The sequence below is a fragment of the Methylobacterium sp. PvP105 genome (genome assembly GCF_017876975.1).
GTDB classification, from domain to species: domain Bacteria; phylum Pseudomonadota; class Alphaproteobacteria; order Rhizobiales; family Beijerinckiaceae; genus Methylobacterium; species Methylobacterium radiotolerans.
The window spans coordinates 1,509,666-1,563,124 of record NZ_JAGIPA010000001.1 but is presented as its reverse complement, the minus strand read 5'-3'; the positions used below and the strand labels follow the sequence as shown (position 1 = coordinate 1,563,124).

Annotated in this window: 61 protein-coding genes and 1 tRNA gene (2 of these 62 cut by a window edge); 29 read left to right on the top strand and 33 right to left on the bottom strand. The window is 71.6% G+C overall.

All coding sequences use genetic code 11. The features are described 5' to 3' along the window. The 3 genes from J3A75_RS07505 to J3A75_RS07495 all read left to right on the top strand — a co-directional run. On the top strand, positions 1-575 hold the 3' portion of the coding sequence (locus J3A75_RS07505; RefSeq protein WP_012317717.1) for an ATP synthase subunit b 2. Its footprint begins 4 nt before the window's first position; 575 of the gene's 579 nt are visible here — the last part of the coding sequence; its start codon lies off the left edge, out of view; its stop codon occupies positions 573-575. A 15-nt stretch (positions 576-590) separates the two neighbouring features. Next, positions 591-1,076, top strand: a complete 486-nt coding sequence (locus J3A75_RS07500; protein WP_174805088.1) for an ATP F0F1 synthase subunit B — start codon at positions 591-593, stop codon at positions 1,074-1,076. A gap of 221 nt (positions 1,077-1,297) precedes the next feature. After that, a complete protein-coding gene (locus J3A75_RS07495) occupies positions 1,298-2,578 on the top strand; it encodes an NAD(P)/FAD-dependent oxidoreductase (RefSeq protein WP_063110039.1) in 1,281 nt (426 codons plus the stop codon). 80 nt (positions 2,579-2,658) lie between these two features. Here J3A75_RS07495 and J3A75_RS07490 read toward each other — a convergent pair whose 3' ends face one another. Both J3A75_RS07490 and J3A75_RS07485 read right to left on the bottom strand, forming a co-directional pair. Next, positions 2,659-3,528, bottom strand: a complete 870-nt coding sequence (locus J3A75_RS07490; RefSeq protein ID WP_012317714.1) for a formate/nitrite transporter family protein — start codon at positions 3,526-3,528, stop codon at positions 2,659-2,661. A gap of 43 nt (positions 3,529-3,571) precedes the next feature. Continuing rightward, positions 3,572-4,312, bottom strand: coding sequence for a competence/damage-inducible protein A (locus J3A75_RS07485; RefSeq protein ID WP_012317713.1), 741 nt, complete (start codon positions 4,310-4,312; stop codon positions 3,572-3,574). Positions 4,313-4,389: 77 nt separating this feature from the next. Between J3A75_RS07485 and sfsA the strand changes: the two genes are divergently transcribed. Continuing rightward, entirely contained in the window at positions 4,390-5,103 is a 714-nt protein-coding gene (gene sfsA, locus J3A75_RS07480; protein WP_012317712.1) for a DNA/RNA nuclease SfsA, read from the top strand. Here the strand turns inward: sfsA and J3A75_RS07475 are convergent. Then, on the bottom strand, positions 5,090-5,932 hold the full coding sequence (locus J3A75_RS07475) for an FkbM family methyltransferase (protein WP_209649892.1): 843 nt from the start codon (positions 5,930-5,932) through the stop codon (positions 5,090-5,092). The genes sfsA and J3A75_RS07475 overlap by 14 nt on opposite strands. Positions 5,933-6,048: 116 nt before the next feature. Here J3A75_RS07475 and J3A75_RS07470 point away from each other — a divergent pair, with 116 nt between their 5' ends. Further along, positions 6,049-6,813, top strand: a complete 765-nt coding sequence (locus tag J3A75_RS07470; RefSeq protein WP_012317710.1) for an alpha/beta fold hydrolase — start codon at positions 6,049-6,051, stop codon at positions 6,811-6,813. A gap of 4 nt (positions 6,814-6,817) precedes the next feature. On the opposite strand, the gene J3A75_RS07465 is transcribed toward J3A75_RS07470, so the two are convergent. The 3 genes from J3A75_RS07465 to J3A75_RS07455 form a co-directional block, all read right to left on the bottom strand. Next, positions 6,818-7,579, bottom strand: coding sequence for an ABC transporter permease (locus J3A75_RS07465; protein ID WP_041372495.1), 762 nt, complete (start codon positions 7,577-7,579; stop codon positions 6,818-6,820). A gap of 14 nt (positions 7,580-7,593) precedes the next feature. Beyond that, the gene (locus tag J3A75_RS07460) at positions 7,594-8,529 is read right to left on the bottom strand and encodes an ABC transporter ATP-binding protein (RefSeq protein WP_209650911.1); all 936 of its coding nucleotides are present in this window, start codon (positions 8,527-8,529) and stop codon (positions 7,594-7,596) included. A gap of 172 nt (positions 8,530-8,701) precedes the next feature. After that, positions 8,702-8,893 (bottom strand): hypothetical protein, encoded by a 192-nt coding sequence (locus tag J3A75_RS07455; protein WP_244632942.1) that lies wholly within the window; start codon positions 8,891-8,893, stop codon positions 8,702-8,704. A gap of 9 nt (positions 8,894-8,902) precedes the next feature. Here J3A75_RS07455 and J3A75_RS07450 point away from each other — a divergent pair, with 9 nt between their 5' ends. Continuing rightward, positions 8,903-9,184 carry a hypothetical protein gene (locus J3A75_RS07450; protein ID WP_209650962.1) on the top strand — a complete coding sequence of 94 codons (282 nt, stop codon included), beginning with the start codon at positions 8,903-8,905 and terminating at the stop codon, positions 9,182-9,184. 43 nt (positions 9,185-9,227) lie between these two features. On the opposite strand, the gene J3A75_RS07445 is transcribed toward J3A75_RS07450, so the two are convergent. The 9 genes from J3A75_RS07445 to J3A75_RS07405 form a co-directional block, all read right to left on the bottom strand. Next, a complete protein-coding gene (locus tag J3A75_RS07445) occupies positions 9,228-9,554 on the bottom strand; it encodes a hypothetical protein (protein ID WP_012317706.1) in 327 nt (108 codons plus the stop codon). Positions 9,555-9,854: 300 nt separating this feature from the next. After that, positions 9,855-10,187, bottom strand: coding sequence for a hypothetical protein (locus J3A75_RS07440; RefSeq protein WP_012317705.1), 333 nt, complete (start codon positions 10,185-10,187; stop codon positions 9,855-9,857). Positions 10,188-10,421: 234 nt separating this feature from the next. Continuing rightward, positions 10,422-10,805, bottom strand: a complete 384-nt coding sequence (locus tag J3A75_RS07435; RefSeq protein ID WP_010685953.1) for an SUF system Fe-S cluster assembly protein — start codon at positions 10,803-10,805, stop codon at positions 10,422-10,424. 48 nt (positions 10,806-10,853) lie between these two features. Next, complete coding sequence (locus J3A75_RS07430) at positions 10,854-12,098, bottom strand: cysteine desulfurase (RefSeq protein ID WP_029359754.1); 1,245 nt, start codon at positions 12,096-12,098, stop codon at positions 10,854-10,856. A gap of 204 nt (positions 12,099-12,302) precedes the next feature. Further along, positions 12,303-13,625, bottom strand: coding sequence for a SufB/SufD family protein (locus tag J3A75_RS07425; RefSeq protein ID WP_209649890.1), 1,323 nt, complete (start codon positions 13,623-13,625; stop codon positions 12,303-12,305). A gap of 3 nt (positions 13,626-13,628) precedes the next feature. Next, entirely contained in the window at positions 13,629-14,381 is a 753-nt protein-coding gene (gene sufC, locus J3A75_RS07420; RefSeq protein ID WP_012317702.1) for a Fe-S cluster assembly ATPase SufC, read from the bottom strand. A 15-nt stretch (positions 14,382-14,396) separates the two neighbouring features. Next, positions 14,397-14,636, bottom strand: coding sequence for a hypothetical protein (locus J3A75_RS07415; RefSeq protein WP_043073162.1), 240 nt, complete (start codon positions 14,634-14,636; stop codon positions 14,397-14,399). Positions 14,637-14,658: 22 nt separating this feature from the next. Then, positions 14,659-16,128 carry a Fe-S cluster assembly protein SufB gene (sufB, locus tag J3A75_RS07410; protein ID WP_012317700.1) on the bottom strand — a complete coding sequence of 490 codons (1,470 nt, stop codon included), beginning with the start codon at positions 16,126-16,128 and terminating at the stop codon, positions 14,659-14,661. Between the two features lie 69 nt (positions 16,129-16,197). Beyond that, entirely contained in the window at positions 16,198-17,367 is a 1,170-nt protein-coding gene (locus J3A75_RS07405; protein WP_012317699.1) for a cysteine desulfurase family protein, read from the bottom strand. Positions 17,368-17,640: 273 nt separating this feature from the next. Here J3A75_RS07405 and J3A75_RS07400 point away from each other — a divergent pair, with 273 nt between their 5' ends. The 3 genes from J3A75_RS07400 to J3A75_RS07390 all read left to right on the top strand — a co-directional run bounded on the left by J3A75_RS07400 (position 17,641) and on the right by J3A75_RS07390 (position 20,120). After that, the gene (locus tag J3A75_RS07400) at positions 17,641-18,297 is read left to right on the top strand and encodes an alpha/beta hydrolase (RefSeq protein ID WP_010686946.1); all 657 of its coding nucleotides are present in this window, start codon (positions 17,641-17,643) and stop codon (positions 18,295-18,297) included. A gap of 85 nt (positions 18,298-18,382) precedes the next feature. Next, positions 18,383-18,769 carry a response regulator gene (locus J3A75_RS07395; protein WP_209649888.1) on the top strand — a complete coding sequence of 129 codons (387 nt, stop codon included), beginning with the start codon at positions 18,383-18,385 and terminating at the stop codon, positions 18,767-18,769. A gap of 58 nt (positions 18,770-18,827) precedes the next feature. After that, positions 18,828-20,120 (top strand): O-acetylhomoserine aminocarboxypropyltransferase/cysteine synthase family protein, encoded by a 1,293-nt coding sequence (locus J3A75_RS07390; RefSeq protein ID WP_012317697.1) that lies wholly within the window; start codon positions 18,828-18,830, stop codon positions 20,118-20,120. Positions 20,121-20,250: 130 nt separating this feature from the next. On the opposite strand, the gene J3A75_RS07385 is transcribed toward J3A75_RS07390, so the two are convergent. Then, complete coding sequence (locus tag J3A75_RS07385; RefSeq protein ID WP_012317696.1) at positions 20,251-21,420, bottom strand: acetyl-CoA acetyltransferase; 1,170 nt, start codon at positions 21,418-21,420, stop codon at positions 20,251-20,253. A gap of 194 nt (positions 21,421-21,614) precedes the next feature. Next, complete coding sequence (locus J3A75_RS07380; protein WP_182177580.1) at positions 21,615-22,184, bottom strand: NUDIX domain-containing protein; 570 nt, start codon at positions 22,182-22,184, stop codon at positions 21,615-21,617. A 129-nt stretch (positions 22,185-22,313) separates the two neighbouring features. Here J3A75_RS07380 and J3A75_RS07375 point away from each other — a divergent pair, with 129 nt between their 5' ends. Genes J3A75_RS07375 through J3A75_RS07345 form a run of 7 tightly spaced genes read left to right on the top strand, consistent with a single transcriptional unit; the run spans position 22,314 to position 26,519 of the window. Further along, on the top strand, positions 22,314-22,802 hold the full coding sequence (locus J3A75_RS07375; RefSeq protein WP_012317694.1) for a hypothetical protein: 489 nt from the start codon (positions 22,314-22,316) through the stop codon (positions 22,800-22,802). Beyond that, complete coding sequence (locus J3A75_RS07370; protein ID WP_209649886.1) at positions 22,799-23,050, top strand: monovalent cation/H+ antiporter complex subunit F; 252 nt, start codon at positions 22,799-22,801, stop codon at positions 23,048-23,050. Before J3A75_RS07375 ends, J3A75_RS07370 begins: the two co-directional genes overlap by 4 nt. Next, positions 23,047-23,331: a monovalent cation/H(+) antiporter subunit G gene (locus J3A75_RS07365; protein WP_012317692.1), complete on the top strand. Its 285-nt coding sequence runs from the start codon at positions 23,047-23,049 to the stop codon at positions 23,329-23,331. Before J3A75_RS07370 ends, J3A75_RS07365 begins: the two co-directional genes overlap by 4 nt. Next, entirely contained in the window at positions 23,328-23,579 is a 252-nt protein-coding gene (locus J3A75_RS07360; RefSeq protein WP_012317691.1) for a Na(+)/H(+) antiporter subunit B, read from the top strand. The genes J3A75_RS07365 and J3A75_RS07360 overlap by 4 nt, the downstream gene beginning before the upstream one ends. Next, on the top strand, positions 23,576-24,352 hold the full coding sequence (locus J3A75_RS07355; protein ID WP_012317690.1) for an MnhB domain-containing protein: 777 nt from the start codon (positions 23,576-23,578) through the stop codon (positions 24,350-24,352). Before J3A75_RS07360 ends, J3A75_RS07355 begins: the two co-directional genes overlap by 4 nt. Next, positions 24,349-24,768: a sodium:proton antiporter gene (locus J3A75_RS07350; RefSeq protein ID WP_012317689.1), complete on the top strand. Its 420-nt coding sequence runs from the start codon at positions 24,349-24,351 to the stop codon at positions 24,766-24,768. Before J3A75_RS07355 ends, J3A75_RS07350 begins: the two co-directional genes overlap by 4 nt. Then, positions 24,765-26,519: a complex I subunit 5 family protein gene (locus tag J3A75_RS07345; protein ID WP_012317688.1), complete on the top strand. Its 1,755-nt coding sequence runs from the start codon at positions 24,765-24,767 to the stop codon at positions 26,517-26,519. The genes J3A75_RS07350 and J3A75_RS07345 overlap by 4 nt, the downstream gene beginning before the upstream one ends. A 106-nt stretch (positions 26,520-26,625) precedes the next feature. Here J3A75_RS07345 and J3A75_RS07340 read toward each other — a convergent pair. The 3 genes from J3A75_RS07340 to J3A75_RS07330 form a co-directional block, all read right to left on the bottom strand. After that, positions 26,626-26,701: transfer RNA gene (locus J3A75_RS07340), tRNA-Thr, on the bottom strand. 110 nt (positions 26,702-26,811) lie between these two features. Further along, positions 26,812-27,951 carry a 3-dehydroquinate synthase gene (gene aroB / locus J3A75_RS07335; protein ID WP_209649884.1) on the bottom strand — a complete coding sequence of 380 codons (1,140 nt, stop codon included), beginning with the start codon at positions 27,949-27,951 and terminating at the stop codon, positions 26,812-26,814. 19 nt (positions 27,952-27,970) lie between these two features. Further along, on the bottom strand, positions 27,971-28,594 hold the full coding sequence (locus J3A75_RS07330; protein ID WP_245364354.1) for a shikimate kinase: 624 nt from the start codon (positions 28,592-28,594) through the stop codon (positions 27,971-27,973). A gap of 244 nt (positions 28,595-28,838) precedes the next feature. Between J3A75_RS07330 and J3A75_RS07325 the strand changes: the two genes are divergently transcribed. From J3A75_RS07325 to J3A75_RS07315, 3 genes are all read left to right on the top strand, one after another. Beyond that, entirely contained in the window at positions 28,839-28,991 is a 153-nt protein-coding gene (locus J3A75_RS07325) for a hypothetical protein (protein ID WP_012317685.1), read from the top strand. Then, positions 28,988-29,932, top strand: coding sequence for a site-specific tyrosine recombinase XerD (locus J3A75_RS07320; RefSeq protein WP_024831012.1), 945 nt, complete (start codon positions 28,988-28,990; stop codon positions 29,930-29,932). Before J3A75_RS07325 ends, J3A75_RS07320 begins: the two co-directional genes overlap by 4 nt. Positions 29,933-30,061: 129 nt before the next feature. Beyond that, positions 30,062-30,580, top strand: coding sequence for a MarR family winged helix-turn-helix transcriptional regulator (locus J3A75_RS07315; RefSeq protein WP_012317683.1), 519 nt, complete (start codon positions 30,062-30,064; stop codon positions 30,578-30,580). 62 nt (positions 30,581-30,642) lie between these two features. On the opposite strand, the gene J3A75_RS07310 is transcribed toward J3A75_RS07315, so the two are convergent. Then, complete coding sequence (locus J3A75_RS07310) at positions 30,643-31,008, bottom strand: c-type cytochrome (RefSeq protein ID WP_024831013.1); 366 nt, start codon at positions 31,006-31,008, stop codon at positions 30,643-30,645. Positions 31,009-31,218: 210 nt separating this feature from the next. Further along, complete coding sequence (locus J3A75_RS07305) at positions 31,219-32,235, bottom strand: NAD-dependent epimerase (RefSeq protein WP_024831014.1); 1,017 nt, start codon at positions 32,233-32,235, stop codon at positions 31,219-31,221. Positions 32,236-32,399: 164 nt separating this feature from the next. On the opposite strand from J3A75_RS07305, the gene J3A75_RS07300 reads away from it, so the two are divergent. The 7 genes from J3A75_RS07300 to xseA all read left to right on the top strand — a co-directional run bounded on the left by J3A75_RS07300 (position 32,400) and on the right by xseA (position 38,472). Next, positions 32,400-32,639 (top strand): hypothetical protein, encoded by a 240-nt coding sequence (locus tag J3A75_RS07300; RefSeq protein WP_209649882.1) that lies wholly within the window; start codon positions 32,400-32,402, stop codon positions 32,637-32,639. A gap of 137 nt (positions 32,640-32,776) precedes the next feature. Beyond that, positions 32,777-33,040 (top strand): hypothetical protein, encoded by a 264-nt coding sequence (locus J3A75_RS07295; RefSeq protein ID WP_209649880.1) that lies wholly within the window; start codon positions 32,777-32,779, stop codon positions 33,038-33,040. Positions 33,041-33,145: 105 nt separating this feature from the next. Then, the gene (locus J3A75_RS07290) at positions 33,146-33,403 is read left to right on the top strand and encodes a DUF6894 family protein (protein ID WP_209649878.1); all 258 of its coding nucleotides are present in this window, start codon (positions 33,146-33,148) and stop codon (positions 33,401-33,403) included. A gap of 67 nt (positions 33,404-33,470) precedes the next feature. Continuing rightward, positions 33,471-33,677, top strand: coding sequence for an Rmf/CrpP family protein (locus J3A75_RS07285; RefSeq protein WP_029359738.1), 207 nt, complete (start codon positions 33,471-33,473; stop codon positions 33,675-33,677). Next, positions 33,677-34,993, top strand: a complete 1,317-nt coding sequence (locus J3A75_RS07280; protein WP_209649876.1) for an MFS transporter — start codon at positions 33,677-33,679, stop codon at positions 34,991-34,993. Before J3A75_RS07285 ends, J3A75_RS07280 begins: the two co-directional genes overlap by 1 nt. Before the next feature lie 181 nt (positions 34,994-35,174). Continuing rightward, positions 35,175-36,647: an MDR family MFS transporter gene (locus tag J3A75_RS07275; protein ID WP_012317675.1), complete on the top strand. Its 1,473-nt coding sequence runs from the start codon at positions 35,175-35,177 to the stop codon at positions 36,645-36,647. 124 nt (positions 36,648-36,771) lie between these two features. Beyond that, entirely contained in the window at positions 36,772-38,472 is a 1,701-nt protein-coding gene (gene xseA / locus J3A75_RS07270) for an exodeoxyribonuclease VII large subunit (protein WP_012317674.1), read from the top strand. A gap of 51 nt (positions 38,473-38,523) precedes the next feature. Here xseA and J3A75_RS07265 read toward each other — a convergent pair whose 3' ends face one another. Continuing rightward, on the bottom strand, positions 38,524-39,276 hold the full coding sequence (locus J3A75_RS07265) for a GNAT family N-acetyltransferase (RefSeq protein ID WP_182177566.1): 753 nt from the start codon (positions 39,274-39,276) through the stop codon (positions 38,524-38,526). A gap of 125 nt (positions 39,277-39,401) precedes the next feature. Here J3A75_RS07265 and J3A75_RS07260 point away from each other — a divergent pair, with 125 nt between their 5' ends. Both J3A75_RS07260 and J3A75_RS07255 read left to right on the top strand, forming a co-directional pair. After that, positions 39,402-40,829 carry an alpha/beta hydrolase gene (locus J3A75_RS07260; RefSeq protein WP_063111571.1) on the top strand — a complete coding sequence of 476 codons (1,428 nt, stop codon included), beginning with the start codon at positions 39,402-39,404 and terminating at the stop codon, positions 40,827-40,829. Further along, on the top strand, positions 40,826-42,373 hold the full coding sequence (locus tag J3A75_RS07255) for a GMC family oxidoreductase (RefSeq protein WP_058607335.1): 1,548 nt from the start codon (positions 40,826-40,828) through the stop codon (positions 42,371-42,373). The genes J3A75_RS07260 and J3A75_RS07255 overlap by 4 nt, the downstream gene beginning before the upstream one ends. A 6-nt stretch (positions 42,374-42,379) precedes the next feature. Here J3A75_RS07255 and J3A75_RS07250 read toward each other — a convergent pair whose 3' ends face one another. Both J3A75_RS07250 and J3A75_RS07245 read right to left on the bottom strand, forming a co-directional pair. After that, entirely contained in the window at positions 42,380-43,096 is a 717-nt protein-coding gene (locus J3A75_RS07250) for a GNAT family N-acetyltransferase (RefSeq protein WP_012317670.1), read from the bottom strand. Next, the gene (locus J3A75_RS07245; RefSeq protein ID WP_012317669.1) at positions 43,093-43,719 is read right to left on the bottom strand and encodes an FMN-binding negative transcriptional regulator; all 627 of its coding nucleotides are present in this window, start codon (positions 43,717-43,719) and stop codon (positions 43,093-43,095) included. The genes J3A75_RS07250 and J3A75_RS07245 overlap by 4 nt, the downstream gene beginning before the upstream one ends. 98 nt (positions 43,720-43,817) lie before the next feature. Between J3A75_RS07245 and J3A75_RS07240 the strand changes: the two genes are divergently transcribed. Beyond that, on the top strand, positions 43,818-45,359 hold the full coding sequence (locus tag J3A75_RS07240; protein ID WP_029360678.1) for a PLP-dependent aminotransferase family protein: 1,542 nt from the start codon (positions 43,818-43,820) through the stop codon (positions 45,357-45,359). On the opposite strand, the gene J3A75_RS07235 is transcribed toward J3A75_RS07240, so the two are convergent. The 8 genes from J3A75_RS07235 to J3A75_RS07200 all read right to left on the bottom strand — a co-directional run. Continuing rightward, positions 45,331-46,590 carry a hypothetical protein gene (locus tag J3A75_RS07235; RefSeq protein ID WP_209649874.1) on the bottom strand — a complete coding sequence of 420 codons (1,260 nt, stop codon included), beginning with the start codon at positions 46,588-46,590 and terminating at the stop codon, positions 45,331-45,333. The two genes, J3A75_RS07240 and J3A75_RS07235, sit on opposite strands and share 29 nt — an antisense overlap. 88 nt (positions 46,591-46,678) lie before the next feature. Then, positions 46,679-47,704: an ABC transporter ATP-binding protein gene (locus tag J3A75_RS07230; protein WP_209649872.1), complete on the bottom strand. Its 1,026-nt coding sequence runs from the start codon at positions 47,702-47,704 to the stop codon at positions 46,679-46,681. An 8-nt stretch (positions 47,705-47,712) separates the two neighbouring features. Continuing rightward, positions 47,713-48,768: an ABC transporter ATP-binding protein gene (locus J3A75_RS07225; RefSeq protein WP_012317665.1), complete on the bottom strand. Its 1,056-nt coding sequence runs from the start codon at positions 48,766-48,768 to the stop codon at positions 47,713-47,715. Next, on the bottom strand, positions 48,765-49,700 hold the full coding sequence (locus J3A75_RS07220) for an ABC transporter permease (RefSeq protein WP_012317664.1): 936 nt from the start codon (positions 49,698-49,700) through the stop codon (positions 48,765-48,767). Before J3A75_RS07220 ends, J3A75_RS07225 begins: the two co-directional genes overlap by 4 nt. 14 nt (positions 49,701-49,714) lie before the next feature. After that, complete coding sequence (locus J3A75_RS07215) at positions 49,715-50,668, bottom strand: ABC transporter permease (protein WP_012317663.1); 954 nt, start codon at positions 50,666-50,668, stop codon at positions 49,715-49,717. A 70-nt stretch (positions 50,669-50,738) separates the two neighbouring features. Further along, entirely contained in the window at positions 50,739-52,361 is a 1,623-nt protein-coding gene (locus tag J3A75_RS07210) for an ABC transporter substrate-binding protein (RefSeq protein WP_012317662.1), read from the bottom strand. Positions 52,362-52,469: 108 nt separating this feature from the next. Continuing rightward, the gene (hpxZ, locus tag J3A75_RS07205) at positions 52,470-52,853 is read right to left on the bottom strand and encodes an oxalurate catabolism protein HpxZ (RefSeq protein ID WP_024831028.1); all 384 of its coding nucleotides are present in this window, start codon (positions 52,851-52,853) and stop codon (positions 52,470-52,472) included. Then, on the bottom strand, positions 52,850-53,459 hold the 3' end of the coding sequence (locus J3A75_RS07200) for an AtzE family amidohydrolase (RefSeq protein WP_029360680.1). The gene runs 791 nt beyond the window's last position; the window shows 610 of its 1,401 coding nt (coding positions 792-1,401); its start codon lies beyond the right edge, outside the window — the gene reads right to left on this strand; it ends in the stop codon at positions 52,850-52,852. The genes hpxZ and J3A75_RS07200 overlap by 4 nt, the downstream gene beginning before the upstream one ends.

The window sequence follows — 53,459 nt, the reverse complement described above, 5'->3', positions numbered from 1 at the left end:
CGCAGCCCAATCCCCTCACCACGCCGCCCCCGGGCGCCGACACGCAGGTCGTGCCGGGCCATGTCGAGCATACGGAAGCGCATTCGGGCGCTTTCCCGCCCTTCGAGACCTCGGGCTTCCTGGCGCAGCTGATCTGGCTCGCCCTGGCCTTCGGGCTCCTCTACTACCTGATGGACAAGATCGCGCTGCCGCGGATCCAGTCGATCCTGCACGCCCGCGCCGAGCGCCTGCGTGCCGATCTGGACCAGGCGCAGGCGATGAAGGCCGAGGCGGACGCCGCCGGCGTGGCCTTCGAGACCGCCCTCCGGGATGCCCAGGGCAAGGCGCGCGACATCGCGCAGACCACCCGGAACGAGCTGGCCGCCGAGGCCGAGACCAAGCGCAAGGCGCTGGAGGACGAGCTGAACGCCAAGCTCTCCGCCTCCGAGGCGACGATCCGCACGCGGACCGAGGCCGCCATGGGCAACGTCCGCACCATCGCGGGCGAAGCCGCGTCGGCGATCGTCGAGCGTCTGACCGGGCAGGCCCCGGACCGGACGAGCCTCGACCGCGCCCTCGACGCCACCGCACACTGACGGGATCCCACGATGCTGCTCGAAGCCGAATTCTGGGTCGCCGTCGCGTTCTTCATCTTCATGGGCATCGCCTGGAAGGTCGGCGCCTTCTCGGCGATGACCAAGGGCCTGGACGGCCGCGCCAACCGCGTCCGCCACGAGCTCGACGAGGCCAAGCGCCTGCGCGAGGAGGCCGCCGCCGTGCTGGCCGACTACAAGCGCCGCCGCGCCGAGGCCGAGAAGGAGGCCGAGGCGATCGTCGCCGGTGCCCGGGAGGAGGCCGAGCGCGCCGCCGAGGAAGGTCACCGCAAGCTGGACGATTTCCTCGCCCGCCGCACCAAGGCCGCCGAGACCAAGATCGCTCAGGCCGAGGCCCAGGCCGAGGCTCAGGTCCGCGCCGCCGCCGCGGAGGCTGCCGTGAAGGTCTCCGAGACGATCCTGCGCGAGCGGATGCAGGGCGACGCCGCCCAGAACCTGATCCGCGCGAGCCTCGGCGAGGTGCGGACCCGCATGCGCTCCTGAACCGGACGCAGCGCCGCGACGTTCGAGAAAGCCGCCTCCGGGCGGCTTTTTTCATGGGCGACGGCCCCCCCTCGGCGCGCGCCGATGCGATCTCCGCCGGCGCCGGGCCGGGGGACGCGCCGCGCAAGAGGTGCTGCCGACGACGGGCGGGATCGGCGCGGCCCGCGGCGAACACCGAGGCCGTGACCGGCGTTCCCGATCGGTGAGGATGCGGAGACGTCATGGCGAAGAGACCACGGATCGTGATCGTCGGCGGCGGCGTCGCCGGGATCGAGGTGGCCACGAGCCTCGGACGCGGCGGGCGAGCCGACGTCACCCTCGCCGATCGCAGCCTCTCGCATGTCTGGAAGCCGATGCTGCACACCTTCGCGGCCGGCACCGCCCGGGCCGACCGGCAGAAGGTGGACTTCTTCGCCCAGGCGCGCCGCAACGGCTTCCGCTTCCAGCCCGGCGCCCTCGTCGGCATCGACCGGCAGGCCAGGCGCGTCCGGCTCGCGGTCGAGGCCGCGGAGGGGCTCCCGGAGGTGGAGCGCGCCTACGACCTGCTGGTGCTCGCCATCGGCAGCCGCGCCAACGATTTCGGCACGCCGGGCGTGTCCGAGCATTGCCTGACGATCGACGATCTGACCGAGGCCGAGCACTTCCACCAACAGCTGCGGTGCCATCTCCTGGCCCGGCTCGACGGCGGCGGTCTGCTGCAGATCGCCATCGTGGGCGGCGGTGCGACCGGCGTGGAGCTGGCCGCCGAGCTCAAGCACGCCATCAACCTCCTCGCCGACTACGGCTCGCCCGACCTGCCGGGGCGCCTGCGCCTGACGCTGATCGAGAGCGGGCCGCGCCTGCTGCCGGCCTTCCCCGACAAGGTCTCCCGCGCCGCCGCCCGCACGCTGTCGGATCTCGACGTGGAGGTCCGGACCGGCGCGACGGTGACGGCGGCGGACGCGCAGGGATTCGTCCTGAAGGACGGCAGCCGCATCCCGGCCGGGCTGAAGGTCTGGGCCGCCGGCGTGAAGGCGCCGGACGTGCTCGCCGGCCTCGACGGCCTGGAGCGCTCCCGGACCGGGCAGCTCGTCGTCCGCCCGGACCTGCGCACGACCCGGGATCCGGCCATCGTCGCCCTCGGCGACTGTTCAAGCCTCACCGATCCCCGGACCGGCCGACCCGTACCGGCGACCGCGCAGGCCGCCCGCCAGGAGGCGCAGCACCTCGCGCGGCATCTCGGCCGCGCGTTGGCGCGCGGGGACGGGACGGCCTCGGACCTGCCGCCGTTCCACTACGTCGAGAAGGGCGCGATCGTCTCGCTGGCCGACTTCAACGGCTGGGGAACCCTCGGCCGCTACACCTTCGGCGGCGGGCACCTCAACGGGCTCTCGGCGCGGCTGACGCACGACCTCCTGTACCGGCAGCACCAGATCGGGCTCTACGGGCCGCTGCGCGGGACGATGACGTGGGTCCTCGACGATCTCGACCACCTGATCAGCCCGCCGGTGCGGCTCGACTGAGGCGGCCGGCGCGGATCCGGGGTCGCGGGGGCCGCGCCGTGCCGGCAGCGGCTCGTGCCGGCGATCCGCGTCCCGCGGCCTCAATCCGGCCGTTCGCCCTCCACCGCCTTGGTCTCCTCGACCTCGGGGGCGACCTGCCCGTAGTTCAGCACCGCCACCAGCGTCACGCCGCCGAAGGTGTTGCCGAGGAGGGTCGGCAGGAAGAACTTCACCGCGTAGTCGTGCAGCGACGCGGCGTCCGTGACCACGAGGTAGAAGGCCTCGACGGAGCCGGCCACGATGTGGGCGAGGCTGCAGAGCGCGACCAGCCACGTCATCAGGAGGATCACGAACGGCGCCGCGCTGGCGGTGGCCGGCAGGAACCAGACCATCAGGGCGATCATCCACCCGGCGAAGACGGCCTTGATGAAGGTCACCCAGAAGCCGTGCGCGATGGCGTCGTGGCTGATCTCCGCGAAGGCCCTGAGGACCGGCGGCTCGAAGGCGCCCGAATAGGCCAGCAGCGCCGCGATCGCGAGCGTTCCCAGGATGTTGCCCGACAGCACGATCATCCAGAGCCGGATGACACGGACAGCCGTCTTCACGGAGCGGTCGTGAAGCAGCGGCAGGATCGGCGTGATGGTGTTCTCGGTGAAGAGCTGCTGGCGCCCGAGAACGACGACCAGGAAGCCGACCGCGTAGCCCATCGAGCTGACGATCTTGGCCCAGTCGGTTTCCGGCAGGTGGCTGCGCAGGACGCCGGGTACGATCAGCGACAGGGCGATGCTGAGGCCGGCGGAGAACGCCGAGAGGAACAGCGCGAGGCCGTGGCGCCGCAACTCCTCGTCGCCCTCGAGACGTATGACCTCGTGCAGCACGTAGGCGTCGGGCCTGCCGATCTCGGAGACTTCCTTCAGCAGTTCGTCCCGCCGCGCCTCGGGATTGGCCCGCTTGTCCTTGTCCCGCACCATCCGACAGCTCCGCTACGCAACCCGATCGATCGGATGGGACAAGTCAGGCCGAGAGCCGCGCCAGCAGCGCCTCGACGGCGCTCCGCGCCTCGGCCAGGGCTTCGCGATCCCGGCTGCGCACGACGATCCGGTTGCGGAAGCCCTCCGGCGTGATCGCCGGATACGAGCCGATCGAGACGGCGGGCCGCGCTCTCGCGATCTCCCCGAGCCCGCCCGCGTAGGTGCCCTCCGGGAGACCGGCCGCCTCGATCGTCTCGGAGATGATCGCGGCGCCGCCCGTCAGCGTGGGGGCGATCGAGTCCAGCATGGCCTGCATGATGCTGGGCACGCCGGCCATCACGTGGACGTTCCCGATGCGGAAGCCCGGCGCCTTCGAGACGGGATTGGCGATGAGGTCGGCCCCGAACGGGATCCGCGCCATGCGCAGGCGCGCCTCGTTGAGATCCTCGGGCCTGTGCCGCTCCAGCAGCATCGCCCGGGCGCGCTCGTCGACGTCGATGCCGACCCCGAAGGCCTCGGCCACGCAATCGGCGGTGATGTCGTCGTGGGTCGGGCCGATCCCGCCGGTGGTGAACAGGTAGGTGTAGCGGCTGCGCAGGGCGTTGACCGCCTCGACGATCATGGCGGCCTCGTCGGGCACGATCCGCACCTCGCGCAGGTCGATCCCGGCGGCGGTGAGGAAGTCGGCGATCGTGCCGATGTTCTTGTCCTTGGTTCGACCCGAGAGGATCTCATCGCCGATGACGAGGATAGCGGCGGTGACGGATTCGGAAGGCTGGCTCATGGGTCTCTGGTGTCGGGCGGATCCGGCAGGCACATAGCGCAACCGCCGCCCCCGACTACGTGAACCCCGAGGACCCCATGCAGTTCGCCGCGCCGCTCGTGCCGGGACGGCTCGTGCAGCGCTACAAGCGCTTCCTGGCCGACATCGACACCGACGACGGCCGCGTCACCGTCCACTGCCCCAATCCCGGAGCCATGCTCGGGCTGAACGCGCCGGGTGCCCGCGTGCTGCTGTCGCGCTCGTCCAACCCGGCGCGCAAGCTCCCGCTCACGTGGGAACTGGTCGAGGCCGAGCTCCCCGGCGGGGCGCAGTGGGTCGGCATCAACACGCAGCGGCCGAACGCGCTCGTCGCCGAGGCCTTCCGGGCCGGCGCGATCGCGGCGCTCGCCGGCCACGACGCGCTGAGGCCCGAGGTGCGCTACGCCGAGGCCAGCCGGGTCGATTTCCTCGCGAGCGGCGCGGAGGCCGGGCCCTGCCACGTCGAGGTCAAGAACTGCCACCTGATGCGGCGGGCGGGTCTGGCCGAGTTCCCGGACTGCAAGGCCGCCCGCAGCGCCCGGCACATGCGCGACCTGGCCCAGGTCGTGGCCGACGGCGGCCGGGCGCTCGTGGTCATCGTCGTGCAGATGCGGGCCGAGGCCTTCGACGTCGCCCGGGACATCGATCCGGCCTTCGACCGGGCGTTCCGGGAGGCGCGCGCGGCGGGCGTCGCGGTCAGGGCCTACCGCTGCGCCGTCGGGCCGGAGGGCGTCGCCATCGCCGAGGAGATCCCGGTGATCACGCCGCCCTGACGGCGCCGCGCTCGAACATCAGGTTGAGCCGCGAGCGCGCGATCTCGTGGTAGCCGTAGCTCGCCAAGTGCTGCAGCAGGTCGAGCTGCCACTGGCCGGTGCCGTTCTCGACCAGCAGGATCCGCGGCAGGAGCGCGTCCGGCGCCTCGCGGAGGAACGGCTCCAGGATCAGGTCCTCGGCGCCCTCGACGTCGAGCTTGATGGCGTCGACCCGGGTCAGGCCCTCGCTGTGCAGCAGGTCGAGCAGCGTCACCGCCGGCACGGTGATCCGCGCGCCCTCGTTGGTGCCGACGATGCGCAGGCTCGACTCGCCGCGGTTGCGCGGATCGATGAACAGGGTGAGCTCGCCGGCCTTGTCGGCCACCGCGCAGGCGACCGCCTTGACGGTGTGGAACGGGTTCTGGGCGATGTTGTAGGTCAGGCGATCGAACACGTCGGGCTGCGGCTCGACCGCCACGATCCGCGCCCCCGGGCCCGAGAAGGCGGCGACGCAGAGGGCGTAGGCGCCGACATTGGCGCCGATGTCGAGGAACACGCAGTCCTGCGACAGGCGCTCCCGGAGCAGCGCCCGCTCCTCCGGATCGAAGAACTGCGGGGTGAAGAGCACCTTCTTCTCGCAGTTGTTGTTGTAGGGGTGCAGCCGCATCCGCGCGCCGTAGCGGGTCACGTCGAGGGGCTTGCCGCCGAGCCGCGCGATGGCGATCCGGCGCAGGAACAGCGCGAGGCGCCGCCCGTACCAGGACTCGGCCGGGATCCGGTTCGTGCGGCGGGTGATCGCCGCCACGAGACCGGACGGTTCGTAGGTGCCGTAGGGCTGCGTGTCCGTCATGACCGGGGCGGTTTGCCAGCCGGCGCCGCGACCCGCAAGCGGATCGATCCGCGTTGCTCCCGCGCGCCCGGGTGGTCTAAGCCGTGGCCGAGCTTGATGAACACAGGTTGCGCGGCATGGAGTCCTTCAATTCCGACGGCGTGCGGATCGCCTATATCGACGTGCCGCCGGCGGAGGGGGCCGGCAAGCCGATCCTGCTGATCCACGGCTTCGCGTCGAACCACGCGGTCAACTGGGTCAACACCCAGTGGGTGAAGGCCCTGACCCAGGCGGGCTACCGCGCGATCGCGCTGGACAACCGCGGCCACGGCGAGAGCGAGAAGCTCTACGACCCGGCCGCCTACAGCTCCGAGGCGATGGCCGGCGACGCGATCCGGCTCCTCGACCATCTCGGCATCGCGCGCGCCCACGTCATGGGCTACTCGATGGGCGGGCGGATCACCGCCCATATCGCGCTGGACCACGCGGACCGGGTGCGCTCGGCCCTGATCGGCGGCCTCGGGATGCACCTGATCGAGGGCAAGGGCCTGCCGTCCGGCATCGCCGAGGCGCTGGAGGCGCCGGCCGGCACGCCCGCGCCGAACCCGACGGCCGCGGCCTTCCGCATGTTCGCCGAGCAGACCCGGAGCGACCTGCGGGCGCTCGCCGCCTGCATGCGCGGCTCGCGCCAGACGCTCAGCCGGGGGGAACTCGCGCAGATCGAGGTGCCGGTCCTGGTCTCGGTCGGGACCCTCGACACGGTCGCGGGCTCGGGCCCGGGGCTCGCCGCCCTGATCCCGGACGCCCGGGCCCTCGAGATCGAGGGCAAGGACCACTCCACGGCGGTCGGCGCCAAGCCGCACCGGGACGGGGTGCTGGCCTTCCTGGCCGCGCAGCCGTGAGGCCTCAGCTCTTCAGCCGGTAGCCCGTGCGGAAGATGTAGGTCACGAGGCCGAGGCAGATCACGAGGAACAGCGCGGTCATGCCGAGGCTGATCGCGATGTTCACGTCCGCCTTGCCGAAGAAGGCCCAGCGGAACCCGCTGATCAGGTACACGACCGGGTTCAGCAGGCTCACCGCGTGCCAGAACGGCGGCAGCATGCCGATCGCGTAGAAGCTGCCGCCCAGGAAGGTGAGCGGGGTCACGACGAGGAGCGGCACCAGCTGCAGCTTCTCGAACCCGTCCGCCCACAGGCCGATTACGAAGCCGAACAGGCTGAACGTCACCGCGGTGAGCAGCAGGAAGCCGATCATCCAGAGCGGATGGTCGATCCGCAGCGGCACGAACAGGGCCGAGGTCGCCAGGATGATCAGCCCGATCAGGATCGACTTCGAGGCCGCTGCGCCGACGAAGCCCAGCACCACCTCCAGTGGCGAGATCGGCGCCGACAGGATCTCGTAGATCGTGCCGGCGAAGCGCGGGAAATAGATGCCGAACGAGGCGTTCGAGATGCTCTGCGTCAGCAGCGAGAGCATGATCAGGCCGGGCACGATGAACAGCCCGTAGGGCACATCGTCGACCGCCGAGACCCGGGAGCCGATCGCCGCGCCGAAGACCACGAAGTACAGGGTTGTCGAGATGACGGGGGCCAGGATGCTCTGCCCGGCGGTGCGCCAGAAGCGCCCCATCTCGAACAGGTAGATGGCCCGGACCGCCGGCCAGTTCATGCTGAACGCCGCGCTCATGCCTGTGCCCTCTCCTCGCGCACGAGGCCCACGAAGATGTCCTCCAGCGAACTCTGTTCGGTGTGGAGGTCCTTGAAGCGGATGCCCGCGGCCGCCAGGCCGGTCAGGAGCCCGGTGATGCCGGTGCGCTCGGCGCGGGTGTCGTAGGTGTAGACCAGCTCGGTCCCCTCACCGCCGAGCGCCAGGCCGTAATCGGCCAGCTCCGGCGGCACCGTGGCGATCGGCTGCTGGAGATGCAGGGTCAGCTGCTTGCGCCCGAGCTTGCGCATCAGCGCGGCCTTCTCCTCCACCAGGATGATCGCGCCCCGGCGGATCACGCCGATGCGGTCGGCCATCTCCTCGGCCTCCTCGATGTAGTGCGTGGTGAGGATGACGGTGACGCCCTGCTGGCGCAGGTCGCGCACGAGGCGCCACATGTCCTGACGCAGCTCGACGTCGACGCCCGCCGTGGGCTCGTCGAGGAACAGCACGCGGGGCTCGTGCGACAGCGCCTTGGCGATGAGCACCCGCCGCTTCATGCCGCCCGACAGGGTCATCAGCCGGCTGTCGCGCTTGTCCCAGAGGGAGAGCGCCCGCAGGATCCGCTCGATGTGACCGGGATCCGGCCGCAGCCCGAACAGGCCGCGGGAGAAGTTCACGGTGTTCAGCACCGTCTCGAAGGCGTCGGTGGTGAGTTCCTGCGGGACGAGCCCGATGGCCCGGCGCGCGGCGCGGTAATCGGCCACGAAATCGTGGCCGTCGACCAGAACGGTCCCCGAACTCGCGGTGACGATGCCGCAGACGATGTTGATGAGCGTCGACTTGCCCGCCCCGTTCGGACCGAGCAGCGCGAAGATCTCCCCGCGCTCGATGGCGAGGTCGATGTCGCGCAGGGCGGTGAAGCCGGACGTGTAGGTCTTCGACAGCTTCGAGATGGAGATGATCGGCATCAGGGCCTAGCGCGAGCGGGGGCATGCACGCGACCGGCGACCAGGATTCCGGCACCGGACACGCGGTGGGCCGACCGAGCGGGACGCCACCGGCGGCGGGCGCCCCTATAGCACGCGGACTTTCCGGCGCTGACCGAGCCCGTGTGTGCCACCGCACCGCGAGGACGCCCGCCGCTCACGTGCGGCTGAAGCGCTCCGCCAGCGCGAGGCATTCCTTTCGGAGCTCCGGGTCCTCGATGCGCGAGAAGGCGTTGAGCAGAGCGGTGCATTCCGCGGCGCTCGGGCCGCGGGGCGCGGAAGCGCCCGGCGGTCTCCGGAAGATCGAGACCGGGATGTTCAGCGCGTCGGCGATCTGGCGAAGCAGCACGTCCCGCTCGTGAGCAGATTTCGCCGCGCCGTCGAGATCGAATCCGCCCGCGTCCGTCATGATCTCTTCGAAGCCAATCCTTCAGTCGAGCTCGGATGCACGGTATGCCCGGCAGACGCCGATCACCCGGCGCGCGGCACGACCATTCACACTTTCTCGGTGGGTGCAACCTACCGTTATAGTTTCGCCTCGGCAGGGCCGTTCGGCGCGGCACACGCGGCCGGCGATTTCGATGCGAGATGTCGTGCCGATCTCCCGCAATCGGCGAAGTCGGAGCAGATTTCGTTCTGAATTGCCTCGAAGAAATACAATTGCCGGTCGCAGAGTTCCGGCACTAGGCCGCGCGCCGGAAGGTGATCAGCGCGGCCAGACCGAGAAGGGTCGCGGCACCGAGGATTCGGCGCCAGGGGTTCACGCCGCGCACGAGCTCGTCGATCGCCCACCATGTCAGTGCGATGTCGGCCCCGAAGGACAGCGAGGAGGTCGGCAGCCAGGAGGCCAGCTGTCCCCTGTCCTGGGCCAGCCAGACCGCGAGGCTGAGGCCCGCGAACAGCCAGAGCGGCAGGTTCGGCCACTGCGCGACGGTGATCGCGCCGGTGGTCCGGTCGCGAAACATCCAGTCGACGGCCCGCCCGATGGTTGTGCGCGGACGTGGAGACATGGCTCGAACCTTCGTGCGCTCCGGCCGGCCCGTCCCGGGCCGCGTCGCCGGACCAGACTGGGCCGACGGCTCCTGACCGCGCCTTAACACATCGGTAACGTTAGCAAAGGGAAACCGTCGGTAAATCCCTAACGGATCCTGAAAGGACTCGCGAAAGATTCGTTAATCTGGTGATCATCGATCATCGGAACGGCGGCCAGTCGGCCGAACATCGAGGATCGATCATGAGCGCCCGTCTCGAAGACCTGAAATTCATGCTGACGCTCAGCGCCGTGGTCCTGTTCGGCAGCGGTCTCGACATCATCCTGCGCTGATCGCGCCGGTCAGCCCGGCCCGCGGCGCCGGGCCGCCGGACGTGAAGGCGCGCCCGAGCGCCGCGCGGGCGGCCGACGGACGGGCGGTCGCACCGTCGCCCCGGCCGGACGTGTACGGGACGGCGGTCGCGCGCGAGGCGGAGCCCGCGAGACGGCGCATCCCGGCGGTGTCGACGGTCGGGATCTGTCCGGAGCGGAGAAAGCTCCGCAGTTCCGCGGCCCGCGCCTGCCGCTCCGTCCGCATCTTGAGCACGGCGATCACGAGGCCGACCAGCCCGGCCGCCTCCAAGAACGCCGCGACCACGTAGCCCGCAGCCATCCGCTTCCACCAACCGTATCGAGGGAGTGGCCGCTCTCGCGGCGGCCGGCCCCCGATCTGCGGGGTCATGGTTAGCGGGACCTTAACGGCTACGTAGATGGCCCGGATCGCGCCGCGATCGAAGCGCCACGCCCACGTCGAGCACGCGGCGCAAGCGCTTCCGGTATAACGGAGATCGGGCGCCGCGCCGCGCCCGGGACGCGTCTTCAGGAAGCCGTGAGGTGCCGTGACGGCCTACCACATGTCGAGGGCGACGCGGGCCTCGTCCGACATGCGGCTCTGGTCCCACGGCGGATCGAACACCATGGTCACCGCGCAGGACTGGACGCCCGGCACGGCGGACACCGCGTTCTCGACCCAGCCGGGCATCTCGCCCGCCACCGGGCAGCCGGGCGCGGTGAGGGTCATGTCGATCGCGACGTTCCGATCGTCGCCGATATCGACCTTGTAGATCAGGCCGAGCTCGTAGATGTCGGCCGGGATCTCGGGATCGTAGACCGTCTTCAGCGCCGCGACGATGTCGTCGGTCAGGCGGTCCAGCTCCGCCTGCGGGATCGTCGAGTCGCCGGCGACGGCGGGGGCGTTCATGCCGCCCGTGATGGTGGCGTCGGTGCTCATCGCTTCACTCTCCCCGGGCCCGCGGGCGGGACCAGCCTCATCCCAGTATCAGGTGAACAGCATTTCTGCCCTGCCGAGCGCCTCGGCAAGGGCATCGATCTCGGCGGTGGTGTTGTAAAGCCCGAACGAGGCGCGGCAGGTCGAGGTGACGCCGAACCGCTTGAGCAGCGGCATCGCGCAGTGGGTCCCGGCGCGCACGGCGACGCCCTGCCGGTCGATCACCGTGGCGATGTCGTGGGCGTGCGCACCCTTCATCTCGAAGGCGATCACGCCGCCCTTGCCCGGTGCGGTCCCGATCAGGCGCAGGGAATTCATCGCGCCGAGCCGCTCCTGCGCGTAGGCGGTGAGCTTCGCCTCGTGGGCGGCGATCGCGTCGCGCCCGAGCGTCATCATGTACTCGAGCGCGGCGCCGAGACCGACCGCCTCGATGATGGCCGGGGTGCCGGCCTCGAACCGGTGAGGCGGATCGTTGTAGGTGATCGCGTCCTCGCTCACCGTCCGGATCATCTCGCCCCCGCCCTGATAGGGCGGCAGGCGCTCCAGCCACGCCTTCTTGCCGTAGAGCACGCCGATCCCGGTCGGTCCGTAGACCTTGTGGCCGGTGAAGACGAAGAAGTCGCAATCGAGCGCCTGCACGTCGACGGGCTGATGCACCGCGCTCTGCGCACCGTCGAGCAGGACCGGGACGCCGTGGGCGTGGGCGATGCGGACGATCTCGGCGGCCGGCGTCACGGTGCCGAGCACGTTCGACATGTGGGTGATCGCCACCATCTTGGTCCGGGGCGAGAACAGCTTCTCGTACTCCTCGACCAGGAAGTTGCCCTGGTCGTCCACCGGCGCCCACTTGATCACGGCGCCCCGGCGCTCGCGCAGGAAGTGCCAGGGCACGATGTTGGAGTGGTGCTCCATGATCGAGAGAATGATCTCGTCGCCCTCCCCGATCAGGCCGGCCCAGCCCATCGACGAGGCCACGAGGTTGTAGGCCTCGGTGGCGTTGCGGGTGAAGATGATCTCGTCCGTGGAGGCGGCGTTGAGGAACTGGCGCGTGGTCTCGCGCGCGCCCTCGAAGCCCTCCGTGGCGGCGTTCGCCATGTAGTGGAGGCCGCGGTGGACGTTGGCGTAGCCGGTCTCCATGCAGGAGACCATCGCGTCGATCACCTGCCGGGGCTTCTGCGCCGAGGCGGCGTTGTCGAGGTAGACGAGCGGCTTGCCGTAGACCTGCTCCGCCAGGATCGGGAAATCCTTCCGGATCGCCTCGACGTCGTAGGCGGGGGTGAGGACGGGTGCGTTCATGGTCGCGACCTTCCGAAGACTTCGCCGATCCCGGGAACAGCCCTCATCCTGAGGTGCCGGAGCGAAGCGGAGGCCTCGGCGGAGGCCTCCGGCTGGCATTGCGATCCCTGGATCCCTCACTCGGGGCCCGCCGACGCGGACATCTCGGGCAGAGATCCAGGTTCGGAGAAGCGGCCGGTCCCGTGAGGGGGCCGGCCGGGATGGTCAGTTCCGCGCCTCGAGCCAAGCCTCGATCGCGCCGATCAGAGCCGCGCGCGCGCCCTCGTGCGTCACCGCTTCCACGGCCTCGCCCACGAAGGCCTGCACGAGCAGGCTCTCGGCAGTCGCGCGCGGAAGGCCGCGGGCCATCAGGTAGAACAGCAGATCCTCGTCCGGCGCGCCGCATGTGGCCCCGTGGCCGCAGGCCACGTCGTCGGCGAAGATCTCGAGCTCCGGCTTGTTCATCATCTGCCCCTCGTCGGTGAGGAGGAGACAGTCGGACTTCATCTTGCCGTCGGTCTGCTGCGCGGCCTGACGGACGATGATCTTGCCCTGGAACACGCCGGTGGCGTCGCCGTCGATGATCCACTTGAACTGCTCGCGGCCGACGCCGCCGACCGCGGCATGGTCCGCGAGCAGGGTCGAGTCGGCGAGCTGGCCCTTGCGCAGCATGGCGGCGCCGTTGACGACCAGGTTCGTGTCCTCGCCCGCGACGTGGACGAAGATCTGGTGACGCGACAGCACCGCCCCTGTCACGAGGTTGACGGTCTCGACCTGACCCTCGGCCTCGACCTTCAGCGACAGGGTCGAGAGCGCGATGGTGGCATCACCCTCCGTGTTCAGGCGCGTGTGACGGAAGGCGGCCCTGGGGCCGACCACCACGTCGAGGGCGTCGTTCGGCTGGCAGGTGAGGCCGTCCGGTCCCTCGTGGCTCTCCAGGAGGCTGAACTCCGCGCCTTCGCCCAGCTGGACGAGCACGCGCGTCGCCGTCGAGAACGGGGCATCGCCGGCGCCGACGAAGCGCAGGTGCAGCGGCCGCGCCGGCTTCGCGCCGGGCGCCACCGTGATCAGGGCGCCGTCGGCCAGGAAGGCGGTGTTGAGCTGGTAGACCGGGTTCTCCCGGGCCTGCGGCACCGGGGCGAGCTGCTTCAGGTCGACATGCGCCCGCGTCAGCGCGTCCGACATCGGCACGACCGTGACGCCCTCGGGGATCCCGTCGAGGTCCGACAGCTCGCGGACGAGATGGCCGTTCACGAAGGTCAGGCGCGCGGCCTCGATCCCGGAGAACCCCTTCGCCCGGGCGACGGCCGCCTCGGCGACGTCGAGGCTCGGCGCCTCGGCCGGGGGCGCGGCCTCCGTGATGGCGGCGCGCAGGTCCGTGTACTTGAACGCCTCGACCCGCCGGCTCGGCAGGCCGGTCGCCTCGAAGAAGCGGAAGGCCTCCTCGCGGGCGATCGCCTTCTCGCTGGCGAAGCTCTGGCGGGCCGACTCGAACAGCTTCGACAGGCCGGCCTCGGCGGGGGAGCGGAGGTTGGTCACGTCGGCCATGGCTCAGGCGGCCTCGCTGGTGCGGTACTCGGCGTAGCCGGAGGCCTCGAGCTCGAGGGCGAGCTCCTTGCCGCCGGTCTTCACGATCTGACCCTTCGACATGACGTGCACGGTGTCGGGCACGATGTGGTTGAGCAGCCGCTGGTAGTGGGTGATCACCAGGAACGAGCGGCCCTGGTCGCGGAGCGCGTTCACGCCCTCGGAGACGATGCGCAGGGCGTCGATGTCGAGGCCGGAATCGGTCTCGTCGAGCACGCAGAACTTCGGCTGCAGCAGCGCCATCTGGAGGATCTCCATGCGCTTCTTCTCGCCGCCGGAGAAGCCGACGTTGAGGGCGCGCTTGAGCATCTCCTTGTTGATCTCGAGCTTGTCGGCCGCGCCGTTCACCGCGCGGATGAAGTCCGGGGTCGACAGCTCGGCCTCGCCGCGCGCCTTGCGCTGCGCGTTCAGGCAGGCCTTCAGGAAGGTCATGGTGCCGACGCCGGGGATCTCCAGCGGGTACTGGAAGGCCAGGAACACGCCGGCCGCGGCGCGCTCGTCGGCGGCCATCTCCAGCACGTTCTGCCCGTCGAGCAGGATCTCGCCGTCGAGGACCTCGTAATCCTCCTTGCCGGCGATGACGTAGGAGAGGGTCGACTTGCCCGAGCCGTTCGGGCCCATGATCGCCGCGACCTCGCCGTCGTTCACGGTCAGATTGAGGCCGTTCAGGATGCGGTTGTCCTCGATCTGCACGACGAGGTTCTTGATTTCCAGCATGTCAGTCCAAGTCCTTCAAAACCATTCGTCCCGCATCGCCCGCAGGAACGCGGCGTTCCCGGCCGGGTAGCCGGAGAGGTCGCCGATCACCGCGTCGATGCCGCACCGGGGACAGAGGGCGGTGCCGTCATCGGCGATCCAGCCCGCGATCTCGTCCGGCGCGAAAACTTCGAGGCAGAAGAAGCATCCGCACAGGACGCTGCTCCTCACCTCGTCGGCGTGCCGCGCGCTGTGCCGATGGGCCGCCCGCAGCACCTCGTCGTATCCGCCCAGGCGGTCAGCCCACCGAGCCTTCCAGGCTGATCGAGATCAGCTTCTGGGCCTCGACGGCGAACTCCATGGGCAGCTGCTGCAGCACGTCCCGGACGAAGCCGTTGACGATGAGCGCAGTCGCCTCCTCCTCGGAGAGGCCGCGCTGCTGGCAGTAGAACTTCTGCTCCTCGGAGATCTTCGAGGTAGTCGCCTCGTGCTCGAACACGGCCGAGGCGTTCTTCGACTCGATGTAGGGCACGGTGTGCGCGCCGCACTGGTCGCCGATCAGCAGGGAGTCGCAGTTCGTGAAGTTGCGCGCGCCCTTGGCCTTCCGGTGCGCCGAGACGAGGCCCCGGTAGGTGTTCTGCGACCGGCCGGCCGAGATGCCCTTCGAGATGATCCGGCTCGTCGTGTTCTTGCCGAGATGGATCATCTTGGTGCCGGAATCGACCTGCTGCATGCCGTTCGACACCGCGATCGAGTAGAACTCACCGCGGGAATCGTCGCCGCGCAGGATGCAGGACGGGTACTTCCAAGTGATCGCCGAGCCGGTCTCGACCTGCGTCCACGAGATCTTCGAGCGGGCGCCGCGGCAATCGCCGCGCTTCGTCACGAAGTTGTAGATGCCGCCCTTCCCGTCGTTGTCGCCCGGGTACCAGTTCTGGACCGTCGAGTACTTGATCTCAGCATCGTCCAGGGCGACGAGCTCGACCACGGCGGCGTGGAGCTGGTTGTCGTCGCGCTTCGGAGCGGTGCAGCCCTCCAGATACGAGACGTAAGAGCCCTTGTCGGCGATGATCAGCGTGCGCTCGAACTGGCCGGTGTCGCGCTCGTTGATGCGGAAATAGGTCGACAGCTCCATCGGGCAGCGGACGCCCGGCGGGATGTAGACGAAGGACCCGTCGGAGAAGACGGCCGAGTTGAGCGTCGCGAAGAAGTTGTCGGTCACCGGGACGACCGAGCCGAGGTACTTCTTCACCAGCTCGGGATGCTCGCGCACGGCCTCGGAGATCGGCATGAAGATCACGCCGGCCTTCTCGAGCTCCTTCTTGAAGGTGGTGGCCACCGAGACCGAGTCGAACACGGCGTCGACCGCGACGCGGCGCTCCGGCGCGATGCCCTCCAGCACCTCGACCTCGCGCAGCGGGATGCCGAGCTTCTCGTAGGTCTTCAGGATCTCGGGATCGATCTCGTCGAGCGATTCCGGCCCCTGCCGCTTGGGGGCGGCGTAATAGTAGATGTCGTTGTAGTCGACCTTGTCGTAGGAGACGCGGGCCCACTCCGGCTCCTTCATGGTCAGCCAGCGCCGGTAGGCGTCGAGGCGCCACTCCAGCAGCCACGCGGGCTCGTTCTTCTTGGCCGAGATGAAGCGGACGACGTCCTCGGAGATGCCCTTCTCGGACTTCTCCATCTCGATGGTGGTCTCGAACCCGTACTTGTACTGGTCGAGGTCGATCGAGCGGACCCGGTCAATGGTTTCCTGCACGGCAGGCATCAGCGTCTCCTAGGCATCTCCGGCGTCAAGGACCGGGAAGCGTCTGTCGGAAAGCGGGGGATGCGGCCGTCAGGCCGCCTGTCCTCTCCGCTTATATAGGGGCTGCAAGGCCCGTTCGAAGGCGTCGAGGAAGCATGCCACCTCCTCGTCCACCGTGTTCCAGCCGAGGCTGACGCGCAGCGCCCCCCCGGCGAGGTCAGGACCGACGCCCATCGCGGCGAGCGTCGCCGAGCGCGCGACCTTGCCCGAGGAGCAGGCCGAGCCCGACGACACCGCCACGCCGGCGAGGTCGAGGGCGATCAGGGCCGAGGGCGCGTCGAGGCCCGGGACCGAGAAACTCAGGGTGTTGGGCAGGCGCCGCGCTCCGGCGGCGAACACCACCGCGTCGGGCGCCATGGCCAGCACGCCGGCCTCGATCCGGTCGCGCAGGGCCGCCAGGCGCGCGGCCTCGCCGTCGAGCGTCTCGCGGGCGATCCGCGCGGCCTCGCCCATGCCGACGAGGGCCGGCAGGCACTCGGTGCCGCAGCGTTGCCGCCGCTCCTGGCCACCGCCGCGCAGGAAGGCGGTCTCCAGGGTGACGCCCTCGGCCAGAACGAGCGCGCCGACGCCCTTGGGCGCCGCGAACTTGTGGCCCGACAGGGTCAGCGCGTCGAGGCCGAGCGCCGCGGTGTCGAGGGGGATCTTGCCGGCTGCCTGCACCGCGTCGCTGTGGATCAGGGTCCGGCCGTGCGCCCGCGCCAGCTCGACGATCTCGGCCAGCGGCTGCACCGCGCCCGTCTCGTTGTTGGCGGCATGGACCGAGAGGAGCAGGGTCTCGTCCGCCAGAGCGGCGAGGCGCGCCTCCAGCGCGGCGAGATCGACCACGCCCTCGGCGGTGACCGGCACTTCCTCCACGGCCGCGTCCGGGAACCGGTGACCGGCCGCCACGCAGGGATGCTCCGTGGCCGAGTGGAGCAGCCGCGTCGGTGCCGCCTCGCCGCGGCGACGGAGGGCACCCGACAGGACCGCGTTCGCCGCCTCCGTCCCGCCGCTGGTGAACACGACCTGCTCGGGCCGGGCGTTCACGAGAGACGCGACCTCGGTCCGCGCCGCTTCCAGAGCTGCCCGCGCGGCCCTTCCCTCCGCGTGGATCGAGGACGGGTTCCCGGGAAGCGTGAGCGCGCGCGCGACCGACTCCGCGACGGCCGGCCGGACCGGGGCGGTGGCGTTGTAGTCGAGATAGGCGCGTGCCCGGCTCATCCGCGTTCCGTTAAGCCCTCTGCTGCGGCGCGTCACAATTCCTTGCCCGCGCACCGGCTCGCCGTGCTAAGGCGCGCCGAGAAAATGAGATCCCGCCGACCCAGCACGGTCGGCGCGGTAGCCAACGCGGTGCTTCGGACGGCTTGTTTAGAACGGTTCTAATCGACTAGAACTGTTCTAAGACTGCTTTTATGGTGCGCGCGCGACGAGTCAAGGCTGCTGCGCCGCCGCGTCGATCGCCCGGCGGGCGATCTCCGGAGCGAGAGACGAGCGATGCCCGAAGTGATCTTCACCGGCCCGGCCGGCCGCCTGGAAGGCCGTTACCAAGCCCCCAAGAAGCGCGGCGCGCCGATCGCCATCATCCTGCACCCGCACCCCCAGTTCGGGGGTACGATGAACAATCAAATTGTGTACAACCTTTTCTACACCTTCGCCAACCGCGGTTTCGCAGCCCTGCGCTTCAATTTCCGCGGGGTCGGGCGCAGCCAGGGCTCGTTCGACCACGGTTCGGGCGAGCTGTCGGACGCCGCGGCCGCCCTCGACTGGGTGCAGTCGGTCAATCCGGAGGCGAAGTCCTGCTGGATCGCGGGCGTGTCCTTCGGCTCGTGGATCGGCATGCAGCTCCTGATGCGCCGCCCCGAGATCGAGGGCTTCATCTCCATCGCCGCCATGGCGAACCGCTACGACTTCACCTTCCTGGCCCCCTGCCCCTCCTCCGGCCTGTTCGTGCACGGCTCCGAGGACCGGGTTGCGCCCGCCCGCGAGGTCATGCCGGTGATCGAGAAGGTGAAGACCCAGAAGGGCGTCATCATCGAGCACCAGATGGTCGAGGGCGCGAACCATTTCTTCGACGGGAAGGTCGAGGAACTGACCCAGACGGTCGACACCTACCTCGACAAGCGCCTCGGCAAGCGCGAGGAGGCGGCCTGACGGATCCGGCCCCGCGCCTTGACGGGGGGAGCCCCGGAGGAATAGGGCGCGGGCTTCGGAATTAAGACTCACCTTCGCAGGTCTGATGTCAGATAGCCCGTCCGACCAACCCGTCGTTCTCCTGGTGGAAGATGACGGCCTCCTGATGATGGAGGCCTCGGACACCCTCGCGGATGCGGGCTTCACCGTCGTCGAGGCGACACACGCCGACAAGGCGCTGAAGGTCCTGGAGAACCGCGACGACGTCGGCGTCCTGATGACCGACGTCGACATGCCGCAGGGGTCTATGGATGGCTTCGCACTGGCGCGCCTCGTCGCGCATCGCTGGCCGTCGATTCCCGTGCTGGTCGTATCGGGCATGGGCACGCCCGGACCCAACGACATGCCGGAGGGCGCCCGGTTCATCCCGAAGCCCTACGAGCCGACCACTCTGGTCCGGACCCTGCAGGCCTTCATCCGCCGCGCGGCTTGACGCGGGGATCCGCCCGGGCTGACACCCGGTCCGGGCCCCGAACACCCGACCGAGAGCCATGACGGACCAGAACCGACCGCACCGCTTCGCGACCCGGGCGATCCACGCCGGCGCGGCGCCGGATCCCGCCACGGGCGCGCGGGTCCAGCCGATCTACTTCACCAACGGCTTCGTCTTCGACTCGACCGAGCAGGCCGCCGACATCTTCGCCGGCCGCCGGACCGGCTTCTCCTACTCGCGCGGTTCCAACCCGACGGTCGCCGCGCTGGAGCGCCGGATCGCCGACCTGGAGGGCGCGAAGGCGGGGGTGGCGGTGTCCTCCGGGCAGTCCGCCATGCAGCTGGTCCTCATGACGCTGATGAAGAGCGGCGACGCCTATGTGGCATCCCCGCGTCTGTTCGGCGGGTCGCTCGGCCTGATGCGCCGCCTCGACGGGCGCTACGACCTGAAGCCGCGCTTCGCGCGCGGCATGGCCCCCGAGGACTTCGAGGCGGCCATCACGCCGGACTGCCGGGCCATCTTCTGCGAATCGATCGTGAATCCCTGCGCGTCGGTGGTGGACCTCGACGGGATCGCCGCGGTGGCCCGCCGCCACAATCTGCCGCTCGTCGTGGACAACACCCTGGCCTCGCCGGCCCTGATCCGGCCGATCGAGCACGGCGCCGACATCGTCTGGCACTCCACCTCCAAGTTCCTGAGCGGCTCCGGCCAGACCATCGGCGGCGTGATCTGCGACGCCGGCCGCTTCGACTGGGCGAAGGCCGGCGGCTACAACCTGATCACCGAGCCTTGGCCGGACTACGACGGGCTGGTGCTCACCGAGGCCTTCCCGGCGACCCCCTTCGCGGCGGCGTGCCGGTTCTTCGGCCTGCGGGACCTCGGGCCCGGCCTGTCGCCGATGAACGCGTTCCTGACGCTCATGGGGATCGAGACCCTGCCGCTGCGCATGGAGCGGCACTGCGCCAACGCCCGGGCGGTGGCGGCCTTCCTGAAGGATCACCCGGCTGTGGCGTGGGTGAGCTACCCGATGCTGCCGGGCCAGCCCGGCGAGGACCTCGCCCGCCGCTATACCCCGGACGGGCCGGGCTCGATCTTCACCTTCGCGCTGAAGGGCGGTGAGCCGGCGGCGCTGCGGTTCATCGCCGGACTCGAGCTGATCTCGCATCTGGTGAATATCGGCGAGATCAAGTCGCTGGCGATCCACCCGTCCTCGACCACGCATCGGCAACTGCCGGAGCACGAGAAGGCCGCCGCGCAGGTCGGGCCGGAGACCGTGCGGCTGTCGATCGGGCTGGAGAACGAGGCCGACCTGATCGCGGATCTCAAGCAGGCGCTGGACCGCCTCCCCTGATCCGTCATCGCGCGCGCGGCGAAGCGACCCGGAGCCGCGCGATCGCGATCGCTGTGGCGCCGCTGAATCGCTCCGCTCCGCTCGCAAGGACGGCCGCGGCGGGCGGAGAGTGGTCGCGGCCGGGATGGCCTCAGCGCCGCCGCTCCAGGATCGACACGTAGTTGGCCACCGCCGCGCCGCCCATGTTGAAGATCCCGGCGAGCTCCGCCCCGGGCACCTGCATCTCGCCGGCCTCGCCCATGAGTTGGAGGCAGGCCATGACGTGCATCGACACGCCGGTCGCCCCCACGGGGTGACCCTTGGCCTTGAGGCCGCCGGACGGGTTGATCGGCAGCCGGCCCCCCTTCTCGGCGAGTCCCTCGCGCACCACACGAAACCCCTCGCCCGGGGCCGCGAGGCCCATCGCCTCGTACTCGATCAGCTCGGCGATGGTGAAGCAGTCGTGCGTCTCCACGAAGGAGAGGTCCTCGTTGGCGATTCCGGCCTGGGCCCGCGCCTTCTCCCAGGCCATCCGCGCGCCCTTGAACTCCGCCGGGTCGCGGCGGGACAGGGGCAGGATGTCGTTGACGTGGGCCCGGGCGCGGAAGCCGATCGCCCGCTCCAGGCCCTCGGCGGTCTCGGCGTCGGCCACGACCAGGGCCGCCGCCCCGTCCGAGATCAGCGAGCAGTCCGTGCGCCGCAGGGGGGCGGCCACGTAGGGGTTCTTCTCTGAGACCCGGTTGCAGAAGTCGAAGCCGAGATCCTTGCGCAGCTGCGCGTAGGGGTTGCCGACGCCGTTGCGGTGGTTCTTGGCGGCGATGCGGGCCAGCTCCTCGCTGCGGTCGCCGTAGCGCTGGAAGTAGCCCGCCGCGATCCGCCCGAACACGCCCGCGAAGCCGCCTTCGATGTCGGCCTCCTCCTTGCGGTAGGAGGCGCCCAGCAGGATGTCGCCGGTCTCGGCCACGCTCTTGGCCGTCATCTTCTCGGCTCCGATCACCAGGGCGATCCGGCCGCGGCCGCTGTCGACGAAGTCGAGGGCCGCGTAGAGGGCCGCCGACCCCGTGGCGCAGGCGTTCTCCAGGTGGGTCGCCGGAGCGTGGGCGAGGCCCGGCCGGCTCACCGCTACCAGGGAGCCCTCGAAGCCCTGTTTCGAGAAGCCGGTATTCATCGAGCCCACGTAGATGCCGTCGACCTGCGCCTCCTCGACGCCGGCATGGGCCAGAGCCTCGCCCGAGACCCGGGCGATCAGCCCCTCGACGTCGGGCTCCTCGAGCTTGCCGAAGGGGGTGTGGGCCCAGCCCACGATGCAGGCGCGCGTCATCCGGTGACCTCCCGAGTCTGGTCCGGACGATGGGCCCGCCGCGGCTGGCGATCAAGACATGCGCGGGTTCTTCGACGCGCCGGACCCGTCCGGACGAGGAGCGTCCGCGCCCGTTCAGCGCAGGTGGACGGCGACCCACGCGACGCCGACGAGCACCAGTGCGGTCAGCAGCCCGCGGGCGAGCGCGCGGCGTCTCACGGGGCGAACAGCTCCGGATGGCGCGCGCGAAGCGCCAGGATCAGGGCGAGGGTCTTCAGATCGGCGATCTCGGCGCTGTCGGCGCGGGCGGCGAGCTCGGCCAGCGGCATCTCGACCACCCGGATGTTCTCGTGCTCGCCCTCGGCCCCGCCGCCCGACTCCGCGCGATCCGCCCGGCCGTAGGGCGCGAGGTAGAGGTGGATCTTCTCGGTCGTCAGGCTGGCGCAGGAATAGGTGGCGCCGACGAACTCGAGCGTTTGCAGGCGCAGCCCCACCTCCTCCATCGCCTCCCGGCGGGCATTCTCCTCCGGGCCGCCGCCGTCGATCAGTCCGGCCGGGGCCTCCAGCTGGACCTGCTCGCCGGCCGCGAACAGCGGCGGCACCCGCAGCTCGCGCACGAGGGTCGCGACCTTCCGCTCCGGGTCGTAGGGCAGGATCCCGACCGAGTTGCCGTGGTCCTCGATCTCGCGCTCGACGACGGCGCCGTCGGCGAGGCGCACCCGCGCGATCCCGAAGCGGCTCCAGCCCTCGTGGACGAAGCGGACAGTGAGGATCTCAGCTTTCATGGGCACTCCCATCCCTCATCGCCCTACACGGAACCGTGTCTCCGGGTTCCGGGAACGCCGAAGCCCGCGGCCACGTTTGGTCGGACATGCGCATGGTCACGCTTCCGCGGGGCGCGCCGGTCAGGATCGATGCGGGCAGGACCGATCAGCGGGATCAGGAAGCGCTCACGGCGCGACGGCGCCGCGATCTGGATCGTGCTCGCCCTCACCTACATGGTCTTCGCCGGCTCGGTGAGCCTGAACGAAGGGATGGCCGCGGTCGGCTGCGCCAGCCTCGGCACGCTCTGGTGGTGGGGCGTCGCACGGCGCGGCGGGCTGCGCTTCCGTTTCGACTCTGCGTCGCTCCGTCCACTCGGTCCGGCCATCCGCGCCGTGCCGCGCCGGACCGCCCGCGTCGGGCTTCACCTCCTCCGCGCCGTCGTCGGGCGCGCCGGCGGCGGCGCGATACGGGAGCGGAGCGCCGTCGAGATCGCCTGGGCCACGCCGGACGGTGAAACGGCGCCGGCCGCGCGGGCCGTCGGACTGCTGGCCGCATCGCTCGCCCCCGACAGCTACGTGCTCACCCTCGACCGCGCGCACGGAACAGTGGTGACGCACGGCCTGGAGGAGGCGCGATGAGCGTCTGGACGGTCGCCATCATGGCGCTGCTGCCGCCGCTCGCCGTGGCCGCGGCGCTCGCGTGGCGGGGCCGGCCCGGCCAGCGTTTCGCCGCCTACCAGCTCGCCGGAAGCGTCACGGTGCTGATCCTGACGCTCATGGCCTTCGCCACCGATCAAGCGTCCATCACCGATCTGGCCCTCACCCTGGTCCTGCTCAACCTGCCCGGCACGATGCTGCTCGCGGTCTTCCTGGAGCGCTGGATATGAGCGTCGTGATCGGCTCCGTCCTGGCCCTCGCCGTGGCGGCCGCGTGGCTCGCGGCCCTCGCCCTCTGGCGTCTGCCCCGGGCGCTCGACCGGATGCACGCCCTCGCGTTCCTGAACGTCGCGGCCTCGATCCTCGTGACGGTGGCGGCCTTCCTGGCCGACGGCGTCTCCGGGCGCTCGCTCAAGATCCTGGTGATGATGGTCGTGTTCCTCGCCTGGGCGGCGGTCCTGTCGCACGTCTCCGGCCGGGCCGTGCTGATGCGCGAGGGCCGCTCGGCATGACGGTGATCCTGCCGCTGCTCTTCCTGTTCACCGCGATCTCCGGCACCGCCGTGGTTCTGGTGCGCGACCCCGCGCGGCAGGTCTTCGCCATCGCGGTCAACGGGCTCGTCCTGGCGATCCTGTTCGACGCCCTCCAGGCCCCCGACGTCGCGCTCTCGGAGCTGGCGGTGGGCTCGGCGGCGGTGCCGCTCCTCTTCCTCGTGGCTCTGATGGCCGTACGGGCGCAGCCGCCCGAGGAGGAATCGTGAACCCGCGCGTCCGCGTCGCGCTCCTGGCCCTCGCGGGCCTCGTCCTCCTTCCCGGCGCGGCCGAGGTGATCGCCGGCCTGCCGCCCTTCGGGTCGACGATCGCCCAGTACGGCGCGCGCATCAACGCGATCACGCCGGAAGCCCGGCACGTCGCCAACATGGTCAGTGCCATCAACTTCGACCTTCGCGGCCTCGACACCCTCGGCGAGGAGTTCATGCTGCTCGCCGCGATCACCGGGACAGTGGTGCTGCTGCGCGGGAGGCGCGGCGAGGGCACGACCGAGCGCGCCATGCGCCGGCCCGGCCGGGCCGTGATCCCGCGCTCCGAGGCCGTGGTGCTCGCTTGCCGCATCGCCGGCCCGCTCACCGCGCTGTTCGGCCTCTACGTCGTGCTGCACGCGACGGTCACGCCCGGCGGCGGCTTCCAGGGCGGCGTCATCCTCGCCTCCGGGACCCTGCTGATCTACCTCGGCGAGGGCTATGCCGGCTGGCGCGACGCCATCCGCAGCCACTGGCTCGACGCCCTGGAAGGCGGTGGCGCGCTGCTCTTCGCCCTGTGCGGGCTGGCGCCGATGCTCACCGGCGCCGCCTTCATGCAGAACATCCTGCCGCTCGGCACCTTCCGCGACCTGTTCTCGGGGGGGCTGATGCTGATCGAGAACCTCGGCGTCGCCCTGGCGGTGACGGGCGGCTTCACGCAGCTCTTCCTGGAATTCATGGAGGAGACCCGCGAGGCCGACGCGCCCGAGGAGCCGGGGGAGGAATCGGCGTGAGTGCGGTCACCAGTTTCCTGCCCTACGCGGTCGCCGCGTGGCTGTTCGGGATCGGCCTCTACGGCATCGCCACGAGCCGCAACTTCATCCACCTCGTGGGCTGCCTCGGCGTCTGCCAGTCGGCGACCTACGTGCTCCTGCTCGGCCTCGGCTATCGCTGGGGCAGCATCGCGCCGATCTTCTACGATCACCCGCCGGGAACGCCCGCCGTCGACCCGGTGATGCAGGCGCTGGTGCTCACCGACATCGTGGTCGGCGCGACGCTGACCGCCCTCCTCCTCGTCCTGACCATCCAGGCCTACAAGCGCGGCGGCAGCCTGGACCCGGAGAAGCTCCGGCCGATGCGCGCGGGCGGCAAGTCCGGGCGCGACCCGGAATCGAGCCGGGTGCGCGGGGCGGAGCGAAGCGCGCCGTGACCGCCTTCCCGGCCGCCCTCCTGCCCCTGCCCGTCGCCATACCGCTCGTGATCTGCGCGGCGATGCTGGCCACCGCGCACCTCCTGCCCGGCCGCCTCCCCGACATCCTGGCGACGCTGTCGGCTCTCACCGTCGCGGCGCTCTGCGGTGTCATCGCCACCCACGCCGCCGGCGAGCCTCTGGTCTACTGGTTCGGCGGCTGGGCGCCGCGCGACGGCGTCCATCTCGGCATCGGCTTCTCCGTGGACGAGGCCAGCGCTTGGGTCGCGGCCTTCATCGGGCTGCTCTACGCGCTGACCTTCGTGTTCGCCTGGGGTTTCTTCGACCGCACCCACGGCCACTTCCACATCCTGATGCTGCTGTTCCTGGCCGCCATGGTCGGGTTCTGCTTCACCCGCGACATGTTCAATCTGTTCGTGTGGTTCGAGGTGATGAGCGTCGCCGCCTTCGCGCTCACGGCCTACCATCTGGCGGAATCGTCGCTGGCGGGCGCCATCAACTTCACGGTGGTCAACAGCCTCGCGGGCTTCCTGATGCTCGGCGGCATCGGGCTGATCTACGCCCAGACCGGCACGCTCGACTTCGAGGGCATCGCGGCCGCGGTGGCGCGGGGCGGCCGGGATCCGGTGGTGGCCGGGGCATTCTGCCTCGTGGCGACCGCCCTGATGATCAAGGGCGCGATCGTGCCGTTCCAGTTCTGGCTCGCCGACGCCCACGCGGTGGCGCCGAGCCCGGTCTCGGTGATCTTCTCCGGATCGATGGTCTCGCTCGGGCTGTTCGGCCTCGCGAAGGTGAGCGCCGTCGTGTTCGGCGGCTCCGATCAGGTCCAGCAAGCCCTGCCGGCCCTCCTCATCGGCCTCGGCAGCTTCACCGCCCTCCTGGGTGGCTGGATGGCGCTGCTGCAGCGGCACCTCAAGCGCATGCTCGCCTTCTCGACGATCTCGCATGCCGGGATCATGCTCACCGGTCTCGGCGCCCTCACGGTGGACGGGACCGGCGGGATGCTCGTCTACGTGGTGGGGCACGGGCTGGTGAAGGGGGCCCTGTTCATGATCGCCGGCATCCTGCTCGCCACCCAGGCCAGCATCGACGAGATCGCCCTGCGCGGCCTCGGGCGGGGGATCTGGCCCGCCGGGGTCGCCATGGCTCTGGCCGGGCTGCTGCTCTGCGGCCTGCCCCTCGGGGTGCTCGACCAGGGCACGCGCCTCGTTCAGGGTGCGCTGGCGCAGCAGGGCCACGGGATCGCCCTGGCGGCCGGCGCCATCGGTGCGGCGCTGACCGGGGCCGCGGTGCTGCGGGCCGCGGGCCGAATCTTCCTCGGGCTCGGGCCCGATCCCGGTGACGAGGCCGGGGCCCCGAGCGAGGACGAGCGTGAGAAGGCCAACCGGCCGCTCTGGCTGATGCTGGCGCCGTGCTGCCTCCTCCTCGCCCTCGATATCGGTCTGCCGGCTGGCCTTATCGAGCACGCCCTCCCGCGGGCGGCGTCGGCCTTCATGCATCGGCCGGCCGTGGTCGCGCTGGCGGAGGGGCCGGTCTGGCTTCCCTGGGCCTCGCTCGCCGCCGCCCTCGCCGGCGCGGGCTACGGCCTGTTCCGGAGGCACCTGCCCGCATCGGTGGTCCGGCCAGTCAGCGCCTCGCAATCGGCGCCGACCCGCGCGCTGGAAGTGCTCCACAGTGGCTTGATCGGCGACTACGCGGCGTGGCTCGCGGTCGGCGTGGCGGTGATCGCGGCCGTGCTGGCCATGGCGTGAGGGCGACCCGCGACAGGGCTTCGCGGGCTCGTGCCGGCGCGGGTCGTCGAACGGAGGTCCGGCCGCGCCAGACCTTCCAGGAGGAGGATTCGGTTATCGAGGAAAGTGGTGCCGCAAGAGGGATTCGAACCCCCGACCCCCTCATTACGAATGAGGTGCTCTACCAGCTGAGCTATTGCGGCCCTGGCCCCCAACGGGACCGTCAGCGACGCGCGGTGTCCGGCGCCGGACGTGGCAGGCTCATAGCGGCCCGGCCCGCGTTAGGCAAGGCCACAGCCCGCCCTCGCGGGCGTCAGACGGCCCGGTCCGCCGCCAATTCGTCCCGCAGGAATGCCGCCACCTCCGCGCGGTCCACGCCGGGGGCGATGAAGCTCTGGCCGATCCCCCGCGCGAGGATGAAGGTCAGCGCGCCGTCGCGGACCTTCTTGTCCTGGGTCATCGCGTCGAGGAGCGCCTCGACGTCGCCGCACCCGCCCGGGACGGCCTGCAGACGGGTCGGCAGGCCGGCGAGCGCGAGGTGGTTGGCGACGCGGCCGGCATCCTGGCCGGCGCAGAGCCCGAGCCGGGCCGAGAAGCGGAAGGCGAGGGCCATCCCGATCGCCACGCCCTCGCCGTGGACCAATCGGGCAGAATCGTAGCCGGTCAGGCGCTCCAGGGCGTGGCCGAAGGTGTGCCCGAGATTGAGCAGCGCACGCTCGCCGTCCTCCCGCTCGTCCCGGGTCACCACCGCGGCCTTGGCCCGGCAGCAGGACGCGACCGCCTGCTCGCGCTCCGGGCCGCCCGCGAAGATCCCGCGCCAGTTCGCCTCGCACCAGTCGAAGAAACCCGGATCGGCGATCAGCCCGTACTTGGCGACCTCGGCGTAGCCGGCGCGCATCTCGCGCTCGAACAGCGTGTCGAGCGCCGCCGTGTCGGCCAGGACGAGGCGCGGCTGGTGGAACGCGCCGATCAGGTTCTTGCCCAGCGGCGCGTTGATCCCGGTCTTGCCGCCGACCGAGGAATCGACCTGTGCGAGCAGGCTCGTCGGCACCTGCACGAAGCGCACGCCCCGCCGAAGAGTGGCGGCCGCGAAGCCCGCGAGGTCGCCGACCACGCCGCCGCCCAGCGCCACGACGAGGTCGCCGCGCTCGACCTTCAGGGCCAGGAGCCCGTCACAGACCTCCGCGTAGCCCGCGTAGGATTTGGAGGCCTCGCCCGGCGCCACCGTCACCACGCCCGCCTGAAGGCCGGCGCGCTCCAGGCTCGTCCGCAGCCGCGCGGCGTAGAGCGCGCCCACCGTCGCGTCCGTCACGATCGCCGCCCGGCGGCCCCCGAGCGCGGCGACGGCGGGGCCGGCCGTGTCGATCAGCCCCCGCCCGATCTGGATGTCGTAGGCGCGGCCGGCGTCGAGGGGCACGTGGACGGTCAGGAGGTCCGGACGGGGCTCGGTCATGGGTCGGTTCGCTCGGGTCTCACTGGGCGGCTACGGGGATGGATCCTTCGCCGCTGAGATGGGCATCCAGCGCCTCCAGCACGTCCTGGACGACCCGGTCGTGCGACACCTCCCGCGAGATGACCATCACGTCGGCGACGGCGTAGACCGGGTGGCGCACGGCCATCAGGTCCCGCATCGTCGCCTCCGGATCCTCGGTCTGCAGCAGCGGACGGTTGCCGCGCTTGCGCACGCGCCGCATCAGCACGTCCAGATCGGCCTTCAGCCAGACGGAGACCGCCGATTCCGCGATGCGCGCGCGGGTGGCCTCGCGCAGGTAGGCGCCCCCGCCGGTCGCCAGGACCAGCGGGCCGGCCCGCAGCAGGCGCGAGATCACCCGCTCCTCGCCGTCGCGGAAGCTCGGCTCGCCGTAGATCGCGAAGATGTCGGGGATCGTCAGGCCGGCCGCGGCCTCGATCTCGATATCGGCATCCTTGAAGATCAGCCCGAGGCGGCTCGCCAGGCGCCGGCCGACGGTGCTCTTGCCCGCCCCCATGAGGCCGACGAGCACGATCGAGCGCAGGCCGAGCGCGCGGCGCAGACGCGCCTCGATCGGTTCCCCCGCCTCCTCCCCGCTCATGGCCTCCTGCATCGGCTCCTGCATCGCATCCGTGCGGCGTCCCCGCCTCTCCACCGGCCCCCGCGCGCCTGTCGCCCGGGCAGCCACACATCCTGCGGCAGGCTCTTAGCGCGATTCAAGCGGCCTGCGAAACGCATCGCTGTGTCGTCGCGGGCCTTGTCAGCGCCTTGTTCACGTGGTCGAACCCGGGCACCGGCGGCGGCTCGCAGAAGGCCTTCGCCCGCCCCCTCTCCGCCGCCAGCGCCCGTCTGCCCGAGGTTCGACCGACGTGCCGACCCTGTTCCGTTTCTTTGCCACCCTCGCGATCCTGGCGGGTCTGGTCTACGCGGCCATGTTCGCGCTCGCGCATTTCGTCCAGCCGACGCCGCGGGAGATGAGCGTGACCATCCCCGCCTCGAAGCTGCAGCCGGGCAACCGTTGAGCGGGGCGGAGAGCGGCGGCGACGCCGCCCGGGCACCCCGTCCCGAGGTCGCCGAGTACCTCGACATGCTGGCCGCCGAGCGCGGGGCCGGCCTCAATACCCTGAGCGCCTACCGGCGGGACCTCGACGACTACCTCGGTTATCTCGCGCGCTCGGGCACGGCGCTCGGCGACGTGGATGCCGGCACGCTGCGAGCCTTCCTCATCGACCTCGAGACGCGGGGCCTGAAGGCGTCCTCGGCGGCGCGGCGCCTGTCCTGCGTCCGCGGTTTCCACAAGTTCCTGTACGCCGAGGGCGGTGCCGAGAGCGATCCGAGCGTCGCGGTGTCCGGTCCGCGCCGGGGGCGCGCGCTCCCCAAGGTGCTGTCGATCGCGGAGGTCGACCGGCTGCTCGCCACGGCGCAGGCCGCCGCCGGCGCCGACCAGCCCCCGGGCCCGGCCCGCCGGGCGCGCCGGATGGTGTGCCTGCTCGAGCTGCTCTACGCCACGGGCCTGCGCGTCTCGGAACTGGTCGCCCTGCCCCGCACGGCGGGCGCGAGTCGCGAGCGCTACCTGATCGTCAGGGGCAAGGGCGGCCGCGAGCGCCTCGTGCCCCTGACCGAGGCGGCCCGCGCCGCCATGGCGGCGCATCTTCCGGCCGTGCCGGAGGATTCCCCGTGGCTGTTTCCCGCCGACAGCGACAGCGGCTATCTCACCCGGCAGGCCTTCGCCCGCGATCTCAAGGTGCTGGCCGCGGCGGCCGGTCTCCACCCGGACCGCGTGAGCCCCCACGTGCTCCGCCACGCCTTCGCCAGTCACCTCCTGCAGAACGGCGCCGATCTGCGCATCGTCCAAGAGCTTCTCGGCCATGCCGACATCTCGACGACGCAGATCTACACGCACGTGCTCGACGAGCGCCTGAAGGCGATGGTCCGCGATCTGCATCCGCTGATGGATCGCTGAGCGGTCCCGCGCGGAACGCCTGGCAACTCCTGGTGGGTCGCCCCAATTGTATAGGTTTAGCGAACTGCCTAAGAGTACCCCCTCGCCATACCGGTACGCGAGCCCGTCTTTACCAGAGAGAGTTTTCCTATGTCAGGCCCCACGGCCTCGCAGGTCGGCATCGAGCCGGACCGGGCGGGGCACACGCGTGCCGACCAGCTTTCCCAGCAGGAGCGGCAGCGCCTCGACAACCAGCTGTGCTTCGCGGTCTACGCCGCCGCTCACGCCTTCGGCCGCGCCTACCGCAACCTTCTCGGGCGCCACGAACTGACGTATCCGCAATACCTCGTCCTGCTGGTTTTGTGGGAGCAGGACGGATTGTCGGTCAAGGAGATCGGGAACCGCCTGTTCCTGGACTCTGGGACGCTGACACCGCTCCTGAAGCGCCTGGAAGCCTCCGGGCGGGTGCGCCGCGCCCGCGACCGGGTCGACGAGCGTCAGGTCAGTATCTTCCTCACCGCCGCCGGCGAGGCCTTGCGCGACGAGCTCGCCTGCCTTCCCGACGAGGCGGGCGGCATGACCGGCCTCGATATCCAGGGCCGCAAGGATCTGCTTCACGATCTCGTCACCCTCAGGCTGAGCCTGCAGGCCGGGCTCATGCCTGATTGAGGCCGGCGCGCCTGGCCGGGAGCGGCCGGGTGGCCGCTCCCGTCTGCGCGCGAGCCTGCGCCTCAGGACTGCGTCTTGAGGTAGGCGATGACGTCGTTGATCTTCTTGTCGTCGGGGTAGCCCTGGAAGATCATCTTGGTGCCGGGCACCTTCGCCTTCGGGTTCTTCAGCCACTCGTGCAGGTTGGCCTCGTCCCAGGTGATGCCCGAGTTCTTCAGGGCGGCCGAGTAGTTGTAGCCCTCGTAGGTGCCCGCCTTGCGGCCGACGACGCCCTTCAGGTCGGGGCCCACGCCGTTCTTCTGGAAGTTGTGGCACGCCTTGCAGGGGGCGAACGCCTTCTCGCCGGCGGCGGCGTCACCGGCCTCCTGGGCCTGCGCGGCGAGGGGCATGACGACGGCAAGGACGGCGCCGAAAACGAGTGAACGCATGGATTTCCTCCTGTTGGCCGCCGCTGCGGCAGCGATGCGGGCAGAGCGTGGCTGCCTGGAACAGCTCTAAATGAATCTGCCCGGCGGGCGCAACGGCCTAGTCTGGGATGGTCGTCGGCCACGGGCCGATCTGCGGCCGTTCCAGGTCGCCGCTTCCCTCAACACCGCGTGATCGGATTGGCTCCGCGGGACGGCCGCGGCGCCGCTCTCTCAGGCCCCGTGATAGGTCCGGTACCAGTCGACGAAGTGCCCGATCCCCGTCTTCAGCGGTGTGGCGGGCCGGAAGCCGGCATCCCGCACGAGATCGTCGATGTCGGCGTAGGTCGCGGGAACGTCGCCGGGCTGCATCGGCAGAAGGATCTTCTCTGCTTTCCGGCCCAGCGCGTCCTCGAGGAGGGTGATCATCTCCAGGAGTGCCACCGGCTCGTTGTTGCCGATGTTGTAGATCCGGTAGGGCGCGGAGCTCGTTCCGGGATCCGGCGCCGCGCCGCTCCACGCGGGGTCCGGCGCGGCCGGCCGTTCCGCCAGCGCCTGGATCCCCGCGACGATGTCGTCGATGTAGGTGAAGTCCCGGAGCATCCGCCCCTCGTTGAACACGCGGATCGGCTCGCCCGCCAGGATGGCGCGGGTGAACAGGTACAGCGCCATGTCCGGCCGACCCCAGGGACCGTAGACGGTGAAGAAGCGCAGACCCGTGGTCGGCAGGCCGTAGAGGTGGCTGTAGCTGTGCGCCATCAGCTCGTTCGCCTTCTTGGTCGCGGCGTAGAGGCTGAGCGGATGGTCGACGTTCTGGTGCACCGAGAACGGCATCGCCGTGACGCCGCCGTAGACGGAACTGGAGGAGGCGTAGAGCAGGTGCCCCACACCGCCGTGGCGGCAGGCCTCGAGGATGTTCAGGAAGCCGACGAGGTTGCTCGCCGCGTAGGCGTGCGGATCGGTGAGCGAGTAGCGGACGCCGGCTTGGGCGGCGAGATGGATCACCGTGCGGAACGCGTGGCGGCGGAACAGCGCGTCGAGCCCGTCGCGGTCGGCGAGGTCGAGGCGCGCGAAGCTGTAGCCCGGGAAGCCCGCGAGGCGCTGCAGACGGGCTTCCTTGAGCCGCACGTCGTAGTAGGCGTTGACGCTGTCCAGGCCGACCACCGGCCGGCCGGCCTCGAGGAGGCGCAGGGCGAGCTGGTTCCCGATGAAGCCGGCGACGCCGGTGATCAGAACAGGTGGCAGGGACATGCGCGCGGACCGACGGGCTGACTGGCCGCCCCGGGATCGAGCCGCCCCGGGATCGAGCTGTAGCATGGGGTCGGTACGCGAGAAATCGGTCCGCTACCGTGGACCTGCTCATGCCCCGCGCGGCTTGTCGCGCGGGCGCGTGACCCGTTAGGCTCGCGGCTGCCGTGCAGCCCGACCCCAGACCGCTCCCCGACAGCCTGACGCGCCTGCTCGCCGCGCCGAAGCTGCGCCCGGTCCGGGCGCGTCCGAAGCCTTCGCGGCAAGACGGTGCGCTCCGGGCGCGGGAGCCGCACTCCGCGCACGCCGCACTCGAGACGGCGATTCTCCGCGGGTTCGTGTTCGGTCTCTCGGGCCTCGTCTGGCTCGTCGTGCTGGCGCTGTCGGTCCGGCACATCGCGCACTGAGGACGGCCGTGGCCCTCGCGCGGGGCTGTGGATATCGGTAGTGCGCCGGTTCGCCCGCGTCTTCATCAGTACGCGAACGGCCAAGTTCGCTATTGAGGCGGCCAGACCGGGGGCGGCTCGACGGCGAGGATGGGACGATGTCTCTGACGGGGCGTTTCTGGTTCCGGAAGACCTGGACGGGACGGCTGGTACTCCTGGTCGAGGAGGAGCGCCCTCGCTGGTTCGGCCGCGGGTCCGGCAAGCCGCGCTGGCGCAACGCCAAGCTCCTCGACTTCGCCGAGCCCGAATTGCGGCCGCTGATGGCGATGGAGAAGCAGCATCGCGCGGGCGGCGTCACCGGCCAGGTCCGGTCGCTCCGCCCGGTCCCGACCGCGCCGGAGGCGCGGGCCGCGAACGGCTGAGGGCCGACGGGGCGGGTTGCGCCGAGGGCTGGTCCGTCGCGCGGCCGTCACCACCTGTAGCGGGTCGCTCCGCTCCACGTGGCGCCCCTGCAACCGGTGAAGGCCATGCCGCGCTACTTCTTCCACACGCAGATCGGCGAGGACGTCATCTCCGATCCGACCGGGATCGAGCTGCGGGATCCGGACGCGGCCTGGGAGGCGGCGCGGGAGACGATCCGCGCCGCCCTGCGCCACCCGCAGGATCAGGCCCGGCTGATGACCGCGTGCCTCGTGGTCACGGACGCCGACGGCGAGGTCGTGCTGGAATTCCCGTTCAGCGAGGCCGTGGCGCTGCTCGCGGACGGGACCCCGACGCGTCACTGAGATCGGCGACGCGCGCGTTCCGCGCCCTACATCGCGCCGCAGCCAACCGGAACGGAGCTGCGCCCGCATGGATACGCCACCGAACGACCTCGATGCCCGCGCCCTCGGCCGGGCCGCGCCCGCCAAGGGGCTGGCCCGGGAAGCATGCCCCTACGCGGAGCGGACGGAGGCGCGCACGCTCTGGTTGTCCGGCTACGACGAGGCGCTGGCTGAGGGCGAGACGCCTGTCTCCGGCGGTCTCGCCAAGCACCCGGTCGACGGATCGTCCCGCTGATGGACGCCCGGACCGCACCGCATCCCGGCGCGCATCATCCTGCCCTCGACCGCAAGTCGGTCGGGGCAGTCGTCCTGGGCAACGCCCTCGAGTTCTACGATTTCACCGTCTACGCCTTCTTCGCCAAGCCGATCGGCGAAGCCTTCTTCCCGGCGAACGACCCGACCCACAGCCTGCTGGCATCGCTCGCCCTGTTCGGCATCGGCTACGTCATGCGGCCCATCGGCGGCGTGCTGATCGGCGCTTTCGCGGACCGGGCCGGCCGCAAGCCCGCGATGCTGATCACCATCGCGCTGATGGCGGTCGGCATGGTCATGCTGGCCGCCTGCCCCTCCTACGCGACGATCGGCGGCTGGGCGCAGGTCATCGTCATTGCCGGCCGCCTCGTGCAGGGTCTCGCCCTCGGCGGCGAGGTCGGCCCCTCGACGGCCTTCCTGCTGGAAGCCGCGCCCCCGGACCGGCGCGGCTTCGTGACGAGCTGGCAGATCGCGAGCCAGGGCTGCGCGGCCCTGTTCGCCGGGATCGTCGCGACCGCCCTGGCGCTCGCGGTCGGCGATCAGGCGATGGCGCAGTGGGGCTGGCGGCTGATGTTCGCCCTCGGCCTGTGCGTCGTGCCGGTCGGCCTCGTCATCCGCAGTCACCTGCCCGAGACGGCCGGCGCCGAGGAGGATCTGCACGCGGCGGCCTCGACGACGGCGGTGGTCGGCCGGCTCCTGCGCGAGCACGGCCGCCTGCTGGGCCTGACCTTCCTGGTCATCGCGGCCTCGACCGTGTCGAACGCGGTCGGCACCAACATGCCGGTCTTCGCCGGCGCAACCCTCGGCCTGAGCGAGACCGCCGCCACGGCGGTGCCGATCGCGCTCGGGCTCGCCTCGGTGATCTTCCCGCTGCTCGGCGGCTGGCTGGCCGACCGGTACGGGCGGCGACCGGTGATGATCTGGCCGCGGGCGCTGATCCTGATCCTGGCGATCCCGGCCTTCGCCTGGGTGGTGCGGGCGCCGAGCGCCGCCAGCGTCTACGCGGTCACCTTCCTGCTCTCGGCCCTGTCGTCCATCAACGCCGCGGCGGTGATCGTCGGCATCCCCGAGGCCCTGCCCCGGGCGGTGCGCAGCGCCGGATTGTCGATCGTCTACGCGGTCTCCGTCTCGGTGTTCGGCGGCAGCACCAACTACGTGGTGAACTGGCTGATCGCCGCGACCGGCGACCGGCTCGCGCCGGCCTACTACCTCGCCGCGTTCAGCCTCGTCGGGACGATCGCGGCTGTCCTGCTGCCCGAGACGCGCGGGCGCGACCTCGACGCCGATTCCGAGGCGTGATCGGCGGGTTCGGGCCATCGCGGATTATGTATGCACGGATCGCATCGCGGCGCCTCATCCATGCGTCCGACGCGGAGCCCGCGCCCCGGGTATGTGCGCTCGCGCACGGATCTCGCCGCGGAGGAGCCGGATGCCGTGTTCAACGCTAGGTAGGCAGGCGCGGCGGGCCTAGACCGGCGCGATGCCCACGCCCTCAGAGACGCGCCGCCCGCTGGTCCTCGCCGCGGTGATGGCGGCGATGTTCATGATCGCCATCGAGGCGACGATCGTCTCGACGGCGATGCCGCAGATCGCCGGCCAGCTCGGCGACCTCCACCTCTACGCCTGGGTGTTCGCCTCCTTCCTGCTGACCCAGACGGCCACCACGGTGGTGTTCGGCAAGCTCTCGGACCTGTACGGGCGTCGGCCGGTGCTGCTGTTCGGCATCGCGGTGTTCCTGGCGGGCTCACTCCTGTGCGGGCTCGCGTGGTCCATGCCCTCGCTGATCCTGTTCCGCCTCATCCAGGGCGTCGGCGCCGGGGCGATCCAGCCGGTGAGCCTGACCGTCGTCGGCGACCTGTACGCGGCGCGGGAACGCGGCCGGGTCCAGGGCTATCTCGCCAGCGTCTGGGGCATCTCCTCGGTGGCCGGCCCGCTGGTCGGCGGCCTGATCATCGGTCACCTGAGCTGGCCCTGGATCTTCTGGATCAACCTGCCGGTCGGCGTGATCGCGGCCGGCCTGTTCCTGCGCTTCCTCCACGAGGGCGTCGAGCGCCGCCCTCGCCAGATCGACGCGATCGGCGCGGCCCTGTTCACCGCCGCCATCGCGGCGCTGATGATCGCGCTGACCGAGGCGGGCGAGTCGGCCGAGGCCGCCCTGTGGCCGGCGCTGGCCTTCGTGGTGGCCGCGCTCCTGTTCGTCGTCCAGGAGCGGCGCGCGCCGGACCCGATGCTCGACATCCGCCTGTGGATGCAGCGCCCCATCGCCACCGCCAACACCGCGACGCTCCTCTCCGGCATGACGGTGATCGGGCTCACGGCGTTCCTGCCGATGTACGTGCAGGGCGTGCTGCGGCAATCGCCCCTGATCGCCGGCCTGACCCTGACCCTGATGGTGCTCGGCTGGCCGATCGGCGCCACCACGGCGGCGCGCAGCTTCGTCCGGTTCGGCCTGCGCCCCATCCTGCTGGTCGGCGCGACGCTCCTGCCCCTCGGCGCGGTCGCCTTCGTGGCGCTCGGAACGGACACCTCCCCGGTGGTGGCGGCCTGCGGCTCGGTCGTGATGGGGCTCGGCATGGGCTTCCTGTCCACCGCCGCCATCGTGATCATCCAGGACAGCGTCGCCTGGGCGCAGCGCGGGGCGGCGACGGCCTCGAACATCTTCTCGCGCAACCTCGGCTCGACGCTCGGCGCGACCGTCCTCGGGGCCGTGCTGAATTACCGGCTCGCCAATCCGTCGAGCGGCCCGGCGGTGAATTCCGATCAGCTCCGCCGCCTGCTCGACGATCCGGCAAGCCTCGGGGCCGGCGGGGAGGCGATCCGGGGCGGCCTGCAGCACGCGCTGCACGGCACGTTCTGGACGGTGTTCGCCGTGGCGGTGCTGACCCTGCTCCTGTCGCTGCTGGTCCCGCCGGTGGCGATCTCCGACCGGCCGCGCGAGCTCGCCGTGGAGTAGGCGGCGGAACCCTCCGATAGGACAGACGGCGCCGCTGTCGCGGCCAGCCCGGCTCGGGACGCGCACGAGCCCGTCTCCACAGCGGCCCTTTGACTGTCCCGCCGGAGCCCCCTAGCGTCCGGCCATGCCCCTCGTGCCGCCCCCGCGCCCCGCAGCCCAGCCCGCGGCGGACATCCCGCCGACCAGCGTGCTCAACGCGAACCAGCCGGAATGGTCGGTGGGCGAGCTCGCGGGCGCCCTGAAGCGCACCCTCGAGGACGCCTTCGGGCACGTCCGCCTGCGCGGCGAGATCTCGGGGTATCGCGGCCAGCACGGCTCGGGCCACGCCTACTTCTCCCTGAAGGACGGGCAGGCGCGGATCGACGCGGTGGTCTGGAAGGGCGTGTTCGGACGACTTCGCCAGAGACCTCAGGAGGGTCTGGAGGTCGTCGCCACCGGCCGTATCACGACCTTCGCGGGCAAGTCCTCGTACCAGATCGTCATCGAGAGCCTGGAGCCTGCCGGGCTCGGCGCCTGGATGGCGCTCCTGGAGGAGCGCAAGAAGCAGCTCGCCGCCGAGGGTCTCTTCGCCCCGGACCACAAGCGGCCGATCCCCTACCTGCCGCGGGTGGTCGGCGTCGTCACCTCGCCGACCGGGGCGGTGATCCGCGACATCCTCCACCGGCTGGAGGACCGCTTCCCCCGGCCGGTCCTGGTCTGGCCGGTGCGGGTTCAGGGCGACGGCGCGGCCGAGGAGGTCGCGGCCGCGATCCGCGGCTTCAACGCCCTCCCGGCCGGGGGCCCGATCCCGCGCCCGGACGTGCTCATCGTGGCCCGCGGCGGCGGCTCCATCGAGGATCTCTGGGCCTTCAACGAGGAGTGCGTCGTCCGCGCCGCCTTCGCGAGCGCGATCCCGCTGATCTCGGCGGTGGGGCACGAGACCGACACCACGCTGATCGACTACGTCTCGGATCGCCGCGCGCCGACCCCGACGGGCGCCGCCGAGATGGCGGTGCCGGTCCGCGCCGACCTGATCGCCACGGTGGCGGACCTGGCGGCCCGCGGCAGGGGAGCGGTCGGGCGCCGGATCGACCGCGACCGCTCCGACCTGCGCGCTCTCGGGCGCGCCTTGCCGAGCGCCGACGCCCTGCTGGCGGCCAAGCGCCAGCGGCTCGACCTCGCCGAGGCGCGCCTCGCCCCGGCGCTCGCGGCGGGCGCGAGCCGCCACCGCGCGCGGCTCCAGCTCCTGCTCGACCGGATGGCCCGGCGCTCGCCCGACGTGGCCCTCGCCAACGCACGCGCGCGGCTGGCGCGGATCGACCACCGGCCGCTCCACGCCCTGCGCAACGATGTCCAGCGCAAGGGCGAGGCCCTGATCCAGCTCGGACGACGCCTCGTCGTCGCGCGCGAGGCCAGCCTGGAACGGGCCCGGGCGCTGCAGGCGCGCCGAACCGACCGGCTGCTCGCGCTGTCGGAGCGCCTCGCCCAGGCGGGTGCGCGCGGCATCGAGCGACGCCGCGACCGGCTCGACGGTCTCGCGGGCCTGCTTGGCTCCCTGAGCTACCGCGCGGTGCTCGACCGGGGCTACGTGCTGGTGCGCGACGCCGCGGGGCTCCCCGTCCGCCGCGCGGCGGCGGCGGCGGCGGCGCAGCGTCTCAGCCTGCAATTCGCCGACGGGACCGTGACGGCCGTGCCCGACGGGACGGACGATCCGTCCTTGCCGGTCGATCCGTCCCGGCCGGCGAAGCCCGGACGTCGCGGCGGCGCGGCCGCACCGGCGGCGCCGGGCAAGCGGACCGGCACGCGCCCTGCCGCGACGCGGCAGGGATCGCTGTTCGACGCCTGAGACGACGGCCGGGGCCGGATGAAGGAACTGGGCCGAGCCCCCCACCGCGTCTCAGCTAGGCTCCGGGCCGACCTGATAGTGATAGCGGTACAACTCGTGCTCGAAGCCGAGGGTGCGGTAGAGCGCCCGTGCCGGCGTGTTCGCGGCGACGACCTGCAGGCAGGCGGCCCGGGCGCCCTCCGCCCGGCCCCAGCGCAGCAGCGCGCCGACCGCGCGCCGGGCATGGCCGCGGCCCCGCAGGGGTTCGGGCGTCGCCACCGCCTCGATGACCATCAGCTCGCGATCGAGCACCCCGAAGGCGATGGCGCCGATGCCGCCCTCGGCCGCGGCGGCCGCGAAGGCCCGCGGCAGGGCCAGGGCGTTGACGGTGTCGCGGAACACCTGCGCGGCCGCGGCATCGGCGCGGTTCACCGCGTCGCGCAGGGCCAGCCAGTCCGGCCCCGGCGCCGCGGCGACTGCCACCGTTGGATCGGGCGCGGTCGGCACGTCGTCGAGGGCGCGGATCAGCGTGCAGGTCTCGTCGACTACGGTGTAATCGCCGCCGGCGAGGAGCGGCTCCATCTGCGGCGCAATCGCCGGCACGCGGAAGATCGGGCGCTGTCCCAGGCGTCCGTAGATCGCGCGCGCGGCCTCGACGGCCGGTCCGGGCGCGCCGCTGCCGCGCATGGGGTTCACGGAATTCTGCCGCTTCGAGCGGCCTCCGGCGGCGCGCAGCAGATAACCGTGCACTAGGAGCTCGCGCGGGCTCGGCCAAGCGTTGAGGCAGGCCTCCTCCACGCGCCAGGCCTGTTCGAGATCCGCCATCGCCGCCTCCTCCGACCCTCCTGATCGCACGCGGTCACGACTGGGCCAACGGGTCCGGGATAAGACTTCGCGCATGCGGCGTCGCGTACGCTTGAAGCATTGTGGCGCCGCGCGATGTCTCGGCGATGTCTGAACCCGAAGTCCTGTTCTGCCTGCACTTCCTGGGCGGAAGTGCCCGAAGTTGGGAGCGTCTCGCGCGCGCCCTCGACGGGACGCCGTTGACTTGCGTGCCGGTAGACTTGCCGGGATTCGGCGACGCCGCGGACACGCCGGGCTATTCCGTCGCCGCGATGGCCGATCACGTGGCCGAGGCCATCCGCGCGCGGGCACCGGCGCGGTTCGGAATCGCCGGGCACAGCATGGGGGCCAAGGTGGCCCTGGCGCTCGCGCGCCGGGCCGAGGACGGCGAGGCGGGACTGACGGGCCTCACCGACCTCATCCTGGTCTCCGGCTCGCCGCCGAGCCCGGAGCCGATCCCGGAGGACCGGCGTGCCGAGATGCTCGCCTGGATCGACGCGGACCCCGAGACTCGGCGCCGCGAGGCCGAGGCCTTCGTGCGCGCCAACGTGGGCGACGGCCTGGATCCGGAGACCGAGGCGCGGGCGGTGGCCGACGTCCTGCGGGCCGAGCCCGCCGCCTGGAAGGCGTGGCTCGAGGAGGGCGCGAACGAGGATTGGTGCCGCCGCATCGGGATCCTGCGCACCCCGGCGCTGATCCTGGCCGGTTCCGAGGATGCGGACCTCGGGCCGGACGCGCAGCGGGCCCTCACGGTGCCCCATCTCGCGCACCATCACCTCGTCACCGTCGACGGCGTCGGCCACCTCCTGCCGCTGGAGCGCCCCGCCGCCCTGGCCGACCACCTGCGCGCCCATCTCGGCGACCGGCCACGCCGGTCCGTGGAGGCCGGCCCGGCGGTCCCGCCGGACTACGCGGCGCTGATCGCCTCCGAACGGGTGAACAGCCGCCTGCGCGGCACCCTGGCGGCGCGCGCCGCGCCGGACGATCCCGCCTATCAACCGGCGGCCCTCGACGCGGTGGAGCTCGCGATCCTGCGGGCCGCCCTCGCCCGCGCGATGCCGGTTCCGCACCTCGATCTGGCCGCCCGCCTCGACCGGCGGCTGGCATCCGGCGACGGCGATGGCTGGCGCTTCGCGGCGCTGCCGCCGGACGCGGAGGCCTACCGCGCCGCCCTGCGCACCCTCGACGCCGCCGCCCGCGTCGCCCGGGACCGCCCCTTCGTCGCCCTCGACGCGGCCGAGCAGGACGGGCTGCTCACCCTGTGCGAGCGCGCCGGGCTGAAGGTCCCGGAGAGCCTCGGTGGACGCCTCGACGCCGACCGGATGCGGTTCTGGTTCGAGGATCTCCGTGCCGACGCGGTCCGTCTCTGGCTCGGCCACCCGGCAGCGCTGGCGCGGATCGGCTTCTCGGGCATCGGTGCCGGCGGCGACCGGCCGGGCGAGATCGCCGACGACCTGCCGGGCTTCCGCGCCGTCGGGCTCGACGCGCCGGAACCCTGGGAGCCACGGGCGCTGCGGACGGAGGCGGGACGATGAACCTCGCGGGGATGCGGACCTACCGCGCGGACGAGGTCGTCGACGCGGTCGTGGTGGGGACCGGCGCGGGCGGCGCGCCGCTCCTCGCGCGCCTCGCCGCTTCGGGGCTGAAGGTCGTGGCCCTGGAGGCCGGACCGAACTTCACGCCGGAGCGCTTCGCCTTCGACGAGACGCTCGCGGACGAGATCTACTGGACCGAGGAGCGGCTGAGCGGCGGCTCGACTCCGGAAGCCTTCGGGGCGAACAACAGCGGCACCGGCGTCGGCGGCTCGACGTTGCACTGGGGCGCCTTCGTGCCCCGGGCCGACGCCCGCGACCTGCGTCTGCACACGGAGTCGGGGGAAGGTGTCGACTGGCCGCTGACCTACGAGGACCTGCTCCCGTTCTACGAGCGGGTCGAGCGGTTCCTCGGCGTCTCGGGCGCGCAGAGCTACCCGTGGGATGCCGCCCGCCGCTATCCCCTGCCCCCGGTCCCGCGCAACGGTCCGGCGCAGATCATGGCCCGGGCCTGCGAGGCCCGCGGCATCCGTTGGGCGGACGCGCCCGCCGCCGTGGTCTCGCGGGACTTCCAGTCCGAGGACGGACCGCGCCGCAACGCCTGCATCAATTGCGGCTTCTGCCACCAGGGCTGCCGCACGGGCGCCAAGGCCAGCATGGACGTGACCTACCTGCCCTACGCGGTCGCCCGCGGCGCCGAGATCCGGGCCGAGGCCTTCGTCCACGGCCTGGAGCGCGGCGCCGACGGCCGGATCACCGGCGTGGTCTACCGGCAGGACGGCGCGGAGCGGCGGCAGCGCTGCGGCGCGGTCTTCCTCTGCGCCGGGGCCGTGGAGACGCCGCGCCTGTTGCTCCATCTCGGGCTCGCCAATTCCAGCGGCCAGATCGGGCGCAACTACATGGGCCACGTGGCGACGCAGGTCTGGGGTACCTTCGACCACGAGGTGCGCATGAACCGGGGCTACCCGTCCTCGCTGATCACCGAGGACTTCGTCCGCGCCGGCGCCGACTTCGCGGGCGGCTACCTGATCCAGAGCCTCGGCGTGGTGCCGGTGACCTTCGGCAACTCGGCGGCGCGGGGGCGCGGCCTGTGGGGGCAGCCGCTCCTCGACTACCTCGACCGCTACAACCACCTCGCCGGCATCGGCATCAACGGCGAGACGCTGCCCTGCGACGCCAACGTGCTGACCCTCGCCGACGAGACCGACGCGCACGGGATGCGCAAGGCCCAGATCAGCTTCGGCTACAGCACCAATGAGAACCGCCTCAACGCGCACGCCACGAAGGTCATGCGCGGACTCTGGGAGGAGGCGGGGGCGGACGACATCTGGGTGCTGGAGCGCGTCGCCCACACCCTCGGAACCTGTCGGATGGGCCGCGACGGCTCGAGCGCCGTGGTCGACCCGCACGGCCGCAGCTTCGACATCGACAACCTGTGGATCTGCGACGGCTCGACCTTCCCGAGTTCGCTCGCGGCGAACCCGGCCCTGACCATCATGGCGCTCAGCCTGCGCAGCGCGGAGGCGTTCCTGGCCGGCGGCCCCTGAGTCGGCTCAGCCCGCGGCGACGCGCAGGTCCGCGAGCCCGCGCCGCTGGCGACCCGCCCCGTCGAAGTTCGACGGGTCCAGCCACGCCGCGAAGCCGGCGCGGACCCGCGGCCACTCGGCGTCGGTGATGGAGAACCACGCCGTGTCGCGGGAGCGGCCCTTCACCACCACGGCGTTGCGGAAGATGCCCTCGAAGGTGAAGCCGAGCCGCAGCGCCGCCGCCCGGGACGGGGCGTTGAGGCTGTCGCATTTCCACTCGTAGCGTCGGTAGCCGAGCTCGTCGAAGGCGCGGGCCATCATCAGCGCCATGGCCTCCGTGGCGGCGGGCGCCCGCTGCAGCCGCGGGCCGAAGTGGAGGTGGCCGACCTCGATCACGCCGTTGCCGGGATCGATCCGGAGATACGAGGCGATCCCGAGGGCGTCGCCGCTCGCGGGATCCAGGATCGCGTGGAACAGCGGGTCCTCGCTCGCCTGCTGCGTCGCCAGGCGCGCCCGATAAGCCTCCGCGCTCTCCGGCATCTCGTCGCCGAGATAGGTCCAGCCGCGCGTGTCGGGGGCGGCGCTGTAGGTGGCGTAGAGCGCGTCCGCGTGCGCCGCGGCGTCGAGGGGTACCAGCCGGCAGAACCGGCCCTCCATCGGCGCGCGGGGCGGACGCGGGCGCGGGCTCCAGTCCGGCAAGGCCGGGCCAATGGGCTGGCCGAAGCCGTTGAGGCGCGCGCTCACAGCCCGCTCCGCTCGGCGACTAGCCCGGCGAGACCCGCCTCGCCCTCGGCGCGCAGCCCCGCGATGACCCCGTGTCGGTCGGCCTCGGGCCTGTTCTGGCTCATCTTCCACTTCCCCTCGATCCGCGTGATCGGAATCTCGATGCCGAGGATCCCCCGGACCTGCGCGGCCACGAAGGGCGCCGGCGCGTCCGCGACCGCCCACGGCTCGGCCCGGGGCGCCTCACGCAGAGCGGTGAGGTCGGCGATCTGGCGCCCGAGCCAGTCCGCATCCTCGATCACCCGCGGCCGGCCCCAGGCGTGGACGGTGGCGTAGTTCCAGGTCGGGACCACCCGGCCGTGCTCGCTCTTGCTCGCGTACCAGCTCGGCGTGACGTAGCCCTGAGGCCCCTGGAACACGACCAGGCACTCTTCCGCCGCGGCGAGATCCTGACCCTGCGGGTTGGCGCGGGCGAGGTGCGCCCGCAGCACCCCGTGGGGACCGGCATCGTCCAGCAGGAACGGGATCGGGTTGGCCGTCAGGCCACCCGCCCCGGCGGTCACCAGCAGGCCGAGCGGGTTGGCGCGGATCAGCGCGTGCTGCGCGGCGCGGGAATCGTCCCGGAAATGCGGCGGCTGGTACATGGGCCTGTCCTGCGGCGGTCGTGCGGACCCGTGCTTGACCGTTCGGCGGTCCAGGCGAAAGGTCCAATTCTCGAACTGCGACTGGACCAATTTGCTGCATGGCCCGGGCTCCCCTGCCCCTGACGCTGACCCTCGACGCCGCGGCCGCGGCGCCACTGCACGCCCAGCTCCGGGAGGCTCTGCGCGCGGCGATCCTCGAACGCCGGCTGCCGCGCGGGGCCCGGCTCCCGGCCTCGCGGGTCCTGGCCGCCGACCTCGGCTGCGCGCGCGGCACCGTCGTCCTGGCGCTGGAGCAGCTGACCGCCGAGGGCTACCTGACGGCGCGGCCGGGCTCCGCGACGCGCGTCGCCGCGACCTTGCCGGACGACGCGCTGCCGGCGCCCGGTCCGCTCCGGCGGCCGGGCACCGAGCCGGCCCCGAACCTGTCCCGGCGGGGCACCCGCCTCGTGGCCGCGCCGCCGCGGCGCTACATGGCGGGTCCGGCGGTGCCCGACGCTTTCGCCCTCGGCCGGCCGGCCCAGGACGCCTTTCCGTTCGAGGTCTGGGGCCGCCTGCTCCAGGCCGAATGGCGCCACGGCCCGACCGAGCGGCCGGACCCGCGCGGCTCGCCGGCCCTGCGCGGCGCCATCGCCGCCTATCTGGGCCAAGCGCGCGGCGTCGCCTGCGAGGCCGACGACGTCATCGTCACCGCGGGCATCCGCCAGAGCCTGCGCCTGCTCGCCGAGCTGCTCCTGGATCCCGGCGAGGCCGCCCTGGTCGAGGAGCCCGGCTTCCCCGGCATCGCGCAGGCCCTCGCCAGCGCGGGCCTGAACCCGATCCCTGTCCCGGTCGGTCCCGGGGGCCTGTCGGTGACCCCGGCCGCCGCGCGGACGCCCGGCGCGCGGCTCGCGGTGGTGACGCCGGCCCACCATTACCCCCTCGGGCACGCCATGAGCCTGGAGAACCGCCTCGACCTCCTGGCCTGGGCCGAGGCGGTCTCGGGCTGGGTCGTGGAGGACGATTACGACGGCGCCTACCGCTATGCCGGGCGCCCGCTCGCACCCCTGCGCACCCTCGATCGCGGCGGCCGGGTGATCTACGTCGGCAGCTTCTCGAAGCTGCTGCTGCCCGCCCTCGGCCTGAGCTACCTCGTGCTGCCCCGCGGCCTCGTGGCACCCGTCAATCAGGCGCTGGCCGAGACGGGCCCCGCCCCGCCCGGGATCGGCCAGTGGGCGCTGGCGCGCTTCATCGAGGACGGACACCTCGCCGGTCATCTCCGGCGGACCCGCCGCCTCTACGCCCTGCGCCAGGAGGCGCTGATCGAGGCCGCGCGCCGCCACGCCGGGGACGTCGCGGCGGTCGCCGCCATGGAGGGCGGGATGCACGTCATCGCCCGGCCGGGACCGGCCTGGGGCCCGGCCCTGGGCGACGTGGCCGCCGCGGCGGCGCTCGGGCGCGCGGGGATCTCGGCGGTCGCGCTCTCGGCCTACCACGCCGGGCCGGCGGAGCCGGGCCTGCTCCTCGGCTACGCCGCCGTGCCGGAGCGGGCGATCGAGCCGGCCGTGCGGCGCTTGGCGGAGACCCTGCGCGGTGCGCCGGATCCCCGTCCGAACGGCCACCCTCGAGACGCGCTCAGTGCACGATCGCGCCCGTCTCCATGAACCGGTTCAGCCGCTCGATCAGCGGCGCGACCATCACCCGCTCGAGCTGCGGCAGCAATCCGCGCCGCGCGTGGGCCACGTTGGCCTCGGCCTGTTCCCGGGCGAGGCGATGCCAGCGTGCCCGGTCGTCCCGGCACGCGGCCCAGGCGCGCTCGATCGACCGGAACACGAGCGGCAGGCGCTCGGCCGGGTCGGGCACGAGGTCGTAATGGTGGTCGATCAGGCCGCCGAAGGTCTGGAAGCCCAGCTCGGACAGCCGCTCCACGGCGCGCGGCGCGCCCACCGTCACGAAGGGCAGGCCCGTCGCCGCCGCCTTGAGGGACTTCTCGGTGATCCGCTCGACGCCCGGCTCGAAGAAGTCGGTCTCCGAGATGACCGTGAGGTCGCACGCCGCGTAGGCGCGGGTGTCCAGGGTCATGACCATGTCGGTGCCCTGATCGGCATCGATCCGCCGCGCCCGGCGCGGGATCCAGCTGCCGACATCGGCGAGCAGCGGCCCGAAGGCCGCCTCGATCTCCGGCGGCGCGTGGAAGACGTTGATGCCGCCGGCCTTCGGGTTGTCCTCGCCGATGCCGTGGAAGGAGATCAGCCCGTCCCGGTCCAGCCCGCTGAGCTGGAACCAGCGGTAGAGCAGCACCCGGTGCCAGCGCAGGGCCGCGTTCTGGCAGAGGAACCGGGCCGGGCCGGCGGCGCGGGCGAAGGGCGCGTAGCCGGTGCGGTCGAGGGGATGCTGGGGGAAGAGCCGCGGACCCGCGGCGTCGTCCAGCCAGAGGGCGACCTGGAGCGGGAAGAACTCGAAGATCCAGAACCGCAGGCCCTCGCCGTAGAGGCGCTCGTAGTCGAGCCGCAGCAGCCGGTTCTGCGTGACCAGGATCACCCGCTCGCGCGGGATCGCGCGTTCTTCGAGGTTCCGGTGCAGTGCCTCGAAGGTCGGCGCGTGCAGGCCCGGCCCCTCGTTCGAGAGGTCGAGGAGCAGCGCGGCGCGCCCGGCGCGGAGGTTCTCGGCATCCCCCGGTTCGAGGAGGTCGAGGCGCCCGTTCGCCTCCGGGAAGCCGAGGCGCACGAAATCGAGGACCGGCAGGCAGAGGACGTGGTTCGCCGGGCCGGGTTGGGTGGTGACGGTGACCCGCTTGCCCAGCCAGCCGAGGGCCGCCGGCAGGAAGTGCCCGGCCTCGCCCCGGGGAACGAGCAGGATCTCGGACGGGACTGGCCCGGATAGGACTTGGCTCATCGTGACGCCCGCGCGGCCGGTTCGGACGCGGTCCGCCGCCGCGGGACCGCGCCGAGCCGGATAATGCCTCGGCGCGGGGGCGTCGAGGTCAGGCCGGGACCGGCTCGGCGGCGCGCACCGGGGTCGGCCCGGCCCGGTAGGCCGCCGAGGCCTCCTCGGTCCGCCAGCAGGCGACGCGGTGGCCGGGCGCGATCTCGGCGACCGGCGGCATCTCGCGGCGGCAGCGCTCCTCGGCCAGGAAGCAGCGCGGCGCGAACGGGCAGCCCGGCGGGCGGTTCGCGAGATCCGGCGGGCTGCCCGGGATGGTCTCGAGCCGCGAGCCCTTGGCGAGCGCCCCTTCCGCCCGGCTGCGCAGCAGGCCGATCGTGTAGGGGTGGTGCGGGTTCAGCACCACCTGATGCGCCGTGCCGGTCTCGACGATCTTGCCCGCGTACATCACGGCGATCCGGTCGGCGACCTCCACGGCCGCGCCGAGGTCGTGGGTGACGATCACGATCGACAGGCCGAGGTCGCGCTGCAGCTCGCGCAGGAGCAGCAGCACCTGGATCTGCACCGTGGCGTCGAGCGCCGTCGTCGGCTCGTCGGCGAGCAGCACCTGCGGCCGGCAGGCCAGCGCGAGCGCGATCATGGCCCGCTGGCGCATGCCGCCCGACATCTCGTGCGGGTAGTTGTCGAGGCGCCGCTCCGGGCTCGGGATCCGCACCCGCTCGAACAGGGCGAGCGCCCGCTTGCGGGCCTCGTCCTTGGAGATCGTCTCGTGCCGCAGGATCGCCTCGGTGATCTGCCGGCCGACCGTGTAGACCGGGTCGAAGGCGAGCAGCGGCTCCTGGAAGATCATCGAGACGTCGCCGCCGCGGAAATCGGCGAGCTGGCGCCGGGTCAGCGCCTGCACGTCCTTGCCGGCGGCCCGGATGCCGCCCTCGATCCGGCTGCGCCCCTCCGGGAACAGCCGCAGGATCGCCCGCAGGGTCACGCTCTTGCCGGAGCCGGATTCGCCGATGAGCGCCAGCGCCTGGCCGCGCTCCAGGGTCAGGTCGACGCCGTTGACGACCTGGACCTTGCCGAAGGCGACGCGCAGGTCCTTCAGGGCGACCGCGGGTTCTGAACCGGACATCGGGGTGCTCATGCTGCCAGCGCGCCCGCGGGGGCCGCGGAGTGGCCCGAGCCGGGCTGCCGGGCGAGGCAGGCGACGCGGTGCAGCGGCCGGATCGTGTCGAGGGGCGGCTCCGTCCGGCCGCAGACGTCCTCCGCCAGGGCGCAGCGCGGGTGGAAGCGGCAGCCCGCGGGCGGGTCGATCGGGTTCGGCGGGTCGCCCGCGAGCAGCGCCGCCTGGGTGCGGTTGTCGGGATCGAGCGACGGCATCGAGGCGAGCAGCGCCTCGGTGTAGGGGTGCGCCGGCGCGTCGAGCACCGTGTCGGACGGGCCGATCTCGGAGACCCGGCCAAGATACATCACCATGACCCGGTCGGAGATGAAGCGCACGACGTTGAGGTCGTGGCTGATGAAGATGTAGGTCAGGCCGAACTCGGCCTTGAGGTCGAGGAGCAGGTTCAGGACCTGCGCCTCCACCGACTTGTCCAGCGCCGAGACCGCCTCGTCGAGGAGCACCAGCCGCGGCTCCAGGGCGAGGGATCGGGCGATGTTCACCCGCTGGCGCTGGCCGCCGGAGATCTCGTGCGGGTAGCGGCCGGCGAAGCGCTTCGGCTCCAGGCCGACCCGGGCGAGCAGCCCGCGGGCGCGCTCCACCGCCTCCCGGGCGGGCACGCCGTTGACCTTCGGGCCGAAGGCGATCGACTGCTCGACGGTCATGCGCGGGTTGAGCGACGCGTAGCTGTCCTGGAACACCATCTGGGCCTGGCGGCGGTAGGACCGCCAGGGCATGGCGCGCTCGCCGACCGCTTGGCCGTCGTACAGCAGCGTGCCGGAATCGCGCTCGATGAGGCCCATCAGCAGCTTCGCGGTGGTCGACTTCCCGCAGCCGGACTCGCCGACGATGCCGAGCGTCTCGCCCTTCAGGACGTCGAAGTCGACGCCGTCGACCGCGCGGACCACCTGGCGCTTGCCGCCGGCCTTGCGGACCGGGAAGTGCTTCACGAGGCCCGAGACCGAGAGGAGCGGCTGGGCGGGTCCGCCGCGGTCGCGGGCGAACGGGTCGGGGGCGTCCGGGATGACGCTCACTGGCGAATCTCCATGGCGGACCGGAGGCCGTCCGAGAACAGGTTGAAGGCGATCGAGACGATGAAGATGCAGACGCCCGGGAGGGCGGCCACGACCGGGTTGACGTAGATCGCCGTGCGCAGGGTGTTGAGCATTAGGCCCCATTCGGGCTCGGGCGGCCGCACGCCGAGGCCGAGGAAGGACAGGCCGGAGGCCAGGATCATCGACACCGAGATCAGGCTGGTCGCGTAGACGAAGATCGGCCCGACGACGTTGCCGAGCACCTGCACGCGCATGATCGTCAGGGCCGAGGCGCCCGACAGCTTGGCGGCGTCGATGTAGTCGCGCTTGCGGATGCCCGTGGTGACGCTCTCGGCGACGCGGGCGATCTGGGGCACGAACACGCAGGTCAGCGACACGATCGAGTTGAAGATGCCGGCGCCGAGCGCGCCGGACAGCGCGATCGCCAGCAGCACCGACGGGAAGGCGAAGAACACGTCGATGGTGCGCATCAGGATCGTGTTGGTCCAGCCGCCGACGTAGCCGGCGAGGATCCCGATCCCGGAGCCGATCACGAAGGCGATCAGCACCGGGGTGACGCCGATGAACAGCGACAGCCGCGAGCCCAGCATCAGCCGGCTGATCATGTCGCGGCCGAGCTCGTCCGAGCCCAGCCAGTAGGTGGCGTCGCCCACGTGCTTGAGGCGGCGCAGCATGGAGCCCTTGTAGGGGTCCATGGGCGTGATCCAGGGCGACAGGATCGCGATCAGCACGACGATCAGGATCACGGCGCCCGCGCCCATGGCGACGGGGTCGCGCACGAGCCGGTGGCCGACATGGCCCCAGAAGCCCCGCGACGGGGCGAAGGCGGCCTCGGGCCCGTGGGCCACGTCCTCGGCGGCGAGCACGCCGCCGTCGAGGGCGACGGAGGCCGCGGTGACGGGAGCGGTCATCATCGGGCTCCGGCTCAGGCGCGCTCGATGCGCGGGTCGAGGGCGGTCTGCATCACGTCCACCAGCAGGTTGAGGACCACGAAGAACATCGCCAGCACGAGGATCGAGCCCTGGAGCAGGGGCAGGTCGCGCTGGAAGATCGCGGCGTTGAGGAGGAAGCCGGTGCCGGGCCACGCGAACACGGTCTCGACCAGGATCGAGCCGCCCAGCAGGTAGCCGAGCTGCAGGCCCATGATGGCGAGCGCCGTCGGGGCGGCGTTGCGCACGACGTGGCGGAACACGCCGCGCTCGTCCATGCCTTTGGCGCGCAGGGCCTCGACGAAGTCCTGGGACAGGATGTCGGCCACGAGCGCCCGGACCGTGCGGGCGATGATGCCCATGGGGATCACCGACATCGTGATCGCCGGCAGGATCAGGTAGCGCAGGTGCTCGAAGTCGGGGCGCCAGTTGCTGGAGCCGTCGGGCCCGGCCCCGGTGGGCGGCAGCCAGCCGAGATTGGCCGAGAACACGATCACCAGGACCATGCCGAGCCAGTAATGCGGCACGCTCACGCCGAAGACCGACACGGCGGAGGCCGCGCGGTCGGCCACCGAGTTGCGGTGATAGCCCGCCACGAAGCCGAACAGGGTGCCGAAGGTGAAGCCGATCACGGTCGCCACGGAGGCGAGGATCAGCGAGTTCACCACGGCGCGGCTGACCTCGCCGAGCACCGGCCGGCCGGTGGCGATGGAGGTGCCGAGATCGCCGTGCAGCACGTGCCAGAGCCAGATCAGGTACTGGACCGGCAGGGGCTTATCGAAGCCGTAGGCGGCCCGCATCTCGTCGATGGTGGCCTGGGTGGCGTCGGCGGGCAGGACCGCGCTGAGGGGATCCCCCGGCGCGAGGTGGACGAGGAGGAAGCAGACGACGCTGACCCCGAACGCCACGGGCGTCACGTAGACCAGCCGTTTGAGGATGTAGAGCAGCATTCAAGGCCCTGTTGTCACGCCCGACCGTAAGGGCTCTCCTCCCCGCGCGAGGGAGGAGAGCCGCGTCTCGCTACCGTCCCGCGGTCGCCATCGTAATCTTCGAGAAATCCTGGAACCAGTTCTGCGCCTGGACGAAGCCCTTCACCTTGGGGCTCATCGCCCGCGGATTGACGTCGTGCGTGATCATGACGAACAGCGCGTCGTCGACGTACTTCTCGTGAACTTTTTCCAGGACTTTCGTCTGCTCGGCCTTGTCGAAGGTGTTGCGGACCTGATCGAACAGCTTGTCCATCGCCGGGTCGCAGTAATAGCCCCAGTTCGTGCCGTTCGGCGGAGCGAAATTGCACTGCAGGTGGCGGATGAAGCCGGTGAACGGGTCCTGGATGAAGTAGGAATAGTTGATCGCCGAGACGCCGCGGGAGATGTCGGCCTTGGCGCCGGCCCGCCAGATGTTGATGAGGGTGTTCCACTCCACGACCTCGTAGTCGACCTGGATCCCCACGTCGGCGAGGTTCTGCTGGACGAACTCGTTCATCGGAAGCGGCTGCATCTGGCCCGAGCCGGAGGCCGAGATCGCGACCTTGATCTTCAGGGGCTTGGCCGGGCTGTAGCCGGCCTCGGCCAGCAGCTTCTTGGCGGCCTCCGGATCGTACTTGATGTCGAAGGTCGGGTGGCCGAACCACTGGTGGCCGGGCGGCATGAAGCCCTTGGCGGGGATGGCGAGGCCGCCGAGCAGCTCCTTCAGGCCCTCGCGGTCGATGGCGAGGTTCGCCGCCTTGCGGACGCGGATGTCGTTCCAGGGCGAGCCCTCGACCCGCGACAGATGCCACGTCCAGTTGTGCGGGTAGGCGTTGGTGACGATGGTGAAGCCGGCGCTCTTGAGCGAGGCCACGGCATCCGGCGCGGGCGCCTCGATCCAGTCCACCTGACCGGAGCGCAGGGCCGCGGTCCGGGCATTGGCCTCCGGCAGCGGGATCAGCACGAGCTTGTCGAGCTTCGGGACGCGGTCCTTGTCCCAGTACTCCTTGAACGGGACCATCTCGGCGCGCTCGCGCGGGGCGAACAGGGTCAGCTTCCACGGGCCGGTGCCCGAGGGCTGCTTGGCGAAGGCGTCCCAGGACTTGCCGAGCTTCTCCCACTGGGCCGGCGACGACATCATGATCCAGGCGATCTGGTAGGGCAGCGTCGCGTCGGGGGCCTTGGTGGTGATCTCGACGGTCAGCGGGTCGACCGCGCGGTAGCTCGCGACCGCCGGGATGCGGGTCTTGCCCTGCGCGGACTGGCGCGGGTCGTATTGCGGCGCGTCGGCCTTCAGGAGCTTGTCGAGGTTCCAGACCACCGCGTCGGCGGTGAAGTCCGAGCCGTCGTGGAATTTCACGCCCGGCCGGAGCTTGAAGGTCCACTTGGTCTTGTCGGCGGCGTCGACGCCCCAGCTCGTGGCGAGGCCGGGCACGAGGTCGGAGGCCAGCTCGGCGCTCGACAGGTCCCAATTGATGAGCCCGTCATAGACCGTGTAGCCCATGAACCGCATGCCCTCGCCGCCGTTGTCGGTCTGGCCGGTGGTCAGCGGGATGTCGGAGGCGGTCATGCCGATCCGCAGCGTCCCCTGCGCGAGGGCAGCGGTGCTCGCGGAGAGCGCCAGGGCGCCGGCCAGCGCCGCACGGGCGCCGAGTTTTCTCAGACGGGACAGCATCTTGGGTCGGGTACTCGCGTTGGTCCGCGCCAGACGGCACGGAATACGCTCGACCTTATGCAAGCCCGCGGCCACACGCCCCGCCGCGGGGGCGCGGGCCGGTTGCGCCTACGCGGCGTCGATCAGGCTCACGTGGGCGGCGACCACCCGCCAGCCCTCCGGGAAGCGCGCCCAGGTCTGGCTCTGGCGGCCGATCTTGCCCGGCGCGCTGGCGCGGGTGAACAGCGTCATCGCGGTGGCGAAGTCGCGCCCGTAGGTCGTGATCTGCGTCTGCGCCAGGGTCCTCTCCAGGCCCACCGGGGAGCGGGCCCGGCGGAAGGCGCGGATCGCGTCCATGCCGTAGAGGTTCTCGCCGATCCCGTAGCGGACGGTCAGCGGATCGTCCCGGAACAGCGCCTCCAGGGTGGGGACGTCGTTGGTGGTCAGCGCCGTCTCGTAGGCCCGGAACGCGGCCTCGACTTCGGCCTTCACGGCGGGATCGTCGATGATCATCGGGCAAGCTCCGCGACGGGCGACGCGCTGACGCCCATTCGTTCGAGGTGGTGCGCCACGCGCAAGGCGAGATCCTCGCGCCAGGGGGCGGCGATGACCTGGACCCCCAGCGGCAACCCGGCGTCGAGCCGGATCGGCGCCGCCACGACCGGGAGGCCGATGAAGGAGATCGGCTGCGTGAAGACCCCGATATTGGCGCGCACCGGCAGCGTCACGCCGTCGAGGACGAAGTGGGTCTGGCCGCCCCGCGGGGCGCGGCAGGGCGTGGCCGGGGCCAGGATCACGTCGACGGTCTCGAACAGCGCGAGCACCCGCGCCCGGTACCAGCGGCGGAAGCGCTGCGCCCGCTCCACGTGGGGCGCCGGGATCATCGCCCCGGCGATCAGCCGGTCGCGCACCGCCGGGTCGAAATCCTGCGGCCGGGTGCGGAGACGGTCGAGGTGGAGCGTCGCGCCCTCGGCCGCGGTGATCAGGTAGGCGGCCGCGCGGGCGCGGTGCGCCTCCGGCAGCTCGACCGTGCGCCGCGCGCCCAGGGCCTCGGCCGCGCGCGCCACCGCCGCGAAGGCCTCCGGATCGCCGCCGCGGGCGAAATAGCCGCCGGCCACC

Excerpts from the sequence above, each read along its gene's own strand:
- J3A75_RS07475 (WP_209649892.1), bottom strand. The coding sequence starts at position 5,932 with ATGACGGACACGCAGCCCTACGGCACCTACGAACCGTCCGGTCTCGTG.
- J3A75_RS07470 (WP_012317710.1), top strand. The coding sequence starts at position 6,049 with ATGGAGTCCTTCAATTCCGACGGCGTGCGGATCGCCTATATCGACGTG.
- J3A75_RS07220 (WP_012317664.1), bottom strand. The coding sequence starts at position 49,700 with ATGACCGCTCCCGTCACCGCGGCCTCCGTCGCCCTCGACGGCGGCGTG.
- sufC (WP_012317702.1), bottom strand. The coding sequence starts at position 14,381 with ATGCTGGAAATCAAGAACCTCGTCGTGCAGATCGAGGACAACCGCATC.
- J3A75_RS07365 (WP_012317692.1), top strand. The coding sequence starts at position 23,047 with ATGAGCGTCGTGATCGGCTCCGTCCTGGCCCTCGCCGTGGCGGCCGCG.
- J3A75_RS07210 (WP_012317662.1), bottom strand. The coding sequence starts at position 52,361 with ATGCTGTCCCGTCTGAGAAAACTCGGCGCCCGTGCGGCGCTGGCCGGC.
- J3A75_RS07235 (WP_209649874.1), bottom strand. The coding sequence starts at position 46,590 with ATGAGCCAAGTCCTATCCGGGCCAGTCCCGTCCGAGATCCTGCTCGTT.
- xseA (WP_012317674.1), top strand. The coding sequence starts at position 36,772 with ATGCCCCTCGTGCCGCCCCCGCGCCCCGCAGCCCAGCCCGCGGCGGAC.
- J3A75_RS07440 (WP_012317705.1), bottom strand. The coding sequence starts at position 10,187 with ATGGCTGCGGGCTACGTGGTCGCGGCGTTCTTGGAGGCGGCCGGGCTG.
- J3A75_RS07400 (WP_010686946.1), top strand. The coding sequence starts at position 17,641 with ATGCCCGAAGTGATCTTCACCGGCCCGGCCGGCCGCCTGGAAGGCCGT.
- J3A75_RS07310 (WP_024831013.1), bottom strand. The coding sequence starts at position 31,008 with ATGCGTTCACTCGTTTTCGGCGCCGTCCTTGCCGTCGTCATGCCCCTC.
- J3A75_RS07305 (WP_024831014.1), bottom strand. The coding sequence starts at position 32,235 with ATGTCCCTGCCACCTGTTCTGATCACCGGCGTCGCCGGCTTCATCGGG.
- J3A75_RS07290 (WP_209649878.1), top strand. The coding sequence starts at position 33,146 with ATGCCGCGCTACTTCTTCCACACGCAGATCGGCGAGGACGTCATCTCC.
- J3A75_RS07390 (WP_012317697.1), top strand. The coding sequence starts at position 18,828 with ATGACGGACCAGAACCGACCGCACCGCTTCGCGACCCGGGCGATCCAC.
- hpxZ (WP_024831028.1), bottom strand. The coding sequence starts at position 52,853 with ATGATCATCGACGATCCCGCCGTGAAGGCCGAAGTCGAGGCCGCGTTC.
- J3A75_RS07360 (WP_012317691.1), top strand. The coding sequence starts at position 23,328 with ATGACGGTGATCCTGCCGCTGCTCTTCCTGTTCACCGCGATCTCCGGC.
- J3A75_RS07430 (WP_029359754.1), bottom strand. The coding sequence starts at position 12,098 with ATGAACGCACCCGTCCTCACCCCCGCCTACGACGTCGAGGCGATCCGG.
- J3A75_RS07285 (WP_029359738.1), top strand. The coding sequence starts at position 33,471 with ATGGATACGCCACCGAACGACCTCGATGCCCGCGCCCTCGGCCGGGCC.
- J3A75_RS07385 (WP_012317696.1), bottom strand. The coding sequence starts at position 21,420 with ATGACGCGCGCCTGCATCGTGGGCTGGGCCCACACCCCCTTCGGCAAG.
- sfsA (WP_012317712.1), top strand. The coding sequence starts at position 4,390 with ATGCAGTTCGCCGCGCCGCTCGTGCCGGGACGGCTCGTGCAGCGCTAC.
- J3A75_RS07370 (WP_209649886.1), top strand. The coding sequence starts at position 22,799 with ATGAGCGTCTGGACGGTCGCCATCATGGCGCTGCTGCCGCCGCTCGCC.
- sufB (WP_012317700.1), bottom strand. The coding sequence starts at position 16,128 with ATGCCTGCCGTGCAGGAAACCATTGACCGGGTCCGCTCGATCGACCTC.
- J3A75_RS07395 (WP_209649888.1), top strand. The coding sequence starts at position 18,383 with ATGTCAGATAGCCCGTCCGACCAACCCGTCGTTCTCCTGGTGGAAGAT.
- J3A75_RS07490 (WP_012317714.1), bottom strand. The coding sequence starts at position 3,528 with ATGGTGCGGGACAAGGACAAGCGGGCCAATCCCGAGGCGCGGCGGGAC.
- J3A75_RS07330 (WP_245364354.1), bottom strand. The coding sequence starts at position 28,594 with ATGCAGGAGCCGATGCAGGAGGCCATGAGCGGGGAGGAGGCGGGGGAA.
- J3A75_RS07425 (WP_209649890.1), bottom strand. The coding sequence starts at position 13,625 with ATGGCCGACGTGACCAACCTCCGCTCCCCCGCCGAGGCCGGCCTGTCG.
- J3A75_RS07295 (WP_209649880.1), top strand. The coding sequence starts at position 32,777 with ATGTCTCTGACGGGGCGTTTCTGGTTCCGGAAGACCTGGACGGGACGG.
- aroB (WP_209649884.1), bottom strand. The coding sequence starts at position 27,951 with ATGACCGAGCCCCGTCCGGACCTCCTGACCGTCCACGTGCCCCTCGAC.
- J3A75_RS07445 (WP_012317706.1), bottom strand. The coding sequence starts at position 9,554 with ATGTCTCCACGTCCGCGCACAACCATCGGGCGGGCCGTCGACTGGATG.
- J3A75_RS07380 (WP_182177580.1), bottom strand. The coding sequence starts at position 22,184 with ATGAAAGCTGAGATCCTCACTGTCCGCTTCGTCCACGAGGGCTGGAGC.
- J3A75_RS07265 (WP_182177566.1), bottom strand. The coding sequence starts at position 39,276 with ATGGCGGATCTCGAACAGGCCTGGCGCGTGGAGGAGGCCTGCCTCAAC.
- J3A75_RS07275 (WP_012317675.1), top strand. The coding sequence starts at position 35,175 with ATGCCCACGCCCTCAGAGACGCGCCGCCCGCTGGTCCTCGCCGCGGTG.
- J3A75_RS07240 (WP_029360678.1), top strand. The coding sequence starts at position 43,818 with ATGGCCCGGGCTCCCCTGCCCCTGACGCTGACCCTCGACGCCGCGGCC.
- J3A75_RS07485 (WP_012317713.1), bottom strand. The coding sequence starts at position 4,312 with ATGAGCCAGCCTTCCGAATCCGTCACCGCCGCTATCCTCGTCATCGGC.
- J3A75_RS07260 (WP_063111571.1), top strand. The coding sequence starts at position 39,402 with ATGTCTGAACCCGAAGTCCTGTTCTGCCTGCACTTCCTGGGCGGAAGT.
- J3A75_RS07405 (WP_012317699.1), bottom strand. The coding sequence starts at position 17,367 with ATGAGCCGGGCACGCGCCTATCTCGACTACAACGCCACCGCCCCGGTC.
- J3A75_RS07215 (WP_012317663.1), bottom strand. The coding sequence starts at position 50,668 with ATGCTGCTCTACATCCTCAAACGGCTGGTCTACGTGACGCCCGTGGCG.
- J3A75_RS07280 (WP_209649876.1), top strand. The coding sequence starts at position 33,677 with ATGGACGCCCGGACCGCACCGCATCCCGGCGCGCATCATCCTGCCCTC.
- J3A75_RS07465 (WP_041372495.1), bottom strand. The coding sequence starts at position 7,579 with ATGAACTGGCCGGCGGTCCGGGCCATCTACCTGTTCGAGATGGGGCGC.
- J3A75_RS07495 (WP_063110039.1), top strand. The coding sequence starts at position 1,298 with ATGGCGAAGAGACCACGGATCGTGATCGTCGGCGGCGGCGTCGCCGGG.
- J3A75_RS07315 (WP_012317683.1), top strand. The coding sequence starts at position 30,062 with ATGTCAGGCCCCACGGCCTCGCAGGTCGGCATCGAGCCGGACCGGGCG.
- J3A75_RS07230 (WP_209649872.1), bottom strand. The coding sequence starts at position 47,704 with ATGTCCGGTTCAGAACCCGCGGTCGCCCTGAAGGACCTGCGCGTCGCC.
- J3A75_RS07375 (WP_012317694.1), top strand. The coding sequence starts at position 22,314 with ATGCGGGCAGGACCGATCAGCGGGATCAGGAAGCGCTCACGGCGCGAC.
- J3A75_RS07255 (WP_058607335.1), top strand. The coding sequence starts at position 40,826 with ATGAACCTCGCGGGGATGCGGACCTACCGCGCGGACGAGGTCGTCGAC.
- J3A75_RS07245 (WP_012317669.1), bottom strand. The coding sequence starts at position 43,719 with ATGTACCAGCCGCCGCATTTCCGGGACGATTCCCGCGCCGCGCAGCAC.
- J3A75_RS07435 (WP_010685953.1), bottom strand. The coding sequence starts at position 10,805 with ATGAGCACCGACGCCACCATCACGGGCGGCATGAACGCCCCCGCCGTC.